The sequence below is a fragment of the Deinococcus puniceus genome (genome assembly GCF_001644565.1).
In the GTDB taxonomy this organism is placed as follows: Bacteria; Deinococcota; Deinococci; order Deinococcales; family Deinococcaceae; genus Deinococcus; species Deinococcus puniceus.
The window spans coordinates 542,501-599,116 of the sequence record NZ_CP011387.1 but is presented as its reverse complement, the minus strand read 5'-3'; the positions used below and the strand labels follow the sequence as shown (position 1 = coordinate 599,116).

The 56,616-nt window shown below is 62.3% G+C and carries 51 protein-coding genes (1 of these 51 running past the window's edge); 25 read left to right on the top strand and 26 right to left on the bottom strand.

From position 1 onward, the window contains the following. Window positions 1-185: 185 nt before the first annotated feature. The 3 genes from SU48_RS02730 to SU48_RS02720 all read right to left on the bottom strand — a co-directional run bounded on the left by SU48_RS02730 (window position 186) and on the right by SU48_RS02720 (window position 2,759). Window positions 186-551: a hypothetical protein gene (locus tag SU48_RS02730; RefSeq protein WP_064013914.1), complete on the bottom strand. Its 366-nt coding sequence runs from the start codon at window positions 549-551 to the stop codon at window positions 186-188. After that, window positions 548-1,561, bottom strand: coding sequence for a Gfo/Idh/MocA family protein (locus tag SU48_RS02725; RefSeq protein ID WP_064013913.1), 1,014 nt, complete (start codon window positions 1,559-1,561; stop codon window positions 548-550). Before SU48_RS02725 ends, SU48_RS02730 begins: the two co-directional genes overlap by 4 nt. Window positions 1,562-1,646: 85 nt before the next feature. Then, window positions 1,647-2,759, bottom strand: coding sequence for a methyltransferase domain-containing protein (locus SU48_RS02720; protein ID WP_064013912.1), 1,113 nt, complete (start codon window positions 2,757-2,759; stop codon window positions 1,647-1,649). Window positions 2,760-2,847: 88 nt separating this feature from the next. Between SU48_RS02720 and SU48_RS02715 the strand changes: the two genes are divergently transcribed. Continuing rightward, window positions 2,848-3,324, top strand: a complete 477-nt coding sequence (locus SU48_RS02715) for an NADAR family protein (RefSeq protein ID WP_064013911.1) — start codon at window positions 2,848-2,850, stop codon at window positions 3,322-3,324. Here SU48_RS02715 and SU48_RS02710 read toward each other — a convergent pair. The 3 genes from SU48_RS02710 to ruvX form a co-directional block, all read right to left on the bottom strand. Then, the gene (locus SU48_RS02710) at window positions 3,305-4,099 is read right to left on the bottom strand and encodes a nucleotidyltransferase domain-containing protein (RefSeq protein ID WP_064013910.1); all 795 of its coding nucleotides are present in this window, start codon (window positions 4,097-4,099) and stop codon (window positions 3,305-3,307) included. The genes SU48_RS02715 and SU48_RS02710 overlap by 20 nt on opposite strands. A 111-nt stretch (window positions 4,100-4,210) precedes the next feature. Then, window positions 4,211-5,878, bottom strand: a complete 1,668-nt coding sequence (locus SU48_RS02705) for a long-chain fatty acid--CoA ligase (protein WP_064013909.1) — start codon at window positions 5,876-5,878, stop codon at window positions 4,211-4,213. A gap of 509 nt (window positions 5,879-6,387) precedes the next feature. After that, complete coding sequence (gene ruvX, locus SU48_RS02700) at window positions 6,388-6,810, bottom strand: Holliday junction resolvase RuvX (protein ID WP_064013908.1); 423 nt, start codon at window positions 6,808-6,810, stop codon at window positions 6,388-6,390. Window positions 6,811-7,056: 246 nt separating this feature from the next. Between ruvX and SU48_RS02695 the strand changes: the two genes are divergently transcribed. Together SU48_RS02695 and SU48_RS02690 are read left to right on the top strand one after the other, a co-directional pair. Further along, window positions 7,057-7,860, top strand: a complete 804-nt coding sequence (locus SU48_RS02695) for an enoyl-CoA hydratase-related protein (protein WP_064013907.1) — start codon at window positions 7,057-7,059, stop codon at window positions 7,858-7,860. 10 nt (window positions 7,861-7,870) lie between these two features. Beyond that, on the top strand, window positions 7,871-9,394 hold the full coding sequence (locus SU48_RS02690) for a Ppx/GppA phosphatase family protein (protein ID WP_064013906.1): 1,524 nt from the start codon (window positions 7,871-7,873) through the stop codon (window positions 9,392-9,394). 72 nt (window positions 9,395-9,466) lie between these two features. Here SU48_RS02690 and ftsH read toward each other — a convergent pair whose 3' ends face one another. Next, window positions 9,467-11,332 carry an ATP-dependent zinc metalloprotease FtsH gene (gene ftsH, locus SU48_RS02685; RefSeq protein WP_064013905.1) on the bottom strand — a complete coding sequence of 622 codons (1,866 nt, stop codon included), beginning with the start codon at window positions 11,330-11,332 and terminating at the stop codon, window positions 9,467-9,469. 354 nt (window positions 11,333-11,686) lie between these two features. Here ftsH and SU48_RS02680 point away from each other — a divergent pair, with 354 nt between their 5' ends. After that, the gene (locus tag SU48_RS02680; protein ID WP_064013904.1) at window positions 11,687-13,084 is read left to right on the top strand and encodes a tetratricopeptide repeat protein; all 1,398 of its coding nucleotides are present in this window, start codon (window positions 11,687-11,689) and stop codon (window positions 13,082-13,084) included. Between the two features lie 122 nt (window positions 13,085-13,206). Then, window positions 13,207-14,592, top strand: a complete 1,386-nt coding sequence (locus SU48_RS02675; protein ID WP_064013903.1) for a Vgb family protein — start codon at window positions 13,207-13,209, stop codon at window positions 14,590-14,592. Window positions 14,593-14,682: 90 nt separating this feature from the next. Here SU48_RS02675 and SU48_RS02670 read toward each other — a convergent pair whose 3' ends face one another. The 4 genes from SU48_RS02670 to SU48_RS02655 all read right to left on the bottom strand — a co-directional run bounded on the left by SU48_RS02670 (window position 14,683) and on the right by SU48_RS02655 (window position 19,920). Beyond that, window positions 14,683-15,657, bottom strand: a complete 975-nt coding sequence (locus SU48_RS02670) for a ferritin-like domain-containing protein (RefSeq protein ID WP_064013902.1) — start codon at window positions 15,655-15,657, stop codon at window positions 14,683-14,685. Window positions 15,658-16,037: 380 nt separating this feature from the next. Beyond that, complete coding sequence (locus SU48_RS02665) at window positions 16,038-17,030, bottom strand: malate dehydrogenase (protein ID WP_064013901.1); 993 nt, start codon at window positions 17,028-17,030, stop codon at window positions 16,038-16,040. 144 nt (window positions 17,031-17,174) lie between these two features. Next, window positions 17,175-19,484, bottom strand: a complete 2,310-nt coding sequence (locus SU48_RS02660) for a DNA internalization-related competence protein ComEC/Rec2 (protein WP_082869634.1) — start codon at window positions 19,482-19,484, stop codon at window positions 17,175-17,177. 25 nt (window positions 19,485-19,509) lie between these two features. Beyond that, window positions 19,510-19,920: a ComEA family DNA-binding protein gene (locus SU48_RS02655; RefSeq protein WP_064013899.1), complete on the bottom strand. Its 411-nt coding sequence runs from the start codon at window positions 19,918-19,920 to the stop codon at window positions 19,510-19,512. Between the two features lie 69 nt (window positions 19,921-19,989). Between SU48_RS02655 and SU48_RS02650 the strand changes: the two genes are divergently transcribed. After that, on the top strand, window positions 19,990-20,802 hold the full coding sequence (locus tag SU48_RS02650) for a hypothetical protein (protein WP_064013898.1): 813 nt from the start codon (window positions 19,990-19,992) through the stop codon (window positions 20,800-20,802). Between the two features lie 10 nt (window positions 20,803-20,812). Here SU48_RS02650 and SU48_RS02645 read toward each other — a convergent pair whose 3' ends face one another. After that, window positions 20,813-21,460: a response regulator transcription factor gene (locus SU48_RS02645; RefSeq protein WP_082869633.1), complete on the bottom strand. Its 648-nt coding sequence runs from the start codon at window positions 21,458-21,460 to the stop codon at window positions 20,813-20,815. 177 nt (window positions 21,461-21,637) lie between these two features. Here SU48_RS02645 and SU48_RS02640 point away from each other — a divergent pair, with 177 nt between their 5' ends. Further along, window positions 21,638-22,456, top strand: coding sequence for a hypothetical protein (locus SU48_RS02640; RefSeq protein ID WP_064013896.1), 819 nt, complete (start codon window positions 21,638-21,640; stop codon window positions 22,454-22,456). After that, window positions 22,453-23,724: a S41 family peptidase gene (locus tag SU48_RS02635; RefSeq protein ID WP_064013895.1), complete on the top strand. Its 1,272-nt coding sequence runs from the start codon at window positions 22,453-22,455 to the stop codon at window positions 23,722-23,724. The genes SU48_RS02640 and SU48_RS02635 overlap by 4 nt, the downstream gene beginning before the upstream one ends. Window positions 23,725-23,839: 115 nt before the next feature. On the opposite strand, the gene mltG is transcribed toward SU48_RS02635, so the two are convergent. From mltG to gatB, 4 genes are all read right to left on the bottom strand, one after another. Then, on the bottom strand, window positions 23,840-24,862 hold the full coding sequence (gene mltG, locus SU48_RS02630) for an endolytic transglycosylase MltG (protein ID WP_064013894.1): 1,023 nt from the start codon (window positions 24,860-24,862) through the stop codon (window positions 23,840-23,842). Further along, the gene (locus SU48_RS02625; RefSeq protein WP_064013893.1) at window positions 24,859-25,854 is read right to left on the bottom strand and encodes a carbohydrate kinase family protein; all 996 of its coding nucleotides are present in this window, start codon (window positions 25,852-25,854) and stop codon (window positions 24,859-24,861) included. Before SU48_RS02625 ends, mltG begins: the two co-directional genes overlap by 4 nt. A gap of 79 nt (window positions 25,855-25,933) precedes the next feature. Beyond that, window positions 25,934-26,656: a hypothetical protein gene (locus SU48_RS02620; protein ID WP_064013892.1), complete on the bottom strand. Its 723-nt coding sequence runs from the start codon at window positions 26,654-26,656 to the stop codon at window positions 25,934-25,936. Between the two features lie 75 nt (window positions 26,657-26,731). After that, window positions 26,732-28,177, bottom strand: coding sequence for an Asp-tRNA(Asn)/Glu-tRNA(Gln) amidotransferase subunit GatB (gatB, locus tag SU48_RS02615; protein ID WP_064013891.1), 1,446 nt, complete (start codon window positions 28,175-28,177; stop codon window positions 26,732-26,734). Between the two features lie 155 nt (window positions 28,178-28,332). Here gatB and SU48_RS14060 point away from each other — a divergent pair, with 155 nt between their 5' ends. Continuing rightward, window positions 28,333-28,845, top strand: a complete 513-nt coding sequence (locus SU48_RS14060) for a hypothetical protein (RefSeq protein ID WP_157451057.1) — start codon at window positions 28,333-28,335, stop codon at window positions 28,843-28,845. On the opposite strand, the gene SU48_RS02610 is transcribed toward SU48_RS14060, so the two are convergent. Continuing rightward, a complete protein-coding gene (locus SU48_RS02610; RefSeq protein WP_064013890.1) occupies window positions 28,820-29,293 on the bottom strand; it encodes a GNAT family N-acetyltransferase in 474 nt (157 codons plus the stop codon). The two genes, SU48_RS14060 and SU48_RS02610, sit on opposite strands and share 26 nt — an antisense overlap. Window positions 29,294-29,336: 43 nt before the next feature. On the opposite strand from SU48_RS02610, the gene SU48_RS02605 reads away from it, so the two are divergent. The 3 genes from SU48_RS02605 (at window position 29,337) to SU48_RS02595 (ending at window position 32,505) form a co-directional block, all read left to right on the top strand. Beyond that, window positions 29,337-29,858, top strand: a complete 522-nt coding sequence (locus SU48_RS02605) for a hypothetical protein (protein ID WP_064013889.1) — start codon at window positions 29,337-29,339, stop codon at window positions 29,856-29,858. Between the two features lie 89 nt (window positions 29,859-29,947). Beyond that, window positions 29,948-31,441: a sigma 54-interacting transcriptional regulator gene (locus SU48_RS02600; RefSeq protein WP_064013888.1), complete on the top strand. Its 1,494-nt coding sequence runs from the start codon at window positions 29,948-29,950 to the stop codon at window positions 31,439-31,441. A 155-nt stretch (window positions 31,442-31,596) separates the two neighbouring features. Beyond that, window positions 31,597-32,505, top strand: a complete 909-nt coding sequence (locus SU48_RS02595) for a hypothetical protein (protein ID WP_064013887.1) — start codon at window positions 31,597-31,599, stop codon at window positions 32,503-32,505. 42 nt (window positions 32,506-32,547) lie between these two features. On the opposite strand, the gene panB is transcribed toward SU48_RS02595, so the two are convergent. Further along, entirely contained in the window at window positions 32,548-33,369 is an 822-nt protein-coding gene (panB, locus tag SU48_RS02590) for a 3-methyl-2-oxobutanoate hydroxymethyltransferase (RefSeq protein WP_064013886.1), read from the bottom strand. Window positions 33,370-33,511: 142 nt separating this feature from the next. Continuing rightward, on the bottom strand, window positions 33,512-33,991 hold the full coding sequence (locus SU48_RS02585; RefSeq protein WP_064013885.1) for a DUF420 domain-containing protein: 480 nt from the start codon (window positions 33,989-33,991) through the stop codon (window positions 33,512-33,514). Window positions 33,992-34,094: 103 nt separating this feature from the next. On the opposite strand from SU48_RS02585, the gene SU48_RS02580 reads away from it, so the two are divergent. From SU48_RS02580 to SU48_RS02550, 6 genes are all read left to right on the top strand, one after another. Further along, entirely contained in the window at window positions 34,095-36,011 is a 1,917-nt protein-coding gene (locus SU48_RS02580; RefSeq protein WP_082869632.1) for a putative bifunctional diguanylate cyclase/phosphodiesterase, read from the top strand. A gap of 558 nt (window positions 36,012-36,569) precedes the next feature. Further along, window positions 36,570-38,069, top strand: coding sequence for a putative bifunctional diguanylate cyclase/phosphodiesterase (locus tag SU48_RS02570; RefSeq protein WP_197474675.1), 1,500 nt, complete (start codon window positions 36,570-36,572; stop codon window positions 38,067-38,069). Window positions 38,070-38,245: 176 nt separating this feature from the next. Further along, complete coding sequence (locus SU48_RS02565) at window positions 38,246-39,262, top strand: COX15/CtaA family protein (protein WP_064013881.1); 1,017 nt, start codon at window positions 38,246-38,248, stop codon at window positions 39,260-39,262. Further along, window positions 39,259-40,182 (top strand): heme o synthase, encoded by a 924-nt coding sequence (locus tag SU48_RS02560; protein WP_064013880.1) that lies wholly within the window; start codon window positions 39,259-39,261, stop codon window positions 40,180-40,182. The genes SU48_RS02565 and SU48_RS02560 overlap by 4 nt, the downstream gene beginning before the upstream one ends. A gap of 332 nt (window positions 40,183-40,514) precedes the next feature. Next, window positions 40,515-41,732 (top strand): cytochrome c oxidase subunit II, encoded by a 1,218-nt coding sequence (coxB, locus tag SU48_RS02555; protein WP_064013879.1) that lies wholly within the window; start codon window positions 40,515-40,517, stop codon window positions 41,730-41,732. Next, the gene (locus SU48_RS02550) at window positions 41,729-44,185 is read left to right on the top strand and encodes a cbb3-type cytochrome c oxidase subunit I (RefSeq protein ID WP_064013878.1); all 2,457 of its coding nucleotides are present in this window, start codon (window positions 41,729-41,731) and stop codon (window positions 44,183-44,185) included. The genes coxB and SU48_RS02550 overlap by 4 nt, the downstream gene beginning before the upstream one ends. 84 nt (window positions 44,186-44,269) lie before the next feature. On the opposite strand, the gene SU48_RS02545 is transcribed toward SU48_RS02550, so the two are convergent. Next, a complete protein-coding gene (locus tag SU48_RS02545; protein WP_064013877.1) occupies window positions 44,270-44,971 on the bottom strand; it encodes an MBL fold metallo-hydrolase in 702 nt (233 codons plus the stop codon). 162 nt (window positions 44,972-45,133) lie between these two features. On the opposite strand from SU48_RS02545, the gene SU48_RS02540 reads away from it, so the two are divergent. Further along, window positions 45,134-45,799 carry an SCO family protein gene (locus SU48_RS02540; RefSeq protein WP_064013876.1) on the top strand — a complete coding sequence of 222 codons (666 nt, stop codon included), beginning with the start codon at window positions 45,134-45,136 and terminating at the stop codon, window positions 45,797-45,799. A gap of 84 nt (window positions 45,800-45,883) precedes the next feature. Here the strand turns inward: SU48_RS02540 and SU48_RS02535 are convergent, their stop codons facing one another. Further along, window positions 45,884-46,663 carry a VOC family protein gene (locus SU48_RS02535; protein WP_064013875.1) on the bottom strand — a complete coding sequence of 260 codons (780 nt, stop codon included), beginning with the start codon at window positions 46,661-46,663 and terminating at the stop codon, window positions 45,884-45,886. A 205-nt stretch (window positions 46,664-46,868) separates the two neighbouring features. Here SU48_RS02535 and ruvB point away from each other — a divergent pair, with 205 nt between their 5' ends. From ruvB to SU48_RS02515, 4 genes are all read left to right on the top strand, one after another. After that, window positions 46,869-47,867 (top strand): Holliday junction branch migration DNA helicase RuvB, encoded by a 999-nt coding sequence (ruvB, locus tag SU48_RS02530; RefSeq protein ID WP_064015798.1) that lies wholly within the window; start codon window positions 46,869-46,871, stop codon window positions 47,865-47,867. A 104-nt stretch (window positions 47,868-47,971) separates the two neighbouring features. Next, window positions 47,972-48,307 carry an ArsC/Spx/MgsR family protein gene (locus SU48_RS02525; protein WP_064015797.1) on the top strand — a complete coding sequence of 112 codons (336 nt, stop codon included), beginning with the start codon at window positions 47,972-47,974 and terminating at the stop codon, window positions 48,305-48,307. A gap of 304 nt (window positions 48,308-48,611) precedes the next feature. Next, entirely contained in the window at window positions 48,612-49,115 is a 504-nt protein-coding gene (locus SU48_RS02520; protein WP_064013874.1) for a thioredoxin family protein, read from the top strand. Window positions 49,116-49,126: 11 nt separating this feature from the next. After that, window positions 49,127-49,876, top strand: coding sequence for a cytochrome c biogenesis CcdA family protein (locus SU48_RS02515; RefSeq protein WP_064013873.1), 750 nt, complete (start codon window positions 49,127-49,129; stop codon window positions 49,874-49,876). 4 nt (window positions 49,877-49,880) lie between these two features. Here the strand turns inward: SU48_RS02515 and SU48_RS02510 are convergent, their stop codons facing one another. Continuing rightward, complete coding sequence (locus SU48_RS02510; protein ID WP_064013872.1) at window positions 49,881-51,929, bottom strand: molybdopterin oxidoreductase family protein; 2,049 nt, start codon at window positions 51,927-51,929, stop codon at window positions 49,881-49,883. Window positions 51,930-52,201: 272 nt separating this feature from the next. On the opposite strand from SU48_RS02510, the gene pnp reads away from it, so the two are divergent. Next, on the top strand, window positions 52,202-54,367 hold the full coding sequence (gene pnp / locus SU48_RS02505; protein ID WP_064013871.1) for a polyribonucleotide nucleotidyltransferase: 2,166 nt from the start codon (window positions 52,202-52,204) through the stop codon (window positions 54,365-54,367). 138 nt (window positions 54,368-54,505) lie between these two features. Continuing rightward, a complete protein-coding gene (locus tag SU48_RS02500) occupies window positions 54,506-54,820 on the top strand; it encodes a hypothetical protein (RefSeq protein WP_064013870.1) in 315 nt (104 codons plus the stop codon). Between the two features lie 82 nt (window positions 54,821-54,902). Here the strand turns inward: SU48_RS02500 and SU48_RS02495 are convergent, their stop codons facing one another. The 4 genes in view from SU48_RS02495 to folP are tightly spaced (at most 38 nt apart) and all read right to left on the bottom strand, a layout consistent with a single transcriptional unit that may run on beyond the window. After that, the gene (locus SU48_RS02495; protein WP_064013869.1) at window positions 54,903-55,409 is read right to left on the bottom strand and encodes a hypothetical protein; all 507 of its coding nucleotides are present in this window, start codon (window positions 55,407-55,409) and stop codon (window positions 54,903-54,905) included. 38 nt (window positions 55,410-55,447) lie between these two features. Next, window positions 55,448-55,936: a 2-amino-4-hydroxy-6-hydroxymethyldihydropteridine diphosphokinase gene (gene folK / locus SU48_RS02490; RefSeq protein WP_064013868.1), complete on the bottom strand. Its 489-nt coding sequence runs from the start codon at window positions 55,934-55,936 to the stop codon at window positions 55,448-55,450. 4 nt (window positions 55,937-55,940) lie between these two features. Further along, window positions 55,941-56,306, bottom strand: a complete 366-nt coding sequence (folB, locus tag SU48_RS02485) for a dihydroneopterin aldolase (RefSeq protein WP_064013867.1) — start codon at window positions 56,304-56,306, stop codon at window positions 55,941-55,943. Window positions 56,307-56,339: 33 nt separating this feature from the next. Continuing rightward, on the bottom strand, window positions 56,340-56,616 hold the end of the coding sequence (gene folP / locus SU48_RS02480; protein WP_064015796.1) for a dihydropteroate synthase. 608 nt of this gene lie beyond the right edge of the window; the window shows 277 of its 885 coding nt (coding positions 609-885); its start codon lies off the right edge, out of view — the gene reads right to left on this strand; it ends in the stop codon at window positions 56,340-56,342.

Below are 56,616 nucleotides of genomic sequence, written 5' to 3'. Positions count from 1 at the left end.
TGAAACGCGCGGGCCAATTCCATCTTGGAATGAATAGGCGATTCCGCTTCAGATGAGGGATTGAGCCGAGTTAGGACGCGACAAGATCAATCCTGCCGAGCGCAGCGACCAACTCCCCTGCACCCTTTGGGGGCGGGGGCTGGGGGGTGGGGGAAGGCGTGGGACAAACTCCAGAAACCCGCCCCTCACTCCCACCGCTCATCCTCCCAATCGGCCAAGAACTCGGCGCGGCTGCCGAAGCCCAAGCCTTCCAACCGCTCCAGCACAGCGTCTTCCTCCAGTTCGTCATCCGAATCGGAACCCCAAATCGCGTCGCCCACCCACAGCAACCAACGCGGCGGAGGCGGAAACGTGCGGAAATAGGCGAGCCGCTGGGCCTCATCCCAATGCCGCGAGTCCCACCACTGCCCCCACAGCATGATGTGACCCTCACCGCCGCCCATGCGCCAGAACGCACTCAGCGGGTGGAATTCGGGATACGGAATCCAAGGGGGTGGAACCGTGCCGTACTGGGCCGTCAGGCGCTCAATTTCTGAATGCGGCCAACTCAAGACCCGTGAATCTCCACCCTTTCCCCCGTGCGGGCCGAGGCATACAGGGCGTCCAGCACGCGGGCATGGGCCACCGCGTCGCTGGGCGGATAGAGGGCGGCTTCTTGCCCCAGCGCCACCCGCTGAAAATGGGCCACCATGCCCGCATAGGCGTTGAATGGCCCGAATGTTTCCTCCCGCGAGCCAGCGGCGTTGGTGATGGTAAACGTACTGGGCTTGTCGGTGTTGCTGTGGAACACGCCCGACATGTCCAGCGTGCCTTTGCTGCCAATGACAGTGAGGCGCTGCGTGGCCGTATCTCCCCAGTCGAAGGCGCAGTCGATGCTGGCCGAAGCCTGCGGGTAATCCAGCACGGCGCTCAGGCCCATATCCACACCGGATGCGGCCCCACCGTCTGTCCAGCGGGCGCGGGCAGTGACGCTTTGCGGTTCGCCCAGCAGCAGGCGCATCAGATTCACTGGGTAGGTGCCCACATCGAACAGCGCCCCGCCGCCCTTGCTGGCGTCCCAGCGGAAGTCGTCGGGGTTGGTGAGCGGGAAGCCGAACGCACCCCGGAAGGCCCGAATCTCGCCCAGTTCGCCGCCCCGTACCAGTTCCATGATGCGCCCCACATGCGGCTGAAAGCGGTAGGCGAAGGCTTCCAGCAGCACCCGGCCTGCCGCCCCCGCTTCGCGTTCCAGTTCGGCGGCCTCGTCTGCGTTCAGCGTAAACGGCTTTTCGGTCAGGGCGTGTTTTCCGGCCCCCAAGGTGTCGCGGGTCATGGGCAGGTGCAGATCGTTGGGCAGGGGGTTGTAAATGGCGTCTACATCAGAGGCCAATGCGTCGGCGTAGCTGCCCACCGCCGGAATGTTCCACTCGTCGGCGTAGGCCCGCGCCCGCTCGGAATTCGGCTCGCGCACGCCCAAAAACGTCACTTCTCCGCCCGCCGCCCGAATAGCCGGAATGAGTGCCCGCCCAATCCGCGCCGCGCCCAAGATGCCCCAGCGTAAGCCTGCTCCTGTGGATGTCATGCCACAGGATAAGGGTGGAGGAGGTGGGTTGTGGGCTGTAAGACAAGATTGACCCACAACCTACAACCCACGTCCCACAGCCCTTTTACCGCTTGCTCAGCAAATACGCCTTCGGATGATGCCCCCCGCTGAACGCCTGAAACAGTTCGCGGGCGTACCACTCGGTACTGTCTTCCAGTAATCCCTGAAACAACTTGATCTCGTGCGTGATGACGGCCAAGCGTCCCTGACGGCTCAGCAGGCGGTACATCTCTTTCAGGAAGGCGGGGTACAACACTTCGTTGCCGCCGTGCGTGCCGATGGCGTCGCCCCAAGGCAAATCGGCCAAGATCAGATCGAAGGAGCGGTCTGGCAGGCCCGTGTTCAGGGCGTCCACGCAGGCCACCTCTATTTCCCGTTTGGCGGCTTTGATGTTGCGCTGGGCGCATTCCACGGCGGCGGGGTCTATATCTACGCCCACCATCGCCGCCGATGGCCCCATCAGGGAGCGTTCGATCAGGAGGGTGCCGCTGCCGCTCATGGGGTTAAAAATGCGGTCTTCGTCGCGCTGCCCAGCCAGTTTCAGCACCGCGTAGGCCAGCGTCGCGTTCAGGCCGCCGTTCATGTTGCACACGCGCCACGCCCGCGCCGACAGGGGCCGGGGCGTCATGCGGGCCAGCACTTCCCAGCCTTCGCCGTGTTCTTCGGGCCGGAACCGCAACAGCAGTTCACCTTCTTCGGCATTGTGTGTCAGGCCGATCAGTCCTTCCAGTTCGGAGGCGAGGCGCTGCATCACGCTGGATTCTTTGCCCGCCGCGCCCAACCGGAAGGAGGTGTGGCCGCCCACCCGCGCCACTTCTGCCACGAACGTTGCCAGTTCGCCCAGTTGCTGGTTGCCCAAAAAACCGCGTGGGCGCGGCACATCCCAAGCCTTGATGCGGTACACGGCCACCACCGATTTCAGGCGGTTCAGGCGCTCCATGTCGCCGGGATACCAGAAGCGCAGGCCACGAATATCGCGGGCCAACGGCACATCGGCCAGTTCGTTTTCCGCAATCGCCTCTAGCCCCGGCAACACGTCCAGCACGTATTCGTGTGCGGGCTGCCGCTCCCGGTAATCGCCTTTGGGCTTGCTGGCCTTGCGCTTAAAGGGCGAATTGGGGTCATGGCGATTGTCAGAACGGCGATCAGAACGGGAAGAGCGGGCGGGGCGCGGCATAGCAGAGCAGTATAGCCTACCGGGATGCTGAGGCGGCTTAGGCCACAGCGCCGATGCACCGAAACGCGGCGCATGGCATGCTGCATCTATGACCCTACCCGTGTACTTTTACCGCACTGCACATCCCTTTTCCAACTTTCACCCCAGCTTTTTTACGGCTGACGGCGTGACCTACCACACCGCCGAACAGTATTTGATGGCCCGCAAAGCGCAGTGTTTTGGGGATGAAGAACGCCTCACCGCGATTCTGGCCGCGCCCACGCCCGATGAATGCAAACGCCTGGGCCGTCTGGTCACGCCTTACGACAACGCCGTGTGGGAGGCCAAACGCTTTGAGGTGGCGCTGGACATGCTGCGGCTGAAATTCGGCCAGAACCCCAAACTCCGCACCGTACTGCTCGAAACGGGCGACGCGCCCCTAGTAGAAGCCTCGCCGTCTGACCGTATCTGGGGTATCGGCTACCGCGAAGACGACGCCGAAGCCAACCGCGCCCGCTGGGGCCAGAATCTGTTGGGGCTGGCGCTGGAGCAGGTGCGGGCAGAGTTTAGGGGACAACTCGGTTGAGAAAGGCTGCACCCCGCCGCGCCGCCTCATGTGCCACAGCATATTCACGGCGCTCCTGCTCAAAATCTAGGGGCCACTGGGCCAAAGCGACGGCCCGCCCATACGCGGTGAGGCCTGCACGCCCCCGCGCTTCTGGCGAGTCGGTTCCCAGTCCTGCCAAGCAAGAGAAAGACTCGCGCCACACAGCATCGGGCCAGGCATCGCGGGCCAGTGTCAGCCAACGGTTCTCGGTGGGAATCAGGGTTCCGGTACTCAGCAGGGCTGCTTGCCCCAGCCCCAGCATCAGGCCCAGCGCGGCATAAGCGACTTTTTCCCCGTCGCCCGCGTTCAGGCCGCCCATGATCTTGTGGAGTTCTTCGGCAGTCCCAGCGATTCGGCTGGCCGCTTGCCTATGCGCTTCGGGCGCAAGCGTAGCCCATTCCAGCGCCTGTGCTTTGGCTTGCAGCACGGCAAAGACGCCCGCCGGATCGTACAGCGGCAGACCTGTTCGCAGCGCCGTCAGGTTCCAGAGCGCCGTGTCGGGATCGGTCAGGGCGCGTTCGCGGTGGCCCAGTTCGCTGCGGTCTACGCTCAGCAGCAGGCCTCCGTGGTAGGAGGTGTGGCCGCCTATAGGTGCGCCGTCTGCCACCAGCACTTGCACGTCCAGATCACTCCATTCATCGGCGTCGCCCCGTGCGAAGCTTCCGGTCAGGACGACGGCCAGCACGCCTTCTTCGGCAGCCCAAAGCCGGGTCAGGTCAGGCAACCACTCTGGAAGCTGGGAAAGAACGGTCATGCCCAGTAGTGTGGCGTGTAGCACGGGGCAACAGCATCGGCAGAATGACTGAGCAGAGCAAACGACCGTGCCCCAGTCGGGTGGACTTGGGGCACGAGTGTTGCACCTACCTCAGCTTCCCGGCTTGAAATCCTTGTACTGCTCGCGCATTTCGCGTTTCAGGAATTTGCCGGTGGCTCCGATCGGAATGCTCTCGGCGGTAATGGTGGCGTCGGGCAGCCAGAACTTGGCGAACTTGGGCGAGATGAAGGCGATGATTTCTTCGTGGCTGACACTCTGGCCGGGGCGCGGCACGACGACGGCCAGCGGGCGTTCATCCCATTTGGGGTCTTCCATGGCAATCACGGCGCACTGGGCCACAGCGGGGTGGGCCATAATCGCGTTTTCCAAATCCACACTGCTGATCCATTCGCCGCCCGACTTGATCAGGTCTTTGGAGCGGTCTTGGATGTGCATATAGCCGCGTGCGTCCAGCGTGGCGATATCGCCCGTGTCGAACCACAGGTTGCCGTCCAGCTCGAAGAAATTGCTCTGGCCCTCGCCCTTGAAGTAGGAGTTGGCGATCCACGGCCCCCGCGCGATCAGGCGGCCCATCGTTTTGCCGTCATGGGGCAATTTCTCGCCTTCTTCCGAGAGCAGATCGAGCCAGACCAGCGGCACGGCGCGGCCCTGCTTGGCCCGCAGCGCAAAGCCCTCGTCGCTGTTGGCATCGACTCCGGCGGGCACACTGCTGGCAGTGCCCAGCGGGTGTGTTTCGGTCATGCCCCACGCGTGCAGCATGGTCAGGCCGTGATTGTTCCAGAAGGCCCGCAGTAGGCTTTCGGGCGCGGCGCTGCCCCCCACGATCAGGCGCTCTAGGGCGTGCAGGTCGTAGGCTTCGCCCTCGGCTTTGGCCCGGTCAAGCTCGGCCAGTAGGCCCATCCAGATGGTCGGCACGCCCGCCGTGATGGTCACGCCCTCGTTCTGAAGGAGTCCGGCCAGCGTGCGCCCATCGCTGAACACGCCCCCGAACACCTGTTTCGCGCCGTACATGGCGCAGGTGTAGGGCAGCCCCCAGGCATTCACATGGAACATGGGCACAATCGGCATCACGGTATCGGCCTCGCCCACGTTCAGGCCGTCTTTGGGGGCGCTGACCAGCGAGTGCAGCACCGTAGAGCGGTGGGTGTACAGCACGCCTTTGGGGTTTCCGGTGGTGCCGCTGGTGTAGCACATGGCCGCCGCGTCGGTTTCAGCGATCTGGGGGTAGCGGGCCAGAGGTTCTTGACCCATCACAAAGGCGTCGTAGTCGGCCACGCCGGGCAAAGGAATAGGCGCAGGCGTCGGCCCCAGCACCAGAATATGCTCCAGCTTGGGGCAGGCAGCTTTGATGGCCGGAATCATGGCCCCGAACACGTTTTCGATGAGCAGCACGCGGTCTTCGGCATGATTCAAAATCCACGCGATCTGCTCTGGGTGCAGCCGGATATTCACGGTATGCAGCACCAATCCGGCGCTGGGCACGCCCAAATAGGCCTCTAGGTGCCGGAAGGAATTGACGGCCAGTGTGGCTACCCGGTCGCCCGGTTGCAGGCCGAGGCCCAGCAGACCTGCGCCCAGACGCAAGGCCCGGTCAGCTACCGCGCCATAGGTGGTGCTGTGACGGTGAGCAATCGGCTGCCCGGCTTCGTCGCGGCCTGCCACCAGCAAACTCACGACTTCACGGCCAGCGTAGGTGGTACGTGCCCGCTCCAGAATGAAGGGAACGGTGAGCGGTACATCCATCATGTTGCCTTGCATGGGTGGCCTCCGGGGAAGTGGGCTGCTGTGTGGGCACAGATCAGCGAGAGAAGTTCTGAACAGGGGAAAGCAGCAACAGGGAAGCAAGGGCGGCGGTTCGCCCTGTGTTTGCCCCAAACGGGAAAGCCTACGTGTGGGGGTATTCTAGCGGGAAAGTGCGGAGCTTAACCGAGTCTAGATCGGGGCGGCTCCATACGGCGGCCCCAATCCGCAACGTAGACAGGGACACCCCACGCCGAGGGCGCTTCTTCTGCCCTTAATGCCGAGGCGGCTTGGCCTGTGCCCCACCTCTCAGCGGACGCGGGCCGACACCCACTAGCACGCCCGCGCCGTCGCCTTCATCCTCTCGCCGCTGGCCGCCAGAAGAATGCCTGAACAATGCTTTGACCCGCTGCCAGATGGAGTGGAGGGCCATGCTTCATCTTACGGGGCATAGGCCCGGTGGGGTGCAGAACATGGGGGCGCGAAGGATAGGTGAGAGGGGTAGATCAGTCTGTGTTCACCACGCCCTACTCCCATTCTTCCGGCTCAGTGGGCGCGTTGTGCTTCAGGCCCATCAGGTACAGTTCCAGAATTTGCACGGCGGCAGCCTCGTCTTCATCGGCGGCCCCCAGCGCCCGCGCCCGCTGCGTGGTAAAGCGTTCATCCTGATAGGCCACCGTGTAGCCCTGCTCCTGCAAAATCCGCCCGAAGGCCCGCACCCGGTCTAGCGCGGCATTGTGCCCGCCATCGGCGTCCAGCGGCAGCCCCAGCAGCAGCAGCCCTGCCCCCGATTCCTTCACGCGCAGGCGCACGGCTTTCAGGTCTAGGGGCAGGCGCTTGCGGTCTATGCTACCGCGCCCGAACGCCAGCCCTCCGGCACTGACCGCAAAGCCGATGCGCCGCTTGCTGACGTCGAGTGCGAGAACGGTGGGTGGGGCGGTGGGGGTCATGGGGGGAGGATAGGTGAAAAACAGTGAGTGGGGAGTGGGGAGCGGTCAGTGGAAAGGCAATCGCTACGCTCATTCACCCCCTCTGCTGGCGCAGCTCTGCGAGTCCCCGACCCTCCCCCCTCCCTTCGGGCTGTACCAGTCAAGGGTGAGGGAGCAACACCATCACTCATACGCTCCAATCTTTTCCCACTCACCACTGACCACTTGCTACTCACCGCGCGTCAGCGCCTTGCTACCCTGTACCCCATGACCCAACCCGAATCCCCAGTCATCCTGAGCCACACGAGCGCGGGCGTGCGTACCCTGACGCTGAACCGCCCCGACAAGCTGAATGCCGCCAACGACGCCCTGTTGCTGATGCTGACAGCGGAACTACAGGCCGCTGACGCTGACAACGCCGTGCGAGTGGTGGTCATCACGGGCGCGGGCCGGGGCTTTTGCGCGGGGCAGGATCTGGGCGACGTGTCGGGCCGCGACATGACCTTCACCGAACACTTGAACCACACCTATAACCCGCTGATTCGCACCATTCGCGGGCTGAGCAAACCCGTAATTACGGCAGTCAACGGCGTGGCAGCGGGCGCGGGCGCAAGCCTCGCTCTATCGGGCGATATTCGGTTGTGGGCGCAATCGGCCAGCCTGATCGAAGTGTTTTCCAACATTGCCCTCGTGCCAGACAGCGGCAGCACTTGGTTTTTGCCCCGCTTGGTGGGCTACCACCGCGCCTTTGCGCTGATGGCCCTAGCAGACCGGGTGCGGGCCGACGACGCGCTGAAGTACGGCCTCTGCGAAGAAATCTTGGCCGACGAAGGCTTTGCAGACGCGGTGCAGGCCTACGCCGAACGCCTCGCCTCGCGCCCGGCCCACGCGCTGAAGCTGACCAAGCAGGCGCTGAACGCCGCCATGACCAGCACGCTGGACGCCGCACTCGACCTAGAGGCCGAACTGCAACAATTGGCCGGAGACCACTGGGAGCATGAGGAAGGCGTGACCGCGTTCAAGGCCAAGCGTGCACCAGAGTTCGTGCGGGCGGCGACTGAACCCGAATGAAGGCCAGCCGATGAAAGTAGCTGTAGCCGATGTCGGCACCAATTCCAGCCACCTGCTGATTGCCGAGGCCCACGCCGGAGCCAACCAGCAGGGCGATTTCCGGGTGCTGGACGCCCTGAAAGACCGCACCAAATTGGGCGAATGTCTGGACGCCGCCGGAAACATGACGCCGGAAGGGGAACACCGCTTGGCCTCGGCGCTGACCCGCTTTAAGGAATTGGCCGCCGCAGCGGGCGTGAGTGAGGTGCGCGTGTACGCCACGAGTGCCCTGCGCGAGGCTCCCAACGGCTCCGAGGTAGCGGCGCGAATTTTGGCCCGCACCGGGGTTTATCCGGCGGTCATCAGCGGGGAGCGCGAAGGCGAACTGACGTATCTGGGCGTGGCCCACAGCGTAGAACTGGGGCCAGACAACGTGCTGCTCGACTTGGGCGGCGGCAGCTTGGAGTTTGCGCGGGGCGGCCCCGATCAGGCCGCCGACATCCTGAGCTTGCCCCTCGGCAGCATCCGCATGACGCGGGCGCACCTGCACCATGAGACACGGGGCAACAGGACTGGGATCAAGGCCGTGCAAGACGCCGTTCGGCACGCGCTGGCCCCCCACGCCGCCCGGTTCCGAATCCAGTCCGGCACCCGCGTCATTTTGTCCAGTGGCACCGCAGAAGCCGCTGCCGCCGTGCTTTCTGGCCGTGAGGGGAGCATCAACGGGGTGGGCTTTTCTGTGGCCGATCTGGCTGGACTGCTGGAGCGGGTGCGCCGCCTGTCGCCCGCCACACGCGCCAAACTGCCGGGACTGGGCAACCGTGCCGATACCATCGTGGCGGGCCTCGCCGTGCTGCACGCCGCGCTGGAGCTGCTAGGAGCCGAAACCGTGACCGTCAGCGAGGGAGCCTTGCGCGAAGGCATGTTGATCGAAGAACTCTCGCGCTTCCAGAGTTTCTCGTCGGGCCTGAGCGCCCGCCAACGCAGCGTGCTGGCCACCGCCAAACGCTTCGGCGCGAACTTGGGCCACTCGCAGCAAGTGGCCGCCCTGTCCCGCGCCCTGATGGACGGCCTGATTGCGGCGGGCGTGCCCTTTCCAGAAGACGCCCGCAGCCTGCTCACCGCCGCCGCCGCCCTGCACGAAACCGGGCAAATCGTGGCCCAGAGCAGTCACCATAAACACAGCGCCTACCTGATCCGGCACGCCGAGTTACGCGGCTTTGGCCCGCACGACATAGAACGGATCGCGCAGGTAGCCCGCTATCACCGCAAAAGTCTGCCCAAGCCGTCGCACGCCGACTTTATGACCCTGCCCGCCGCAGACCGCGCCCTCGTGTCGCGTTTGTCGGCCATGCTGCGTGTCGCAGACGGCCTAGACCGCTCGCACGCGGGCCAAACCCAGATTCACAGTCTGACTCGCAGTGGGCAGGGGTGGACGGTGCAGATCAGCGGGGCCACGCCGCTAGACCTTGCAGGCGCACGCGACAAGGCCGACCTGTGGACTCGGGAATTCGGGGGGCTGGAATTCAAGGTCATGCCAGCCGAGAAAGCCTGAGCCCAAGCCACAAGAAAAAACAACCCCCAAACAGCGGGAGTTGTCGTCAATCTGAATGAAATCGAGTAAGGCTCAGGCCGTCGTTTGCGGCATCGGCTCCGGGCTTCCGCCCATCTTGGCTACGGCGGCGCGTACCACGTCACCCGTAATCAGTTCCTGACTCAGCAGGGCTTCCACAACTTCGTGCATGGCGGGCGTGTAGTCGCTGACCAGTTGGCGGGCGCGTTCGTAGGCGCGGTTGAGGATGCGCTTCACGTCCTCGTCTACGAGTTGGCTGGTGTGCTCGCTGAAGGCTTTGGGACGGCCCATGTCTTCACCCAGGAACACGGGGCCGCTTTCGGTAGACAGCGCCATGTTCTTGAAGTTCTCGCCCATGCCCCATTCCAGCACCATCTTGCGGGCGATGTTGGTGGCCTTGCGGAAATCGTCGGCGGCTCCGCTCGTCACGTTGCCCATGAAGACTTCTTCGGCGGCGCGGCCACCCAGAGCCACGACCAGTTGGTTTTCCAGGCGCTCCTTGCTCATCAGCACCTGTTCTTCGGGCAGGTAGAACGCGGCACCCAGCGCACGCCCACGCGGAATAATGCTGACTTTCTGGAGCTTGTCGGAACCGGGGATCACGGCGGAGGTGACGGCGTGTCCGGCCTCGTGGTAGGCAATCGCCTTGCGCTCCTCGGGGCTGACGTTCAGCGAGCCGTTCTCCAGACCCAGCGTGATCTTGTCGAGCGCCCGGTAAAAGTCGCTCATGTCGATCTGGGTCTTGCTGAGGCGGGCGGCTTCCAGCGCGGCTTCGTTGGTCACGTTCTTCAGGTCTGCGCCGCTGAAGTAGGGCGTGCTCTTGGCAATTTCGGGCACGTCTACGCCGGGAGCCATTGGCTTGTTGCGCAGGTGTACCTTCAGGATTGCTTCGCGCTCTTTCAGGGTGGGCAAGTCAATCGTCACCTGACGGTCGAAGCGTCCGGGGCGCAGCAGGGCAGAATCCAGCACGTCGGGGCGGTTGGTCGCGCCCAGCACGATCACGTTGCTGGTCTTGTCGAAGCCGTCCATTTCCGAGAGGATCTGGTTCAGCGTCTGCTCGCGCTCGTCGTGGCCGCCGCCGATGCCTGCACCGCGCTTGCGGCCAATCGAGTCGATTTCGTCAATGAACATGATGGCGGGCGCACTCTTGCGGGCGTCCTCGAACAGCGTGCGAACACGGCTGGCCCCCACACCCACGAACATTTCCATGAACTCGGAGGCGCTGACGCTGAAGAACGGTACATCGGCCTCTCCGGCCACAGCGCGGGCCAGCAGCGTTTTACCGGTGCCGGGAGGGCCGACCAGCAGCACACCCTTGGGAATTTCCGCGCCGATCTGGTGGTACTTGCCGGGATTCTTGAGGAAATCCACGACTTCGATCAGTTCGCGCTTGGCTTCCTCGTGTCCGGCCACGTCGGTGAACTTGGTCTGCACGCGGTTTTCTTTGCCGTACTTCTTGGCCTTGCTTTGGCCGAACTGCATGACGCCGCTCTGGCCGCCCTGCGCCCGCATAAAGAAGAAGTACATCATGCCGAACAAGAGCAAAATGGGCAGCAGGCTGAGAATGATATTCAGCCACTGGCTGGGAGCCTCGAAGCGGTAATTCACGTTCTGGGCTTCGAGTTCCCCGATCAGACCGCTGTCGGGGGTAGCGAGGCTACCGGGCAAGCGCACGGTAAAGCCGGGAACTTCGCGGGGTTGAGGGCCTTGCGGCGTATTGACATTGACCTGAGAGGGGGCGTCCAGCGTAACGGTGCCGATGCTTTCCCGAACCACCAGCGTCTTGATGACGCCCTGATCGAGCAGATTCTTAAATTCGTTGTAATTGACCGTAGCACGCCCGCTGAGAGGTGCCTGAGAGAACATCAGGAACAGCGCCAGCACGAACAGAACGATCAGCCAGGGATTCAACCGCTTCAAGAGAAATCCTCCAGAATTAGAGAGTGCGAAGGGGGGAAATAGGCGGGTGAAGCCGACGGATGCTCCATGAAGTTGAGTGTACCAGACTCAAGATGTGTGGGTGTAGGCAGCGTCACACCTTGGCTTGAGCAAATGCTCAGGGGCGGGGGATAGAGCGTGGTGGGTGGATCGTGGAACGTGGGAAGGGCGCGGGTGGGCATGAGCGTCAGCGTCTTTGACCTTGCAAGTTGGCAACAACCCTAGAGATTCGTTTCACATCGCCACGATCCACGATCCGCCCGATTTTGTCCTTCGCACTCACCGCTGACCACTCACCACTCATCCTTTCTCCCTTCCGCGCTAAACTGGTGGGTAATGATTGAGGTCGCCACCACCTGGCAGCAGGCTTGCACGGCTCTCGCAGGGGGCGATTACGACACGGCATTCAACGTGCTGGACAGCGCCATGCGGGAAGCCGGAACACACGAACGGGCGCGGATCGCCCTGTATGTCGCCAGTGTCCATGCGCTGTACGGAGAGATGGCCACCAACGAAGTGGCCCTGGCCCTGCGCGAAGCCCGCATGCTGGACGCCGCTCTACAAACCGAGCCGCTGTATGTGGCGCTGATGGCCGAACTGGATGCCCGATTGCGCGAGGGCGAGGCCACGCCGCCCCCGGCTGCCGTGCGCGAAACTGCCGATCCCTTGGCCCGCTTTCACGCCATGTGCGCCCTCGCGTTGGCCGAAAAGCCGCAGGAGGCGCTGGATATCGCGCTGCCCAGCACCGAACTGCCGGAGCATCTGCGCTGGCGCTTGCGTTCGTGGCAGGCCGACAGTCAGGAGCAGTTGGGTCATACGACGGATGCCATTCACCTGTACGGCGAGGCCGCGCACCTGACGAGCGGCCTGAACCGGGCGATCATGTTGCAGGAGCAAGCCGCGCTGATGCTGACGGTGGGCCAGACGGCGGAAGCCAGCGCTGCCCTAGACCAAGCCCGCGCCCTGTACACCGGACAGGAACCCGACGAAGGGCTGAATCTGGCGACGTGGTACTACTTGCGGGCGCAGGCCATGCTGAACCTGGAACAGCCCGACGCCGCGCACGAAGCGATTAAGGAAGCAGCCCGGCTGGAGCGCGAACACGGCGACCCCAGCTACGGCGTAGCGCTGGTGCGCGGCCAAATTCTGACCCATCTGGGTTTGCAGGAACAGGCCATTGCCGCCTTCGAGGAAGCCCTGAAACTGGCGAGTGAACCCGACAGGCCGTATGCCAACCACGAACTAGGCGTGGCCCTGCTGGATTTAGACCGCCCAGTTGATGCCCGCGAGCGCCTAGAAGCCGTGCTGCAAGACCCCGAATATCCCTATCTGCCCGAAGTGTTGGCCGATATGGCCGAATGCGACTACCGCCTAGGCCGCCTGCAAGAAGCGCAGCAAACTGCCGAGCAAGCGCTAGCGCAGGGCGCGGTGGTTCCCGCCAGTCTCGTGCTGGGCAGCGTGGCGCTGGATTACTACCATCTCGACGACGCCCTAGAACACTACGAGCGCGTGGTGCGCGAGGCCGCCCCCGATAGCCGGGACTGGGTCACGGGCCACCAGATGGCCGCCGACGTGATGGCCCAACAGGGCTTCTTGAACCCGGCGGCGGCGTATGCCCACGCCCAGCAGGCTCTGGCCCACACTCCCGAAAGCGACGATTGGCACGTGACCCTGCGCGATCATCTGCGAAAAGCGGAGGCCCTGATGGGCAGCGGCGGACGCACCCTGAACTGAACTGAGGGGGCCGCCACCTGTGTTGTACCGAAATTAGTGGCAAGCAGTTTAGTTGAAAAGATCTATTCTTCTGGGTGCAGAATGTAAGGCGGAAGTCAGGGAACATAGTGTGAACTGCGCCTATGCGTCCTCCCCTCACGGTTGCCCGCCCCACTGAACGGGCTGGAAACAGGCCCCGCCGAACGCCCGCCGCTCTGTTCGCGCCGCTGCTGGCCGCCGCTTTGTTGCTGGCCTCTTGTGGGGGGCCGCCTGCGCCCGTCGTCACGGGTGGGCAGGGCGGCGGCACCAACACCGCGCCCCCTGTCGCCAGCCTCAAAGCAAGTGCAGATCAGGCGTTGGCCCTGATTGGCAGTGCCGATGCCGGGGCGACGGTACGGGTCGCCTCTACCGGAGCAGTGACGGTGACGGTAGACCGCGCCCCCGCCGGGTTGACCGTCACGGCAGAACCCGCCCGCTTAGACGGCACAGACACGCTGATTCCACTGCGGGTACAGGGCAGTATGACCAACACGGCCACCAAAGCCGTGACCGTCACCGTGACCTCTGCGGGCAAAAGCGCCACCTTGACCCTACCCGTGCTGACCTTCGCGGTACAGCCGATTGTGGTGGGCGCGGGCAGTCCATACGAGGCCAGCGGCATGAACTTCGAGGCGGGCGGAAGTGTATTGTTGCGTGCCCCAGCCAGCGCGAACGAGCAGGGGCGTCATCATCTGGTGCGCTTCGATCCGGCCCAGAACAGCTTTACTCTGCTGGGCTTCGGCCTAGGCGGCTTCGAAACCATCACCAGCCACGCGGTTGCCCCAGATAGCCGCGTGTGGGTCACAGTTCGGAGTGCCCTGAGTGACGGCAGCGTATTGGTCTCGCGGGACAGGGCGGGCCAGATCAAACGGCATGCTGTGGGGGCCACCGCCGACACCATCAACAGCGCCACACCCACCGCAGACCGGGTCTGGTTTACCCAGTACACCCGTGACCGCGTGGCCGCCCTGAATCCGGCCAGCGGCGAGGTCACGTCTTACGCCGTAGAAGAAAACGCCGAAGACCTGACCCTCGGCGCGGGCGGGCACCTGTACTACACCCGCTTTTATGCCGACCCAGCCGTCATCGGGCTTGATCCGGACACAGGCAAGACCACCGTGTTCAAGGTGGGCATTCCCGGCAAAAGCCTGCCCGACGCCCTGACCGCTGCCCCCGACGGCACGCTGTGGTTTATAGAAGCCCGCACGGGAACGGTGTGGAACCTGCACCCGAGCACAGGCCAGCAGACCCCGTTGGCCCTGCCCGTTGGCGCACGCCCGACTGAATTGGCAGTGGCCCCAGACGGCACGTTGTGGGTGGGCGATCCCACGCACTCCCGCCTGTACCGCGCCCAGAGCGGCGACACCAGCACCCTGACCGTGCCCGTGCTGACCCAGAACGGCAAAAGCAACGGCCCCCACGCCCTCGCTGTCGGCCCAGACGGGAGCGTGTGGTACGAGGCGGCGGGGCAATTGGTCAGACTGGATTAGTGGGCCAGAAAGAGCAGAAGCATTAACCTCGTTCCGGACACCAAAAAGTGCCCCCAGCCAACTTGCACTGGGGGCACTTGCTGTAGAGGTTTAGAGGGCGAGAATGGCGCTGAAGTCGCCGCTGAGTCCCATGGGGAAGAAGCCGCCCTTGGTCGCGGTGCTGTCGCCGGTCAGGAACACGATGTTGGCGACCTGACGGGGAGTGCGGCTGTAGGCGATGGAGTTTTCGTCGGCCAGCACGATGTTGGCCGTGCCAGCAGGCAGACCGTCGTTCAGGATGCCCTGATCGCGGCTGATGGCTTTGTCGGCGTCGTCGCGTCCGTCTACGGCGTCGCGCAGGTTGCTGATGGCCTGCACCACTTGGCCCACGTTCAGGCCAGCGGCGGCGGGGTCGTTGCGGCGGGCGTACAGGATGGTACGAATCGAGCCAGCGTGGTAGGCCTCGACGGCCAAGATTCCGGCGGCGTTCTCGAGGTTACCGCCGGGCTTGTCATCGACCAGCAAACGGGCGGCACCCTTGTAAGCGCTGACGCCCACGTCTTCAAAGATGAATGCGCCGTGCAGGTAGAACAGTTCGTTGGCGAAGGGATCAAAGCCCTTGATGGCGTCGCCGGAAGCGGCGCGGCCAGCGGCTTCAAAGGCAGCGGCCAGATCGATCTGAGGCTGTGCAACGGCAGCGTTACCCAGAACCTTACGAATGATCGCCACGTGGGCCTTCTCGTCGTTGGCGGTTTCGGTGGCGTAGGCACGAATGGTGTCGCTCATGGGCACGCCCACACCGTTGAATGCGTTGGCGCGGAAAGCAGTGGGCAATGCAACTTTGGCGCTGCTGCCGCCCACGGCGTCCAGTTCACCCAAACGGCCCACGGCAGCGAGGTAGAACGCGGCTTCAAGGTACTCGAGGTTCAGGGCGAAGTTAAAGATGGTCGCGTCAAGGTTGGCCTTGACCGGGGGGGCAGCAATCACGGGGGCGCATCCGGCGATCAGTGCGCCTGCGCCCATCAGGCCAGCGGCTCCGAGGAATTGGCGGCGGCTGTTGGCGGGCTTGCTGGTATCGTTGCTCATGGTGGATCCTCCGGGTACAGAAAAATGAATGGGGGCAAGGGCGGGCAGCAGGCGCAGGCAGCCAAAGGACGGGGCAACCCGCAAACAGCAGCGGTCTCGATCTGGTAAAGCGTCCCTTTGACTTGCTTGTATGCCGCCGCCCGCAGATTGGATCACTGACCCGGAATGTATTAACGCGGGATGAATTTGTAAATAACTTCACTCCTGCGATTCCGGACGAAAATCTTCTGTGTGACGCCCATCCAAAGCAGACAGAGCGCAGGCACTTGGTTACCGGCCCCCAAAGACCAAACGAAGAGGGAAGCAAGGCCATGACGCCCGCTTCCCTTTCTGAACTGTTGTGCTTAACCTGCTGTGCTTCAGCTGTTGTTTTGTAACTCCTACTTGACCAAGCCCAGTTTGCGTACTTCGTCGCGTTCCTCGGTCAGTTCCTGCGCGGTGGCGTCCATTTTGCCCCGGCTGAAGTCGCTGACTTCCAGACCTTGCACGATCTCGTATTGGCCGTTCTTGCAGGTCACGGGGAAGCCGTAGATCAGGCCAGCGGGAACGCCGTAGCTGCCGTCGCTGGGAATGCCCATGCTGACCCACTGGCCTTCCGGCGTGCCCAGCGCCCAGTCGCGCATATGGTCGATGGCGGCGCTGGCGGCACTGGCCGCGCTGCTGAGGCCGCGTGCTTCGATAATGGCCGCGCCACGCTTGGCAACCGTAGAAATGTAGCTGTTCTCGTACCAGTCGCGCTCCACCAGATCAAGGGCGGGCTGGCCGTCTACCGTGGCGGCGCTCAGGTCGGGGTACTGCGTGCTGGAGTGGTTGCCCCAGATGGTCAGATTCTGAATGCTACTGACGGGCTTCCCGGTCTGCTCGGCCAATTGCGAAATGGCGCGGTTGTGGTCGAGGCGCACCATCGCCGTGAATTGTCCAGGATTCAGGTCGGGGGCGTTTTGCTGGGCGATCAGGGCGTTGGTGTTGGCGGGGTTGCCCACCACCAGCACTTTCACGTTCCGGCTCGCCACAGCATTCAGCGCCTCACCCTGCGGTTTGAAGATGCCGCCGTTGGCACTCAGCAGGTCGCCGCGTTCCATGCCAGCTTTGCGGGGCATCGCGCCCACCAGCAGGGCGTAATCGATGTCCTTGAAGGCCACCATCGGATCATCGCTGGTCACGATGTCGGCCAGCAGCGGGAAAGCGCAGTCGCGGAGTTCCATCACGACGCCGTTGAGGGCCTTGAGCGCGGGCGTGATTTCCAGCAGATGCAGGATCACGGGCTGGTCTTTGCCCAGCATGTCGCCGGACGCGATGCGGAACAGCAGGCTGTAGCCGATCTGTCCGGCTGCGCCAGTGACGGCAACGCGAACGGGTGGTTTGGTGGTCATGGGTAAATCCTCCTGAAAGATTGAAGTCTGTACAACAATAACGCGGGAAGCGGGAGGTGATGGGGAGATCGTGGATCGCGGGAAAAGAGAAGGGCAAAAGAGTGGTTTTGCTGTTTCCACGATTTACACTCCACGATCCGCCCGCTAGGGCAACGGCCAGCGCACCGTCCCCATCTGATCCGTTCGCCAGACCTTAGCCCTCACCGCCTGTATACGGGCCAAGACGGTGGGATGAGGATGGCCGTAGGTGTTGCGTGCGCCCACGCTGATCAGCACGTCTTCGGGGCGGGTCTGGGCCAGTACGGTTTGCCCGGTAGAAAAACGGCTGCCGTGATGTGCAGCCTTCAGCAAGTCCAGTTTGCCCGCGCTGATCAGAGCTTCGGCGGGGTCGGCAAGGTCACCCAAAATGGCGGTGCGCCACAGCTTGCCCCCAGCAGTGGGCAATTCCAGCGTCACTGCTACAGAATTGTCGTTGTCTTCGGTGCTCCAGACGTTGCCCACCGGCCACAGCACATTCAGGGTCAGGCCGGACACCTTCAGTTGGTCGCCGCGCCGCACCTCGCGCACGGGCACGCGGCGTTCACGGGCGGTCAGGAGCACCGCCGTCAGCACGGGGTCATCGGTTTTGAGGTGGCCCACCCACATTTCTCCTACTGGCAAGCCGCGCAGCACGCCCGAAATGCCTTCGATGTGGTCGGTGTCTGCGTGCGTGGCGATCAGCAGATCGAGCTTTCGCACACCCAGCGCCCGCAACGCCGGAAGCACCGTGCGCTCTCCCACGTCGTAGTCGGAATTCACGCTGCCGCCCGCGTCCACCAACGCCGTGAATCCCGGCAAGCGGATTAGGGTGGCATCCCCTTGCCCAACGTCCAAAAACACAATTTCGCAGGGAGGATTCAGGCGCGGCGGGAGGGCGGTGAACACCATGCAGGCCAGCACCGTACCCAGCGCGGCGGGCGCACGAATTCGGCCCCGCAGCCACAGCACGCCCGCGCCCGCCGCCAGCGCGTAGGCCACGTATCCGGCGGCGCTGACGGTGCCCCAACTCAGCACCGGGGCGCGGCCAAAGGTTTCGGCAATCAGGAGCAGCATGTTGGCAAAAATGGACACCAGCCAGTTGATCAGAATGGCGGCAGGGCCGAGCAATCCCGCCAAAAAGCCCAGCGGCACCAGCACCACCATCACGGCTCCCGCCAGCAGATTGGCAGGCAGGCCCACCAGCGGAATCTGCCCAAAAGTGCTGGCAATAATGGGCAGCGTGCCCAATTCGGCCAGCACGGTGGCAACAAGGGCCAGCCGGAGCCACATCGGCCACTTGGGGGGCAGCAACGCCGCCACTTTGCCCGACAACAGCAGCGCCAACACCGCCAAAAACGACAACTGAAAGCCAACATCCAGCAGCCACATGGGAAAAGGGAGCAGGCAGGCCAACGCCGCGAACGCCGTGATGCCCAGCCCATCGGGTTTGCCGCGCCCCACCGCCAGCCCGATCATGACCGCGAAGCCCATGATGACGGCCCGCGTGATGGAGGGCGAAAACCCCACCAACTGCACCAGATAGGGAACGAGCAGCAAGGCGGGGGCGAGGTAGCGCCACAGGTTCGGCACACCCGCCCGCGTGAGCAGCCAGATCAGCACGCCCGTAATCAGGGCCACGTTTTGGCCCGACAAGGCCATCAGGTGCGCCAGCCCCGCTCGGTTGAAGGCGTCGCGCACGCCGTAGCCTTCCGCGAACTTTTCTTGCCCGATGTCGTTGCGGTCTCCAAGTTCGATGGCCTGCATCAGCGCCGCTTCGCGTTGGCCGAGGCCCACGGTCAAGCCACGCCGGAACCACCCGCGCAGGCCGTTTTCGGGGGTGCTGGAGCGCACCTGAGCCGCCATCAGAACGGCGGTTGGCGTGGGCAAAAACAACCCCCCCTGCGAGCGCAGCCACGCCGCCTGATCGAAGCCGCCGGGAATGCGCCGACTGTCGGGACGCACCAGCCGCCCACTGAGCGTGACGCGGCCTGTGGGAATGCCGGGTTTGGGGGCCACCGCCAGCCGTGCGCGTGGGTCATGTAGTGTCAGGAATTGGCCGTCCCAGTCGCCCGTCAGCGTCACCTGTGCACCAATCCACGGGGTCATGGGGTCAGGTTGGGCGGCCTGCACGCGCACGGAGCCGAAGCCTGCCGCGCCGCCCAGCAGGGCCGCTCCTGCCAACAACGGGCGAGCATCGAACCAAGCCAGCAATAAGCCCACCACCACCGCCAAACCGCCCCAGCCGATACCCAGCCCCAGCAGAATGCCGCCGATCACGCCTAGCACGGCAGGAACCGTCCACGCGAGGCGTCCGCCAGAGGTGGGGGAAGCGGGAAATTTGGGCAAGGGACGAGGTGCTGTACGGCGCGGCGCAACGCCTCCTTTCTCCGCGTGGCGTCCAGTGACCACCTCATGGGGCTGAAGGGGAACGGCCATCAGCGTTGACCCACTAGGCCGAGGATCAAAACGAGACCAGTGGCGTGAGGGCTTTCAGGGTGCTTTCGCCTACGCCCTTAATCGCGTCCAGATCGGCCAACGAGCGCAGTGGGCGGGCCGCAACGATCAGGGCGGCCATGCTCGGCCCCACTTTGGGCAGGGCTTCCAGTTGCTCGGTGCTGGCTGTATTCAGGTTCAGGCGGCCCGAAATGAGCGGCTGCACGCTGGCGGTGCGCGGGTAGACTGGAGGGTCGGCACTCGGCGCGGCAGCAATAGGCGGCAGCATTTGGCGCGTCAGCGTAGGCACTCGCGGCGACGGAAACAACGCTGGCCCCAGTGTCAGCCCGCCGAGCAGCAGCACGCCTGCAGCCAAAGCCAACGCCCATTTTCGTTCCGTGTCGGCCTGCTTCCAAAGGTCGCCCTTCCAGATGTTCACAGGGGCACTCTAAACTTAAAAAACTGGGTGGTCACACCGCTTGCCTAACCGGGCCGCTACACTCCAGCCATGCGTTTTCCCGCCGTGTGCCCCCATTGCCAGCGTGAAGTGCAAGTGGAATTTGCCGACAGCGCCGTGCATGACGTGACTTGCCCGCAGTGCAGCACGCGCTTTTGCGTGTTCGTTCGCAAACAGAAGTTTGAAGTGCTGTTCGATCTGGGCACCCGCGCCCTGATGGACGGCTACGCCCGTGAAGCCGTTGCCAGCTTTGCCGCCGCACTGGAACGCTTTTTTGAATTCTATGTGCGCTCGTTTGCCCTAGAGCGGGCTGCATTGGCGGGCCAAACCGACTTTGATGGCGCGGCGGGCATCTTGGAATCCACATGGCGGCATGTGTCGAGCCAATCCGAGCGGCAGGTGGGCATGATGGCGCTGGCCTACTTACTGCGTGAGGGCCGCGAACCGGACTTTTTGACTGCCAAAGCTTTGGGCGCAGACTTCCGAAACCGGGTGATCCACCGGGGGTACTTGCCCCGCCGCGAGGAAGTGGACGCCTACGCTGCCCGCGTGTTTGCGTTGATAGACCGCCTATTGGGCGAACTCGGCACAGGCGCGGCCCACGCGGAATTGGCTCAGGAACGCCAGTTTGCCGCCCACCTCGCCGCCCTGCCCGACGGCGTGACGGCCGTCTTCGAAGAACACCCCGGCATGTTCCGCGCCCGCCGCTTCGCTGGGGCCAGCCCATTGGGAACCAAGAATTTGCCCGGACAGCCCGCCCGCGCAGCACTTCCTGCCAAAGCCGCCGCACCCATGAACGACGCACAGGCCTTTCAAAAGGCGTTGAAGGAGCGGGGGCCGCTGCTGAAAGGGCTGCGGAAGTAGGGCAAAAAGGTTACGAGGCGTATTGGCAAGCGCACAGCAGACCGGAATCGGTGGCCCGCAACACGGCGGCGGTGCGGTTAGTCACCCCTAATTTGCCCAAAATGTTGCCCACATAAACTTTAACCGTTCCTTCTGCCAGACCGAGTTGAGAGCCGATCTGTTTGTTGGCCTGCCCATCGGCCAGCAAGCACAAGACGTCCAGTTCCCGCTTGGTTAGGGCTTCAGTGATGGCTGCAGCCTCCCTCTTCTGCTGAGCAAAAGCCTGCATCACTGTGGCGGGCATAACCACTTCTCGGGCATGGACACGGCGCAGAGTAGTCAGCACTTCACGCAGCTCTGCGTCTCTGAACAGGCAGCCTGCCGCGCCTGCTCCTATGCCTGCCACCGCCGCATTCACTTGGTCATCGTCGGCAAACAAGACCATGCGGGGGCCACTCTTGCAGCTCAAAATCGCCTTGATGTTCTCGCCGCCCTGCACCAGCAAGCGCACATCCAAGAGCAGCACATCGGGGCACAACGTTTTGCATAGCGCCAAGGCTTGCGCGGCATCGGCGGCCTGCCCCACCACTGTTACGCCGTCGGCTGGCCCCAGCAACGCCGCCAACGCCTGACGCATCAGGGGCTGCCTATCGGCCACGAGGAGTCGCACCGGGGTCATGCCTGACCTTTAGGTAGGAAAATTAATGTTAAATTTTTTGCAAAATCAGAAATGACCACTGTGGAATCTTAGGGGATGAATGAGAAGAGAGATGAGATGTCTAGCCTCTTTTCTATCTCTTTCGGCCTAGGCCATTGGTGGGTAGGCAAGCGCGGCAGCCCTGTGTAGGGTCAAATCATGAAGGTTATTTTTGCCGTTTCCATTCGTCCTGTTCTCTGCGCCGCCGCCTTGTCTGCCCTCCTGCTGGGCGGCGGAGTGCAAGCGGGCGGAGCAGGTGCGCCTCTGCCCCGCGCTGGGGCTGCCGCAAGCACCACCCAACAACAGGCGGGCCGCGCCCTGCTTGTACGGGCAATTGAGGCCAATGGCGGCGAAGCCTTGCGCGGCCTGCGTACCATGACGCAGGGGGTCGAACTGGTCTTTATGGATGCACAGGGCCAGCCCGCCATCACGCTGAATGCGGCGGCCAGTGTGGACTACGCCAACCGCTGGGCACGCCAAACCACCAAACAAGGTCAAACGCTCATCAGTGAGCAGTGGCTGACCGCTGAGGGAGCATTTGCATTTGCCCCGCAGTCGGGTACGGTGCCCCTGCCCCGCCAAGAAGCACAAAGCCTGCGCGACAGCTTTTATTACGGCGCACCCGGCCTGATCGCCGCCGAGCAGGGACGCGGTTCATTCAGGAATTTGGGCCAGCAGACTTGGCTGAAGGTGAACGGCAAAGACTTGACTGGTACAGTGTTGGAAGCAGTCACCAACAACACCAAGGCCACGTTTCTGCTGGATTCGCGGGGCTTAGTGGTGGCCGAGCGTTACCCTATTGCCCCACTGGGCGAAGTCATTTCGGTGTACAGCGACTTTGAGGAAGTGGGCGGCATCCCATTTTCAGACAAAGCCCAGGCGTTTTTGCCCAACGGAACCCTGATTTTTACGGCGGACTTTTCAGAAGTCCAAATGAATGTGGCCTTGCCCGCCAGCACCTTTGCCGTACCGCAGTGAAGGGACGCTCTGTCTGGGCGCTGACCCTCGCGCTACTGGGTGTGGGTCAGGCCACTGCTCCAGCCCCTGCGTCGGTCACGGCGTCGGCTACCCTGTCGGCCCAAGACCTCTTCGATGAAGTCATCTATGAACTGGCTTCCGGGTACAACGGGCCGTCCAGGTTGCGGGCCAGCGACCTCCGCCGAAGCTATTTGCCCCGCGTTCAAGCACTGTGCGGGGGCAAGGCCGAGTGCGCCAGTTCACAGGCCTACCCTCTGCTGCGGCAACTGGTCGCCGATCTGAAAGACCCGCACACCCATCTGTTCAGTCCGGCAGAGATACAGGAAGCGCAGCAGGTGCTGTCCGGTGAACCGAGCGGGCAGCGCACATTCGGGGCGATCACAGAGGCGCTGGGTACGGGCGGGCGGGTGGTGGCCGAGGTGCTGCCGGATTCTGCCGCAGCGCGTGCAGGCTGGCGGGTGGGCGACGTGCTGCACACGGCCAATGGCGTCCCACTCGACGGTGAAGCGGGGCAGAAAGCTCTGGCGCGGGCCGCAGGCCGGGGTACGGCGGTGCGTTTTAGCGGCCTGCGCTTGGGCCAGCCCCTCATCACCACACTGACCGCCAGCCCCCTGACAGTCTCGCCCGTGAGCCTGAGTTGGCGCGAAGGCAAGGTAGTGGTAGTACGCCTGCGGCACTTTTTTATGGTGGGCGTAGCGCAGCAGGTGCATGGGGCCATCGGCAAGGCCCAGTCGGCAGGCGCACAGGGCATAGTGCTGGATTTGCGCTGGAACGGCGGCGGGCTGGTAGAGGAATTTATGCTGAGCGCAGGCGCGTTTACGGCTCCCGCTCCTCTGTTCATGAAAACCCGCTTCCATCAGACCCAGATCGGCTACCGCGCAGGCGAGTATCTGGTCAACGGCAACGCGCAGGGCCAGCCCCTGAATCAGCCTGTGCGCTACAGCGGCCCTCTGGCGGTGCTGGTCAACCGCCACAGCGCCAGCGCCGCAGAGTTTTTGGCCCGCAGTGTGCTGACCCGCCCGCGTACCTGGCTGTTTGGGGAACCCACCGCCGGACTGGCCGACACCGCCAGCCGCTTCGTGCCGCTGCAAGACGGCTCGGCGCTGCAACTGACCTTCGCCACCATGCTGGATGCAGACGGCAAAGCCCTCGCCGCACGCCTTCAACCGCAGGCAGGCGGGGGGCTGAACCTTTCGGAATTGACCCGCACAGGCCGTGATGAACTGGCAGAACAGGCGGCGAGTTGGCTGAGGCAGCAGCAGCGGTAGCCCCACTTGGGGGCCGCAGTACAAGCGCCTGTTCAAAAAGGCGTGGCAGCATATCTTCCGCTGCAACGCCCTCATCTTTTCCCACTCCCTACAACCCACTTCCCGCCCAAAGCGCCTACCTATGCCGCGCGATATCCCGCAAATGGGCCTGATAATCGGCGTTCACGTAAATTTTGCCGTCCAGTCCGTGCAAAAAGTACACGGCGTCGCGGCCATCGGGGAGTTTGCGCTCTGAACTCAGCACCGACAACAGCGCGGCCTGACCGGGGTTATTGATCGGGCCAGCGGGCAACCCCTGCCGCGTGTAGGTGCTGTAGGGCGTGTCTTTGGTAAAGTCTCCGGCGCTGCGGTCTAGTTCGGGCAGGTCTTTGCCGAGGCCATACGCGACGGTGGGATCGCTGCCCAGCGCAATGCCGTCGCGCAGGCGGTTCAGGAACACTCCGGCAATAATGGGCATTTCGGCGTTGTTGGCGGCCTCGGCCTGCACCATGCTGCCCAGAATGACCCAGTCGCGCACGCTGAGGCCCAGCGCCTTGGCTTTGGCGACGTTGGCGGGCGTAAATTCGGCGTTCATGCGGGCCACCAGCGTCTGTACGATCTTGCGCGGCGTTTCTGCGGGACGGAATTCGTAGGTGGCCGGAAACACGAAGCCCTCTAGGTTGGTATTGGCATACGGACTCAGCGCCGCATTGTTCAGTTCGGCCCGAATCGCCGCCGCGTCGAACCCTGCTTTGGCAAAAATGGCGGGCAAATCCTTGATGCGCCGTCCTTCCGGAATAGTGACATTGACGGTGGGAATGCGGGCCGGGCCAGCCAATTTGTCGGCCACTTGCTGCAAAGTCAGTGTACCGCTGAGGTCGTAAAACCCTTCTTTCAGGCTGCCCGCCGTGCCGTCTTGCCGCATCACGAAGCGCAGAGCTTCGGCGTTTTTGATGATGCCCTTGTCTTGCAGGGTACGGGCAATGCGCGGCAGACTGTCGCCGGGCTTGATTTCCAGCGTGTAGGCCGCGCCCCCCGCAGGCGCGAGCAGGCTGCGGAGATACAGGAACGCGCCGCCTGCGGCCAAGAGCAGCAGCAGCACGAACACCAGCACCAGCCACACCCACACGGGCGTTTTGCGCTTGCCGAGGCGGGTCATGGCGTCACCGCCAAGGCAGCGGCGGAAGTCACGCCCACCGATGCCAACCTCGCCCGCAGGTCATCGTCGGCAGGCGGCCTCGCCCCGAAGCGCGACACCACCCAGCCGCCCACCTGTGCGCCCAGTTCGGCGGCCCGCACCGCGTCACCGTGCGCCAGCCATCCGGCCAAAAATGCGCCGCCGAAGCTGTCGCCTGCGCCCGTAGCGTCCAGCAGATGATCGCGGGTGGCGGAGACGCGGGTTCGGGGCTGGGTGGGGCCTTCCAACAGTGCCCCTTCCTCGTCCAGTTTCAGCACCACCAAGGCGTTCGGGTAGCGGTGCCTGAGCCAGGTCATCGCCCGTTCGGGATCGCTCTCGTGGCTCATGGCGCGGGCCTCGTCGTCGTTGGGGAAAATAATGTCGAAGGGGATGTTGTCCACGATTTCCAGAAAGTTCTCGCGGCCCATCTGCTGAATCATCTGAAAGCTGCCGGGATCGAGGCTGAGGGTGGCTCCGGCAGCTTTTGCCAACCGCGCCGCTTCGAGGGCCGCTGCACGCGGCGGGTCGCGGAACAGGCTCCACGCCGTCAGGTGCAGGTGGCCCGCCGCCCGCAGCACGCTTTCAGGCAGTTCTTGCGGCAACAGTTCCCAGTCTGCACCTTGCCCGGTCAGCATGGCCCGCTGGCCGCGCTGGTCGATCAGGGCCAGAATGACGCCTGTGCGGTGCTGCCCACTGAGGGTAAGTTCGGGCTGCACGCCCTCGGCCTCCAGATCGGCGGTGGCCAGTTCCCCAAATCGGTCACGGCCAATTTTGCCCACGAAGGTGCTGGGGTATCCGGCCCGCCGCGCCCACACCGCCACGTTTGCCGCGCTGCCGCCGCCCAGCAGTTCCATGCGGCCTGTGGTGTCGCCGCCCGGCTGCAAGATGGTGTCGGGTTTGGCCAGCACGTCCCAAGCGAGGTCGCCCAAGGAAACGAGGGGGCCACGCGCCGAGAGAGAAGAAGAGTGCGTCATGAATGCGGGAAGCATACCGTTTGGCAGCGGGGGCGGTCTGTAGGCGGCACAAACAAGCGCGGGGCCGCCCCACTCGGCGTCAGGCTTCCGTGGGCATGGTCTGGAGCGCCCGGAACGCCAGCAGCGTGGCCGCCACGTCCAGAAGGCCCGCCACCCCGTACACCACCTGACTGGTGAGGTTGGGCTCAGAACTGAACCCGGCGGTGGGCACGACATTGACCACTGTCATGGCAACGGCGAGGGCCGCCGACAGGTTCAGCCAGCCCAGCAACCGTTCGCGGCCCAGTGGGTCAGCGGGGTTGGGTGCCAAGCGTGCAAGGCTGCCGTACATGGCGTTACTGGCAAAAATCGCCGCGCCCCACACCGTCAGCAGGGCGGTCAGGGCCACCGGATTGGCCTCCGAAGATGAGGTGTTGACGACGCTCAGCACGGTCAGGAACCAGAGCGAGAGCCGGAGCGCCGTGAGCCAAGGAAACGCAGCCCGCAGTGCCCGGAGTTGGCCCGCACCCGGCGCAACTGGCCCCGGCAAGGGTTCAGTCGAAATGGCCTGCCCCAGCGTCACGCGGGCAAACGTGGCCGTCCACCACCACATCACCAGCGCGGCGAGGAAAGAATCGAAGGCGCTGAGCCAGACCAGTTCATCCAGCCCGCCCGCCGCATTGCCGCGCCACAGCACATAGGCCACCAGACCGAACAGAGAAGCGACCTGCACCCACAACGCCGCCAGCGCCAGCGAACGCCAGCGGGGAGCGTCGGCGTTTGGCGCGGGCTTGGGAATGGGGGCGTGCATTTCGTCAGCCATGATGGGGAACAGGGAGTGGTGAGTGGTCAGTGGTGAGTGGGAAAAGCGTGGGGAGCCAGCAAACCTGTTTAACGCTCATTCGGCCAGCTTTTTCAGCAGTTGGTCTCGCACGACTTCGGGTTTGGCTTGGCCGCCCATCGCTTTCATAATGGGGCCGAACAGGGCGTTGGCGGCTTTGGCATTTCCGGCGCGGAACTGTTCCACGGCTTTGGGATTGGCAGTCATGGCCGCGTCTATGGCAGCGTCTATGGCTCCGGTATCGGTGACCACCGTCAGCCCGCGCTCCTGCACCAGCGTTTCGGGATTCTGGCCCGCCATCACGTCGGGCAGCAGGTCTTTGGCAATCTTGCCGCTGATGGTTCCAGCGTCGATCAGGCGCACGAGCGCGGCCAGATGCGCGGGCTGAAGCGCCGTGTCCCGAATGCCCTGCTCACTGGCCGCAAGAAATCCAGTGACTTCGGTGAGCAGCCAGTTCGACAACCGCTGTGCATCTGGTGAAGGGTTCTCTGACAACGCTTCGTCATAAAAGCGGCTGAGGTTCACATCCAAGCTCAGGGTGTCGGCGTCGGCCTCGCGCACGCCCGCTGCGACATACCGCGCCCGCTTTTGGGCAGGCAGTTCCGGCATCCGCGCCCGCACCAGCTCTATCCAGTCCGGCGTGATGTCCAGCGGGGGCAGATCGGGCTCCGGAAAGTAGCGGTAATCGGCCTCGCCCTCCTTGGTTCTCATCAGGAAGGTTTTCTGGCCGCCTTCATCCCAGCCCAGCGTGTCTTGGGTAATGCTGCCACCGCCGTCCAGCACGCGGGCCTGACGCGCCGCCTCGTAGTCGATGGCGCGGGCCACGCTGCGAAACGAGTTCAGGTTCTTCACCTCTACTTTGGTGCCCCAAGGCGTTCCCGGCTTATGCACACTGATATTCACGTCGCAGCGCATCTTGCCCTCTTCCGGCGTGGCGTCCGAAACGCCAAGGGCCTGCGCGATGGCCTGCACCGCCTCTAAGAAGGCGCGGGCCTGCTCCGGCCCCTTAATATCGGCCTCCGTGACCATTTCGATCAGGGCCGAGCCAGCGCGGTTCAGGTCAAGCAGGCTGTAGGGCGCGTAGGTAGGGTGCATCAGCTTGCCCGCATCGTCCTCCAAGTGGGCGCGGGTAATCCGCACACGCCCGCCCTCTACGTCCAGATAGCCGTCCCGCGCAATCGGGCGGTCATACTGCGACAACTGAAAATTCTTGGGGGAATCGGGGTAAAAGTAGTTTTTCCGGTGAAACTGCGTAAAGCCCGACACGTCGCAGTTGAGGCCGAGGCCGAACATCATGCCCAGTTCTACGGCCTCACGGTTGAGGGTGGGCAGCGCACCGGGCAGGCCCAGCACCATCGGGTCAGTAAATTCGTTCGGCCCCGCGCCGTGGTAGTCGGCAGGACACGCCGTAAAAATCTTGGTGCGCGTCCGCAACTGCAAATGCACCTCTAACCCGATCACTGTTTGGTAGCCCGACCCGTTTACACCCGACACCTGAGACATATGGGGCGCAGGATAGCGCGGGGCGGGGGAGGGGCAACCGCTCAGTGAATTTGGATGTGGATTTGCTACACTTTCCAACCGGAAGGTTGAGTCCTGAAGATCGGATGCCACATCTCAAATCTGACTGCACTCCCAGTTTCATCTGCCGAACATTTATGACCCAATACAAACTCGCCCCAGAAGAAATAGAACTGTTAAAATCAGCAGCCAGTACTCTCAAAGTCAATCTATCCAAAATCGAGACGGCAGCCAACACAGACTCAACTGATTTTTTGGAGCTGATCGACGATGTGTTCGCCCCATTCTACCAATCTCTGTATAACATCATTATGTCTTCCCAATTAAACAGAGGCCCAACACAGCCCCCACCGCTTGATTCAACTTCTTATATTGACTACGCCAAAGACATCTTAGACCTAAGAAGCGCTACGACGGGCATGATTAATACATTGAGCAGCAGCTCTTCATTAACAAAATCAAGAACTGAGTTTCCCAACGAAGAAATGGGGGAGGTTTGCTTTACTCTTGCCCGCGTTCTGTGGCATTTAGCAGACTTTCAATTCCCCACCAAAGGGCGTTTTCAAAAAGAAGGTCAAGCTCTTTCTCTATCGCTTGATGGGGAAGAGGTTCATTTGAAGCGGTCTAGTCCTCTAGGTAGCCCCGTCTAATCAGACTCTCTCCTCTCTCCGTCAGTGTCAGGCCCAGCTCTCCCCCACTTGCCCGGAAGCCCAACGACTCGTACAGGGCGCGGGCTTCCGGCGTGGTGCCGAGGCTGAGGCGCGAGATGCCCCGGCATTGGGCAGCGTTCAGGCAGGCCAGCACGGCGGCGCGGGCGTGGCCTTGTCTGCGGTGGTCAGGGTGCGTCCACACGTTCACGATTCGGCCCCGAAACGGCTGCGGATCGCCCCGCGTCGGCCCCCATTCCAGCAGGGTCAGGCCCGCACCGGAGATGACTGTTTCCCCATCCAGCACCATCAGGAAGCCCAGATACTTGCCGTGCTGTAGGGCTGTTTCTACCCACGCCGCATATATGGGCCGCTCCTGCGCGTCGGCCTCGGCAGGAAAGCGGTGCAGCGCGATGGTGGGGGCGTTGGCAGGCAGGGCGGCGCGGAGCATGGGCAGAGGCTAGCAAGCTGCAGGGGCATGTCAAACTGGCGGCATGACCGAACAGCGAGTCCAGATCAGCGGGCGGATTGGTGGCCTCGCTCAAGGCTATGACGTGCAGGCCGACTGGAACGGCTCGGAGCTGCATGGGCGCATCGGCGGACGCTTCGAGGGCAAGGATATTCGCCTGACCTTGAAGGGCGAGCGGGTAGACGGACGGATCGGCGGACACTTCGGCGGCTTCGATGCCAACGGCGAACTCTCGGCCAACCGCGTACACGTGCGGCTAGGCGGGCGAATCGAGGGCGACGATCTGGACTTAACGCTGGAAGGCTCGCAGATTCACGGGCGGTTTTCGGGGCGCGTGATGGGGAAAGATGTGCGGCTCCACGCCAGCGGAACCAGCCTGAGCGGACGCATTGGCGGCGTGGTGGACGGCAAAGACGTGCAGCTCAGCTTTGGCGCGGCTCCGGTGTTGTTGGCGGCCCTGAGTGCCGTGTGCGCCTATAAGGCTCTGGAAGACCAGCAGGCGCAGGACAACAGCGGCGCGGCTTCGTCGTCGGCCTCGTCTTCCTAGCGCAAACCGCCTGAGCGACAGCTTTTGACCCCGATTCTCCAGCAAGCCGCACATTCCGCCCACAAGGTGCGTGATACCTTCCCCCCAACATGACTGCACCCCAAACGACGGCAGGGATGGCGCACGACACGGCACTTCAGACTCCCGCAGCGCAGACGCTGAAAGAACTGCTCCAGACGCCCGCGTTTCAGGGCCGTTCCCCATTTGACGGCGTGCGGCGAGGTGTGCATGACGAGGTACGCGACAACCTGAAGCGCAAATTACAGAGCGGTGAAGAACTGTTTCCCGGCGTGGTGGGCTACGACGACACCGTGATTCCCCAATTGGTGAATGCGCTGCTGGCCCGCCAGAACTTTATTTTGCTGGGCTTGCGCGGCCAAGCCAAGAGCCGAATCCTGCGGGCCATCACGGGCCTGATGGACGACTTTGTTCCGGTCATTTCGGGCGTGGAAATGCCTGACGATCCCCTGAACCCGGTGGGTGCAGAAGGCCGCGCCCTGCTGGAAGCGCACGGGCTGGACTTGCCCATTCGCTGGCTGCCCCGCGCTGACCGCTACGTAGAAAAACTCGCCACGCCCGACGTAACGGTGGCCGACTTGATCGGTGACGTCGATCCGATTAAAGCCGCCCGCCTCGGCACCAGCTTGGGCGACGTGAGAAGCATGCACTTTGGCCTGCTGCCCCGCGCCAACAGAGGCATTTTTGCCGTGAACGAGTTGGCCGACCTTGCCCCCAAAGTGCAAGTCGCGCTGTTCAACATCCTTCAGGAAGGCGACGTGCAGATCAAGGGCTACCCGATTCGCCTAGAGCTTGACGTCATGCTGGTGTTCTCGGCCAACCCGGAAGACTACACGGCACGCGGCAAAATCGTGACGCCCCTGAAAGACCGCATCGGCAGCGAAATCCGCACCCACTACCCCACCGACGTTCGCCTCGGCATGAATATTACGGAGCAGGAAGCGGTACGCGGCGAAGACGTGACCGTGCCCGGATTCATGGCCGAACTGATCGAGGAAATCGCGTTTCAGGCCCGCGAAGATGGCCGCGTAGACAAGCTGTCGGGTGTGTCTCAGCGCCTGCCGATCAGCTTGATGGAAGTGGCGAGCGCCAACGCCGAACGCCGCAGCCTGACCGGAGACGGCCAACCGGTGGTGCGGGTCAGCGACGTGTACGCGGGCCTTCCTGCCATTACGGGCAAGATGGAACTGGAATACGAGGGCGAGATGAAGGGGGCCGATCAGGTGGCCCGCGACGTGATTCGTAAGGCCGCCGGAGCCGTGTACGCCCGCCGCCACGCCAGCGCCGACACCCGCGATCTGGAAAAGTGGTTTGAAGACGGCAACGTGTTCCGCTTCCCTCAGGGCGGCGACCCCGCTGCGGGCATGAAAGCCACCGCACAAGTTCCCGGCCTGCGTGACCTCGCCGTAGAAATTGCCGACAGCAACAGCGACGCCGTGCGGGTCAGCGCCGCCGAGTTTATTCTGGAAGGGCTGTATGGCCGCAAGAAATTGAGCCGCGCCGAAGAAACCTACGCCGCGCCGGAGCAGGAAACCCGTCAGCAGCGGGGCGGACGCTGGAACTGAGCAAAGTAAAACTGTCCTGACCTTTCAAGGCCCCTGCCATACACCCTGCCCTTCATGGAGCGTGGTGCGCGGCGGGGGTTTTGCTCTGCCGTCCAGCGGGCCAAGTACGATGGGGCGTCTTCCCTATTTCGCTCACCTGCCCCGGAGGTTTCGTCATGCCCGACATTCGCCGCCTCGCCTTCCTGTTGACTGCACTTGTCACCCCTCCGGCTCTGGCCCCACTGGCTTTGGCACAGGGCACACCTGCTGTGACACCCCCTACAACTGCTCCACGCGCCATTTTGTTCCGGCTGGTAGAAAATACGGCTGCGATTACGGGCACGCTGGACGGCCCCACCGCTGCACGCCGCTGGACGCCCGGAGAGTCGTTGGGGCCACTGGCACGCCAACAAATAGAGGCGACGGTGAAGGCAACTGCGCTGGGGCCAACGGGCAAACTAGGTGCGGCCACAGTGGGCGGGCGAATCGAAACCAACGATCCCTGCGACTGGGTGCGCGATACCCGGTACCTGACCACCGTAAAGACCGTGTTTCCGGCCCACGCTCTGAGTGCGCCGTGGAATCCGGTGCCGCGCCCGATTACCGCGCTGCCACTCAACAGCGCTCCCTACCTTGCCATCGTGGCTGCCGAACTGAAAAAACGGGGCCTGACTGCCGCGCCGCGCCTCGTGCAACTGCTCCGCACGGACTTGGACGGCAATGGACGGGACGACATTTTGATGGTGGCCGCCAGCGATCCGGTCACTTTTTCAGACGGCGTGATGAGTACGCTTTACGCCGAACGTGCTGGGCAATACTCGCTGGTGCTGGTGCGCGAAGCTCTGCCCGGCGGCGTCAAAACCAGCGTATTGGGCGAACGCATCTTCAAAACAGCGCCCGCCGCCGACGCCTTTCCCAGCGTGCTGACCCAGCGAATCGGCGCGGTGGCCGACCTGAACGGCGACGGTAGCATGGAGGTGCTGGTAGACGACTACGTACACGAAGGAGAAGGCACGACGGTCTGGCAAAGCCGCACGGGGACTGGGGGCATGCAGAAGGTGCTGGAATGGGGCTGCGGGGTTTAGGTAGGCTGTAGGAGAACTGCTCTCAATCCCGTCCTACAGCCCCTAATACAACTTGCCCAGCACGTCATCCTTCATCACAAAGCTCTGCTCTTTGGTCGGAAACTGCCCGGCCCGGACTTCGGCGGCATAGGCCGCAATGGCTTCGCGGGCGTCCCGTCCCAGTTCGGCATAGCGCTTAGCCAGCTTCTTTTCGTCGCCCTCGTAGAGGCCCAGCAGGTCGTGGTACACCAGCACCTGACCCTTGCAATGCACGCCCGCGCCGATGCCGATGGTGGGCACGGTCAGGCGCTCGGTGATCAGGCGGGCCAAACGGGCGGGAATGGCCTCCAGCACTACCGCAAAGGCTCCGGCGTCCTGCAAGGCTTGTGCGCCGTCTACGGTGCGGCGGGCGCTTTCCTCGTCTTTGCCCTGCACCTTCAGGCCGCCCTGCGCGGTGGCGGTCTGGGGCATCAGGCCCACGTGGCCCATCACCGGAATGCCGTTGCGGCTCAGCACGCGCACCACGTCCAGCACCTCGGGGGTGGCCCCTTCCATCTTCACGGCGTCGGCCCCCGTTTCCTGAATCACGCGCACGGCGGCCCGCATCGCGTCGGTGACTCCGGTGTGGTACGTGCCAAACGGCAGATCTACCACCAAAAAGGTGGCCTGCGCTCCCCGGCGCACGGCGCGGGCATGGTGAATCATGTCGTTTAGTGTCACGGGCGCGGTGGAGTCGTAGCCCAGCACCACGTTGCCGAGGCTGTCGCCCACCAGAATCAGATCGGCCCCGCCCCGCTCGGCGTGTATTCCGCCGGGATAGTCGTAAGCCGTGACCATCACCAGCGGTTCGGCGGCGGTCATCAGGTCGGGCACACTGCGTTTCATGGGATTACGTTAGCAGGGCGTGAGTGGCAGGGCGTGTCAGGGTCAAGGGTCTAAACACAGCAAAGGCTGGGGCGGGAACTGTTGCACACAGCATCGCCCCCGCCCCAGCCCTTCGACCTCGGAACTCTTAGACCGCGTCCCCTTACCCCTTGATGACCTCGCCGTACTGCCCCAGCACCAGATAGATGATCCAGCCTGTGACCGCCACATACAGCCAGACTGGCACTGTCCAGCGCACCCATGCCCGGTGTTTGTTGAAGAAGCCACGGGCAACGGGCGCGTCGATATTGCTCAAATTTTTGGCGGCCTTCAGCCCCTTATAGGCGTTCCAGAGGGCACCCAAGGCCAGCGGCAAGTTCAGGGTGGCCAGAATGATGTGGCTGATCAGCAGCACGTAATAGGCCGTGCGCCACGTGTCGGGGCCTGCGTATCTCTTTTCGTAGCCGAGGCCGAGGCGGGTCAAGTACAGCACCAGAAAAATGGTGGCAAAGCTACTGGCCAAGATCATGGCCCGCATATGTGCTTCGCGGTTGTGATTGCGAATAAAGAACACGCCAAAGCAAAGCGCGACGCCGCTGAGGACGATGGTAATGACCGCCCACTGGTTGATAGTTTCCGCCATATTGCCTTGGACTATAGGCGCAAGGGGCCGGGGCGAGTGTCCATCGGGGGGCACGGGTGGGTTTGGTCTAAACTGACCGCCCAGCTCAGCTATAGTTGATTCGATGCCAGACAGCGTGAGGGAAATTCAGCTAGATCTGACTGACAGCATAGTTCGCATGAGGCGACAGGCCATCACAATCATTCTGCCCCTTCTTTGCCTGCTGGCAGTTGCGACTATCATCATCACCGATGACGGCTTAAGCCACCACGTCTATAATCTGCCCATCTATGCAGTTTGCGCGGTGTGGTATGCAGGTTCTTGGGTCGCCATCAGAATGTATCCAACTAGTGAAGTTCCATATATTATTACGTTTATTGGATGCGCTTTCCCTATTGTTACAAAGTTAATTACACTCCTCCTATTCTCGACAGGGGATTATTTTTCTATTGGCGTTATGGAGCATTTGATGTGGCTTTATGCACTTCTAATTTTCGCTCTGATCAATAGTACACTCGTTTTCTACTGGCGATATTCATTGTTTCTCATGGCCACACTGTCACTTATAAGCCTGATCTATATGATCAATAGTCTAATTACCACAGAAGCGATTCCAAACCTAATGGCTCTTATACAGCTTAATTCTGTTGGGTGGATTATTTTGATTGGATCTAAGGGATACATGATGAAAAAGGAGATACAGACAGCGCATATCACCAAAATGGCTACGCTTGAAAGAATCGCACATACTGATATCCTAACCGATCTGCAGAATAGACGCTATTTAGAACATTATCTACAAGATTTTCTGGAACATCCTCAGTCTAATATCTTAGCCCTCCTTTTTATTGATATCGACAGTTTCAAGCTAGTGAACGATACGCTGGGCCACACCAAAGGCGACGATTTGTTAAAGCAGGTGGCCCAACTGCTCTTGAAGTTGTCGGGGCCACAGGCAGTAGTGACTCGCCTGAACGGAGACGAGTTTGTGGTGGTTTTGCCAGAGATGACAGGAGAAGATGCCGAATTGCTGGGGCAGCAGATCCTCGATCATCTTCAGACCGATGGCTTGGAACTGGGGGCAGAATTCAATCACTTCCGCCTTACGCTCAGTATCGGTATCAGCGTTTACCCTGAAGACGGCCTGACGAGTGAAGAACTCCTGCGTCATGCAGACAGTGCCATGTTTGCTGTCAAGCGCAACGGCAAGCAGAATGTCCGCCGCTACAACACTGCCGACGACGCCGACACGGAATACAGGCAAGAACTGGCCCGCGAGTTGGCTGGAGCCTTGGAGCGGCAAGAGATTTCACTGGTCTTCCAGCCCCTCTACAATCTCAAAACCGGCGAACTCGTGAAAGCGGAGGTGCTAATGCGCTGGCATCATCCCGTTTTCGGCTGGGTTTCACCGGCTGCCTTTATTCCGGTGGCCGAACAGAGCGGCCTGATCAATGCACTTGGCCTGTGGGCTTTGCAGCAGAGTTGCGGCTATGCGCGTCTATGGCCCGACGTCACGCTGTGTGTCAACGTGTCCGTATTGCAACTACTTCAATCTAATTTTGCCCAGCAGATCACCGAACTCCTGAACGAATATGACCTGCCCGCCCGCCGCCTAGAGTTGGAACTGACCGAAACCACGCTGATGCAGGACAATTCCAGTACTGTGGAGGCTCTCCATGCGCTTAAAAAAACGGGAGTGGGCCTGACCATCGACGATTTTGGCATCGGGTATTCCAACCTCGCCCGCCTGCGCACCTTACCTGTCAGGACACTGAAGATGGATCAGAGTTTCACGAGGCATCTGGCCGGATCGGAACTCGATCAACGCTACGCGCAGGGCATGATCAATGCTGTGGTGCAGGTCAGCGCAATCGCGGGGCTACACGTCACCGCTGAGGGCATCGAAACCTTCGAGCAACTGCAAACCGTCCGCGCCCTCGGTTGTCACAGCGGGCAGGGCTACTTTCTGGCCCGGCCATGCAACGCGCAGCAGTTTGAGGCCATGCTCCGCAACCCGATTCCGACGTGGGCTACAGCCTGACCGTGCTTGCCCAGTCCGGCCCACTGCGGTCACACACAATCCCAGTGATCGCTGTTTCCTGACCCGCCGTTTCCTCAAATTGTACTTTGATACCTAAATGACTTTATGGTAGAGCTATACCCTGAATGTGGCATGGATTCAGATGATAAGAACAGGCTAAGCGTGATTGCGGATCTCGCCAACGCACGGCGGCGTGCCTTGGTAATAATGATGCCTTTCATTGTGATAGCATCTGTTTTCGCTTATTATGTAACAGACGATTCACTCGTGTATCATATGTATAATGCACCCCTTCATTTTTTGTTGAGTTTCGCTTATTCGATCTGCGGAATTTTAATGTATATAAAATGGCGAGGAGAAGTACCATACATAATATTCGCCTACGTAGCAATACTTTTCATTTTATCAAAACTTGTCATTTTAACTCTATACACCCCTCCGCAATACCTAGCCTATGGAGTTTCCGAGTTCATCATCTGGATCTACCCGACCGTCACTTATCTCCAGCTCAACAGCCTCCACTCATTTTAATGGAAGATGTCTACCTTCTTGATGGCTATGACAAGTCTTATCAGTGCAGTCTACTTGATTACTTGGATAGAAGATGTAAATCTGGGCTCGGCGACTGTAACTCTACTACAACTCAATCTGAGTGCATGGATTATCGTACTTGCTTCAAGAGGATATATCATTCAGAAGCAGGCTTATTCACAACAAATGGAGCGCCTCAGCGTCCTAGAAACTCTGGTTTATAACGATTTTTTAACTGGCCTGCACAACCGTAGATACTTAGAGAAGTACCTCGAAGATCAAATTTCCAAGCTCCCCCAGGAACATCTATCGCTCATATTCATAGATTTAGACAATTTCAAATTAATTAATGACAGCCTGGGGCACGAGCAGGGCGATGAAATTCTTAAACAGGCGGCAAGCCTCTTCGTTTCAATGAGCAAACCTCAGATGATTGTCACCAGACTCAATGGAGACGAGTTTGTCTTGGTCGTGCCTTTCGACACTGGGGAGCAGGCAGAATATTTTGGCCGCACTATTTCGGAGCGGATGCATAGGGAAGGACTGACGCTCACACCGGATCTGAACCGCGTTCACATGACGCTCAGTATTGGCATCAGTGTCTATCCCACCGACGCTCAGACTCCGAAAGAATTGTTGCGCCATGCCGACAGCGCCATGCTGGCAGTAAAGCGCTCTGGCAAGCAAGGGTTCAAACGGTATAACTCGGCAGATGACGACGGAACCGAACATCAACAACGCATCGTTCATGACCTGGGTGGAGCGTTGGAACGAAATGAGATCTCTATCCTCTTTCAGCCTATTTATGACTTGAACAGCGGCACACTTAAAAAAGTAGAAATGCTGATGCGCTGGAAGCATCCCACGTTGGGTTTCATCTCGCCTCAGGTGTTCATACCGCTGGCCGAACAGTTTGGGCTTATCGTTCCCCTAGGCCAATGGGCCATCAAACAGAGCTGCTTTTTTGCCGGGCAGTGGGAAGGCCTTCAAATTTGCGTCAACGTTTCAGCACTTCAGTTGTCTCAACATAGTTTCGTACAGGAATTGGCACATGCGCTGGCCGAATACCAAATCAAACCGTCGCAGTTGGCCCTAGAGATAACCGAAACACTGGTGATGCAGGACAATCCCCACACAGACCGCATCTTGCAGCAGATCAACGAGATGGGTGTAGATCTGATCGTGGACGACTTTGGAATGGGCTACTCCAACCTGAACCGCCTCCGAACTTTACCCATACAGGCTCTGAAAATAGACAAGAGCTTTACGGCCAATGTGATTGGTTCGGAAACCAGACACCTGTATGCAAAGCAGATGGTGAATTCTACCGTGAGCCTGAGCAGTATTGCCCACCTGAAAGTGACGGCAGAGGGCATAGAAACCAGAGAACAACTGGGCATGATGCAGGCTTTAGGCTGCCACTTCGGTCAGGGCTACCTGTTCTCCGCGCCCTGTACTGCCCAAGAAATTAATGCCCTGCTGCTGCATCCGCCTGCTTTTGGCCTGCCAGGCCCAGACGCCCGGTAGGCCCAAGACCCAGAGGCGCAGGAACCGAGGCCCAAAGAAACCGAACGCTGGGCAGGTAAGGGACAATCTTCTACCGGGTGTGGCGCATAGAATAGCGGGTGCGTGGCGCGTGGGGCCGACGGCCTCGGGTCTGGAGAGCAGGCGCGGCCAGAAGGCGCAAAAGGGACGGTGGAAGAATGAGCAGCACCTTGGCAGTTTCCCGTGCGGGCGCATGGTTGCCCCGGCTGGCCTGGGCCGCACTGGCCTACAACATCTTGGTGATCTTGTGGGGCGCAGTGGTGCGTATCACGGGTGCGGGCGCGGGCTGCGGCGAACACTGGCCGCTGTGCAACGGCGTAGTGGTACCGCAAGACCCCAGTGTGCATACCCTCATCGAACTGAGCCACCGCCTGACCAGCAGCCTCAGCGGGCTGATTGCCATCGTGCTGGTGGTCTTGGCCTTCCGGGTTGCGCCCAAGGGCCACATGGCGCGGTTCGGCGCAGTGCTGAGCCTCGGCCTGATTATTCTGGAAGGCTTGGTGGGCGGTGTGCAGGTGCTGTTGGGCCTGACCGCAGACAGCACCGATCCGGCACGGGGGCTGGTACAAGGGATCCATCTTTCCAACACGTTTTTGCTGCTGGGAGCGCTGCTGCTGACTGCGCTGTGGGCATCCGGCGGGCCGCGTCTGAGGCTGCGGGGACAGGGCGCGGCAGGTTGGGCCAGTTTCGCGGGGTTGGGGCTGCTGCTGGTGCTGGGTGCGGCGGGCGCAGTGACCGCACTGGGCGATCTGCTGTTCCTGCCCGCCGATGGCAGCACCCCGATTGCCACCGTCAAGCGTGACTTTGCGGCGACGGCCACCGTCATAGAAAATCTACGAATCATTCACCCTCTGCTGGCGATCCTGACCAGCGCCTACCTCGTGTGGCTGGGCGTGTTGCTGCGGCGGGTGCGGCCTAACGCAGAAGTGAACCGCTGGAGTCTGGTGCTGTGGGGCCTGCTGGGCGCACAAATGGTGGCCGGATTCGCCAACATTGCCCTGAAAGCGCCGGGCTGGATGCAACTCACGCACTTGCTGCTGGCCTGCATCATGTGGCTGGCGACGGTCATGCTGACTTACCGGGCGCTCACGGCGCTCAGCGTCGCCCCCGCTCCGGCGGCTCTGTCCCCTTCCCCTTCTGCCAACCGAACCACTCCCAAAGGACGCAATGCGTGACTGCCCTAACTGATTCTGCCGCCCCTGCCCGCGCTACCTGGCGCGATTACCTCTCGCTGACCAAACCCAAGGTCATCAGCCTGCTGCTGTGGACGACCCTGACCGCGATGGTGATGGCGGCACGGGGGTGGCCGGGCCTGTGGCTACTGATCGTGGTGGGCTTGGCGGGCTATATGTCGGCGGGTTCGGCGGGTGTATTCAACATGATCATTGACCGCGATATAGACCTGAAGATGGCCCGCACCGCCCAGCGCCCAGTCACCAACGGCATGATTTCAGCCCAAAACGCCGCGATTTTCGGCACCACCTTGCAAGTCCTGTCGTTCGTGATGCTGTGGGTCTGGGGATCGCCGCTGGCCGCGTGGATGAGCCTCGCCGGATTCCTGACCTACGTGGTGGTCTATACGCTGTGGCTGAAGCGCACCACTTGGCACAACATCGTGCTGGGCGGGGCCGCCGGGTGCTTTCCGCCGCTGGTGGGCTGGGCCGCCGTGACCGGAGACCTGAACCTGTTCGCGTGGTTCCTGTTCGCCATCATCTTTTTCTGGACACCCGTGCATTTTTGGGCGCTGGCCCTGATGATCAAAGACGAATACCGCGAAGTCGGCATTCCGATGCTGCCTGTGGTGCACGGCGACAAACTGACGGTGGCGCAGATCGGGCTGTACGCCATCTATACGGTGGTGCTGTCGGTCATGCCCGTGTTCTTCCGCGAAGTGGGCGCGATCTATTTCATCTCGGCGGCGATGCTGGGCGGCCTGCTGCTTCAGCGTTCCTGGGTGCTGTACAAGCACGTGATGGCCGGAAACGCCGTGGAACGCCGCGTGGCCGTGCCGCTGTACCTGTATTCCATGCTGTATCTGGCGCTGTTGTTCGTGGCAGGAGCGCTAGACCGGGTGGTGTTCGCGCACCTGCTGTAAGACCAAAGGCTTGAACGTGGATCGTGGAATCTAGATCGTGGGCTGATCTTCTTCTACGATCCACGTTTCACACGCTGTGTTTTTGCCTTCCCACCGACTCCTGACCTCTCCCCACTCACGGCTTTCAGGACACATGACTCCCCCTCCACCTGATCTCATACCTATTGGCCCTGACCGATCGGTAGAATGCAGAGGAAGAGAGACGTTTCCTCGGCCAGTCTGCGGACTGGATGGGGGGCAAATTTTCCCCACGTGACGCTTTACACTGGGGACGTTACGTTCGGCCATTCCCCTATGGCCAATCCACTGGGACAGGATAGAAAGGAGCGAAGTTGAACACCAACCACCACCAGAGGCCGGGGCACTCCCGTTTCAGGCGCAGCCGCGCCCTTCCGTTGGCCCTCACGGCGCTGGGGGCAAGCCTGCTCACCGGCTGTCAGCAGGTCAACCAGACGCTCAGCATCGGAGATATGTCGTCGGGCTACAACCGCGAAATCTTCTGGATGAGCGTGTGGGCCATCGCGCTGTCCATCATCATTTTTATCGGCGTGTCGTACGCCCTGTTCTACACGGTCAACAAGTTCCGTGAAGACAAGCACGACGCGCCCCCCGCGCAGTTTCACGGCAACAACCGCCTAGAAGTCATTCTGGTGGTGGTGCCCGTGATCATCGTGGTGTTCCTGAGCGTCCTCACGGTACGCAGCATGGCCCGCCTGAACCCTACGCCCGAAAACGTCGTGAATATCGACGTGCTGGGCCGTCAGTTCTGGTGGAACTTTGCCTACCCCGAAGCCCCAGCGGCGGCGGGCGGCGTGGTCACCAACGGCAACGAGATCATCATCCCCACCAAGCAGCAAGTAGCCCTGACCATCACCAGCGGCGACGTGATTCACGGCTTCTGGGCCCCCAACATTGGCGGACAGCGGGCCGCCATGCCTGCCGTGAAAAAGACTTGGCAAGTCGATACAGACCGCCCCGGCGTGTATCAGGGCAATTGCTCGCAGCTGTGCGGGGCCAGCCACGCCAACATGCGCTACAAGGTCGTGGCGCTGGAACCCGAACGCTACAACACCTTCGTGACTGCTGCCCGCGCCTACCGTGCCCCAGAGCCTGCCCCCGGCAGCGCCGAAGCACGCGGCTACACGCTGTTCATGCAGGGCAAGCCCTCCACGGGCGCGCTGTCCTGCGCTGCCTGCCACCGCGTTCAGGGCACGCCCGCTGCGGGTGCGGCTGGCCCCGATCTCAGCTTTTTCGGCACGCGCCGCACCCTAGGCGCGGGCATGTGGGAAGGCGAGCGGGCACGCGAAATGCTGCACGAGTGGCTGAAGCACAGCCCCAAAGTCAAACCCGGCAGCCTGATGCCCACCTATGACGGCAGCGAGTACATGGTCAACGGCAAAGTTCTGAAGGGTGGAGTCCTGACCGACGCGGAAATTGACGACGTGGCGGCCTACATCCGCTCTCTGAAACTGCCCGAAGAGGCGGACTACTGGGAAGGCTCGCCCGTGATCGGCGCACAGGAAACCCGCACACAAGGAGGAAGCCAGTGACCGTTCAGCACGCTCCCCCACAGGTCAAGGCAGCCCGGCCCAGCATTCTGGAAGTGCTGCTGGACTACATGAAGACCACCGATCACAAGAAGATCGGCACGCTGTACATCGTGACCAGCATTCTGGCCTTCGGCATCGGCGGCCTCATGGCTGTGGCGATCCGCTTGCAGTTGGCCCTGCCGGAGCAGTCGTTCCTCGTGGGCAACACCTACAACCAAGTGCTGACCCTACACGCCGCCCTGATGATCTTTTTCTTCCTGATTCCGATTGGGCTGTTCGGCTTCGGGAACTGGTTCCTGCCCCTACAACTCGGCGTGCGTGACGTGGCCCTGCCGCGCATCAACACGTTCGCGGTGTGGCTGTTCATCTTCAGCCTGATTCTCGTCATCACCGGCCTCGCCAACGGCGGCGCACCCGGCGTCGGCTGGACGTTCTATTACCCCCTCAGCGTGGACGCCAACCAGACGGGCGTATCGGTGCTGATGGTCGCCTTGATCCTCAACGGCATCGCGTCGCTGCTGGGCAGTGCCAACTTTGCCGCCACCATCGTCAACTTGCGTGCCCCCGGCATGAGCCTCTGGAAGATGCCTATTTTCGTCTGGAGCATCTTCGCCACCTCCATCTTGCAGCTGATCTCGCTGGGCGGCCTGACCGCTGCGGCGCTGGTCACCTACCTCGAAATCAAGATGGGCCTGAGTATGTTCAACCCCGGCATCGGCGGCGTGCCCGTGCTGATGCAGCAGTTCTTCTGGTTCTACTCTCACCCCGCCGTGTACGTGATGCTGCTGCCTTACCTCGGGATCGCCGCCGAAATCGCGTCCACGATGGCCCGCAAGCCCCTGTTCGGTTACCGCGTGATGGTGTATTCCATCCTCGGCATCGTGCTGGTTAGCTTGCTGGTATGGGTTCACCACATGTTCGCGGTAGGTCTGCCCGAAAGCTGGCAAATTGCCTTCATGATCGCCACCCTGATCGTCGCCGTGCCCACAGGCGTCAAAATCTTCAACCTGATCGGCACGCTCTGGGGCGGACGCATCATTATGAAGACGCCCACCTACTGGCTGGTCGGTTTTATCTTCAACTTCCTGATCGGCGGCATCACGGGCGTGAGCCTCGGCATGATTCCCTTCGACTATCAGGTCACGATGTCGTATTACGTGGTGGCCCACTTCCATAACGTGATGATGTTCGGCACGGCGTTCCTTGCGATGGGCGGCCTGTACTACTGGTGGCCCAAGATGACGGGGCGCTTCCTGAGCGAAAAGATCGGCATGTGGCACTTCTGGCTGTTTATGGTCGGTTCGTGGATGACCTTCTTGCCCCAGTACATTCTGGGCTTGCTGGGCATGCCGCGCCGCTACTACACCTATCCCGAAGGCAACTTCGCTTGGACGGAACTGAACTTCATTTCCACGCTGGGGGCCATCATCTTGCTGGCAGGCGGCGTGACTTGGGTGTGGAACATGATCCAGAGCTTCCAGCGCCCAATTACTGCCGGGCCTAACCCTTGGGGCGGCTTTACGCTGGAATGGACGGCGGCCAGCCCTCCTGCCGCGTACAACTTCGCCCACGAGTTCCCCCGTTCCTTTCCCACCGAGCGCCCGCTGTACGACTGGGAAAAGAACGGCGACACCCTGACGCCCGTCGACCCCAAGACTATTCACCTGCCCGTGGATTCCATCTGGCCCTTTATCACGGCGTTCGGCCTGCTGCTGATGGGCTACGGCCTGAGCTTCGGCTGGTTCACCAACTACACGCCCGGCGGCGGCCTACGTGCCTTCGGAGAAGCCAGCTTCGGCTTCCAGTTGGCCTCTATCGTCTTGTACCTCAGCTTCCCCGTGTTCTTCTACGGCCTGTTCAAGTGGGCCGGAACCCGTGAATACGCCGTGCCCGTAGAGCATCACCACCTCACCAAGTACGACAACGGCTTCATGGGCATGAGCTGGTTCATCATCTCCGAAGTGGGCCTGTTCGGCGTGCTGATCGCGGGTTACGTGTACCTGCGCGTCATCGGGGCCGCCGAGCCACCCGCCCTGCGCCCCAACATCTGGCTGGCGGCCCTCAACACCCTGATTCTGGTGTCCAGTTCCTTCGTGCTGCACAAGGCCGAGCAGGACAACCATCAGGGCCGCCACACCATGTTCCGGTTGGGTCTGTTCATCACCCTGATCTTGGGTGCCGTGTTCATGCTGTTTCAGGTTTACGAATTCGCGCTGTTCGGCGTAGAAAACGACTGGAAACAAAACCTCTGGCAAGCCTGCTTCTTTACCATCGTGGGCCTGCACGGACTGCACATCATCATCGGTGGGACGGGCATCGCCATTCCGTACTACCAAGCCATGACCGGCAAGATGGACAAGTACAACCACGGTTCGATTACGCCCGCCAGCCTGTACTGGCACCTCGTGGACGTGGTCTGGCTGTTCATCGTGGCGATCTTCTACGCTTGGTAGGCAAGCTGGAATGTAGGCAGTAGGAAAAGAAGGGTGGGAACGCCGATTAAGCGTTCCCACCTTCTTTTTGGTTGAGTTGACCTGCTATTGCTTCTTGCTCAGCTGCCGCTCAGCCCGTTCTACCGCCGCGCTCATGGCTTGTTGGGGGTGCAGCACCACTGGCCCATGCCCGACAGCCAACCGGGTGGGATGGAGTGCAGCCAAAGTGCGGGCACTGGCGAGCGCGGTGGCCCGATCCCATGTTGCCAGCGCAGGCAACGGCGAACGCCACCGTAACTCGGCGCTGGTGCTGACCTGCACAAAGGTCTGGTAGGCGTCGCCTGCGATGAGTGTGCCGTCGCGGGTGTCTAAGAACGCCAACTGGCCGGGAGTATGACCGGGCGCGGCCACGCTTTGCAGGCTGCCCACACGGTCTCCGGGCGTCAGCAGGCGCGTGGGCTTGGTCTGGGCACGGGCGGCACGCGGCGGCTTTTGCAACTCGCCCTCGTCGGTGGTCAGGTCGCCTCCCATCAGGCGGGCGTCGCGGGCCGAGATCAGCACTTCGGCGTCGGGCAGGGCGGCGTGCAGGGCATCCAAACTGCCGATGTGATCGTCGTGTGCGTGCGTGATGACGATGCGCCGGATGGGAGCGCCGAGGCTGGCCGCCGCCTTCAGAATGGCCGGAGCTTGGCCTCTGGCTCCCGTGTCGATCAGGGTCAGGCCGTCGTCTTCTTGCACCAGATACTGATTGATGAAGCGGAACTGGGACAGGTGGGTGAGGTAAGCGCCGTGGGGGGTGGGGTGCATCAGACTCCCTTGCGATATGAGAACAGAAGCGGAACGTGGGGGGGGGTTCTGGGGAACGCTTTGGTCTACTGCTCCGTGCGCCCAGTTGCAAGCACAGCTGTTCCAGCAGCCTCAGCCAACTGGGACACGCGGCCCCATTCCTCTCCCCTATCCTGCGGGGCGATGAAGTGGCTTACCGTTGTTTTGCTGGCCCTTGCTGCGGCGTTGGGCGGCCTGTTGGTCTTCCGTTCGGGGGCTGCCGCGCCGCTGGGGGGCACCGTGCTGGATACGCCGGTGGCCCTGCCCCAACTTGGCCTGACCGACGATGCAGGCCGTCCCGCCACTCTGGCCGATTCGGATGGGCGGATGCGGTTGGTGTTCTACGGCTTCGTGCGCTGCCCAGACGTGTGCCCCGCGACTCTGGCCATTCTGAAAGAGGCTTATGAGGGGCTGGAGCCGCTGCAGCAGGCCAAACTGCGCGTGCAACTGGTCAGCGTAGACCCCGAATTTGACCGCCCCACTGTGCTGCGCGAGTACCTGAACGAATTCAGCGCCGATTTTGTGGGCTTGACCGGAACCATGGAATCCATCGATGCCGCCGCCAAAGCCATGTACGTGGTGAATGTCGCACCGTTGCCCACGCCGACGCACCAAAATCACACCGACAAGCCAGACGCACAGAAGGCAGAGGATCAAGCGGCAACGGGAGCGGCGAGCCGCTTGCACGGCGATCAGGTCAGCGTGGTAAACCCCAAAGGCGAGTTCGTGCGGGTATACAGCAATCTGGAAGTCGTGAACGGCATTCTGAAACGCGATCTGCCGGAGCTACTGCGGGAATACGGCTCGTAAACGAGACAATCGGAAGGGCGGGCCTCAGCAATGACATGGAGGCCCGCCCTTCACTGGTGTTGAGTCACTCCATCTTGAGAAGGCTTATGCCCCCAACTGCTGTCCTTCGATGGCATTGAACACCGCGCCGCCGGGGTCTTGCAGTACCACGATTCGGCCCCAAGGCGTGTCGGACGGCGGAAACAGGACTTGCCCGCCGCTGGCCAACGCCGCTTTGGCCGCAGCATCGGCGTTGTCTACGGCAAAGTACGCGACCCAGTGGGGCGGCATTTCGGGAGCAAAGCTGTCGTCGTCCATCTGCATCACGCCCGCCGTCCAGTCCTCTCCGTGGTGCAGCGTGTGATACGGAATTTCGGCGCTGGGCTGACTTCTGGCTCCCAAAAAGTCGGCGTAGAACTGGCTGGCTCCGGCCAGATCACGGGTATTGCCCTGTGCCCAAGACAGGCTGCCGTGTTCGCCCATCAGTTCCATGCCCGTATGCGTGCCTTCCTGCCACAGCCCGAATACGGCCCCGGTGGGATCGGCGGCCACCGCCATCTGGCCCTGATCGCCAATTTGCATCGGCTCCACCATGATTGTGCCGCCCAAATCGCGGATGCGCTGCATGTCGGCCTGTGCGTCGGCGCTGGCAAAGTACAGCGTCCACGCGCCCGCCCCGCCGCCCATGCCCGGCATCTGGGGGGCAAGGCCCGCCACACGCTTTCCGTTTACGGTGGCGGTGCGGTAGCCGCCGTATTCCTCTACGCCCTCGGAAATGGCCCAGCCGAAGACCTGCTGATAAAACGCAAGATCAGCGTCCATATTGGGCGAAGACAGATCGAGCCAAGTCAGGGTTCCAGCGGGGTGGTGCGTATAAGTAGGCATGGATAGGGAACCTCTCTGGGGAGCGTGAGGGCGGGACATGGGGGCGAATTGTGACCAACTGCTTGAGACAAATCTAGTATAAGTTACACTACTGATTATGTCAAGAAACAAATCCACCCCTGATATTGTGTGAAGGCAAATCTGTATCCGAGACTGAGAGACAGACTCCCGTTCTCAATTTCGGAAATAGCGTAATATAGTGGGCATGACCGAACCGCTCGATCCCGCCCTCAGGCCCAAAACACTGACGGAGTATGTGGGCCAAGAACGCCTGAAAGAAAAGCTGGGCGTGTACCTTCAGGCCGCAAAGGGCCGCAAAGAAGCGCTGGATCATACGCTGCTGTTCGGGCCGCCCGGACTGGGGAAGACCACACTGGCCCACATCATCGCGCACGAACTCGGCGTGAATATCCGCGTGACTTCCGGCCCCGCCATCGAAAAGCCGGGAGACTTGGCGGCCATCCTGACCAACAGCCTCGAAGAAGGCGACGTGTTGTTCATCGACGAAATTCACCGTCTGGGGCGCGTGGCCGAGGAACACCTTTATCCGGCGATGGAAGATTTTAAGCTGGACATCGTGCTGGGTCAGGGGCCAGCCGCCCGCACCATCGAATTGCCGCTGCCGCGCTTTACGCTGGTGGGGGCCACCACCCGCCCCGGCCTGATCACCGCGCCCATGCGCTCGCGGTTCGGCATCATGGAGCATTTGGAGTACTACACCCCGGAAGAAATCGGCACCAACTTGCTGCGCGACGCCCGCCTGCTGGGGTTCGGGCTGGACGAAACCGCGGCCATAGAAATCGGCGCACGCAGCCGGGGCACCATGCGAATTGCCAAACGCCTGCTGCGCCGGGTGCGCGACTATGCCGAAGTGGCGGGCGAAAGCCTGATCGGGCTAGACCGCGCCATGCACGCGCTCGATAAGCTGGGGCTGGATGCGGCGGGCCTCGATGACCGCGACAAGAAGTACCTCGAAACCCTGATTCACCGCTTTGCAGGCGGCCCGGTGGGTGTGGACACCCTCGCCACCGCCATCAGCGAGGACGCCCTGACGCTGGAAGACGTGTACGAGCCGTACCTGATTCAGCTGGGCTTTATCAAGCGCACGCCGAGGGGCCGCGTGGCGACGGCGCACGCCTATGACCATCTAGGCCTGCCCGTGAGTGGCGTGGACGGGGATTTTTCAGGCTTTTTGACGAATTAGGAATGGAGAGGATGGAACGTGGATCGTAGGTCAAACAAACCACGATCCACGTTCCATTTACACTTCTTGCCATGAGCGCCGCCCCCACCGCCCCCCAAGTGCAGATGTTCGGCACCAAAAAGAACCCCGCCACCCGCGCCGCCGAGCGCTTTTTTAAGGAGCGCCGGGTCAAGATTCATTTCGTAGACCTGAGCGTGAAGCCGATTGCCAAGGGTGAACTGACCCGCTTTGTGCAGAAATTTGGCCTGAATGCTCTGCTGGACATGGAAGGCAAAGCCTACGAGCGGTCTAACCTCGCCTACCTGCGAACCACCGAAGAAGGCATCATCACGCGGATCATAGAGACGCCGGAACTGCTGAAGCTCCCGCTGGTACGGGGCGGCAAGGTGCTGACGGTGGGCGAGGATGCGGAAGGGTGGGGGCGGATGCTGGAGGGGTGAGCTGGTGAATCCACATTTTCTGGCAATCAGTTGCCTTCTTTGCGGTGTCTTGGTGTGTCTGATCGGCAAACGGACTAACAATAAGGTGGTGCAAGGCATCGCCATAGGCCTGTGTGGGATAGCCATTCTGGGCTGGCTAGGCTACGTCGCCGCAATGTACTACCTCCTAAATTTTTACTTCTGAGCCGCGCATTACCGAAAAACCGGAACTGCTGAAGCTGGCGCGGTTGGCAAGATGCTACCGAATCGGCAGGAATGAACCTTTGCGCGGGGCGCGGCGTATCAATCAGCAGGAGGCTCCACCATGTCTGACTACACGCCTAACACCGCCGCCGCATCCCGTTCCGCCCTGTCCCGCCTTGCCCTGCCCGCGCTGGTGCTGCCCGGAATGCTGGTGGCTGCCGCGCTCCTCAGCAGCGCCGCGCCTGCCCAAACAATGGCGACTCCGACGATGACCACTCCGGCCATGACCGACACCATGAAGAAGTCGGGCGGCTACGTGGTGTACACCAAAGCCGCCTTCGACGCCGCCAAAGGCACGCAGCGGGTGCTGTTCTTTCACGCGACGTGGTGCCCCAACTGCAAGGCCGCCGACGCCGACATCAAAAAGAATCTGGCGCAGTTGCCCGCAGGCGTGACCGTTTTCAAGACCGACTACGACAAGGAATCGGCCCTGAAGAAGCAGTACGGGATCACCTACCAGCATACCTTCGTGCTGGTGGACGCGCAGGGCAAGGCGCTGAAAAAGTGGGCAGGCGGCAACCTGCGCGACATCATCGCCAATACCAAGAAAGCCAACACCAACTAGGAGCCTGAGCCGTGCTGCTGCTGCTGATCGCCTTTGTGGGCGGCGTGCTGACCGTCATTTCGCCCTGCGTGCTGCCCGTGTTACCTGTGTTGCTGTCGGGCACGGTGGGCGGAAAGGCGCGGCCCGCCGGAATCATCGTGGGGTTCGTGGGCAGTTTCGTGGTGCTGACACTGTTCCTCTCCACGCTGGTGTCGGCCCTGAACCTCAGCCCGGATGCCGTGCGCTGGGGCGCGGTGGCCCTGCTGTTCGTCTTCGGCCTGACGCTGGCGGTGCCTGCCCTGCAACTGCGTTTTGAGGTACTGGCCGCAAGGGTGGTGCCCCACAGGGTTGCCACTGGAAACAGCAAGGGCGGCGACGGCTTCGGCGGTGGCCTGCTGGTAGGCCTGACGCTGGGGCTGGTCTGGACACCGTGCGTGGGGCCGATTCTGGCCAGCGTCACGACGCTGGCGCTGAGCGGGCAGGTCACGGCCTTCGCGGTGGCGGTCACGCTGGCGTATGCCCTCGGCGTGGCGCTGCCCATGCTGGCCATCATGCGCGGCGGGCGGGCCATGCTGAAGCGGGTTCCGGCCCTGATGGGCAACCTGAGCCGGATTCAGCAGACGTTCGGGGTGGTGCTGGCCGTGTTCGCGGTGGGCATGGCGTTCGGGCTAGACCGCGCCGCCCAGACCTTTATCGTGGAGCGCGTGCCTTACGTGCAGCGCCTCACCTTCTTGGAAGAAACCGATTCGGTACGCGAGCAGTTGGAGCAGCAAGCGCCCTGAATCCTTAGCTTTCTGCCCGCTCAACCCGAATCCGCGTGTTGTGAAAGGTACTCCCGCCGCCCAGATCCGTCAGCGTTTGGGCGGTGATCGCATTGATGCTTTCGCCGTCCGGGGCAGACAAGCCCCACCAACTGCCTTCCACGACCACCACGCCCGGTTGCGCCGCCTCGGTCACGCGCAGGCGGCGGCGGGTGCTGCCGACTTCGCTGGTCAGGCGGGCGTATTCGCCGTCAGCTAGGCCATAGGCTTCGGCATCGGCGGGGTGAATCAGGGCGTGTGGTTCGCTGCCCTCGGCGCGGGTGAGGTTGGGCAAGTTGCCGTAGGTAGAGTTCAGGAAATGGTGCGCGGGCGGCGTCAGCAGACGCAGGGGAAAGTCGGGATTCAGGGCGGCTTCGGGTTCGCGGTGCTGCGGCGCGGGCGAGAGTTGCACCTTGCCGCTGGGCGTGGGTGCGCCGTGCGCATAGGGCCGCCAGTCTTCGGGCAAATTCAGGTGAACCATGCCTTCTGCCTTCAGCCGCTCCGGGGTAATGCCTGCCAGATGCGGGTGCGGCGTGTCCAACACCTCGTTCAGCAGGTCGTCTACCGTCCAGTACACGGCGGGTTCGGTGACGCCCAAACGGCGGGCCAGTTCTCCAAACACCCAGGTATTGGGGCGGGCCTCGCCGGGAGCCTCCAGCGTGGCGGGGTTATACGACAGCCAGTGGTGGCCGTAACTGGTGTAGACGTCGGCGTGTTCCATAAACGTTGTCGCGGGCAACACATAGTCGGCGTGGCGGGCAGTCTCGGTCATGGCCTGCTCCAGCACCACCACCATCAGGTCTTCTCGCTGGAGTCCTGCACGCACGCGGGCCGAGTCGGGGGCCACCACCGCCGGGTTGCAGTTGTAGACCACCAGTGCGCCCAATTCGTTCTCGGGCCTCAGGGCGTTCGCCAGTTCGTTCATGTTCACGCGGGGTGTTTCGGGCTTCAGCAAGTCGGCCCCGCCTACCCGTGCCCGGTTCAAGGCGAATGCGCCGCCCGTGCTGAGGGTCACGCCGCCGCCGCGCAAACGCCAGTCTCCGGTCAGGGCCGGAAGCAGGGTCACGGCCCGCAGATTGGTTCCGCCGAATTCGTGGCGGGTCATGCCGTAGCCCACGCGAATGTAAGTGGGGCGCGTGGTACCGATGGCGCGGGCAAATTCTCGGATTTCCTGCACGCTCAGGCCAGTCACGGCGGCGGTGCGTTCGGGCGTCCATTCGGCGGCGGCCTCCCGCAGTTCGTCTATGCCCAGCGTGGCTTCGGCTATATAGGTCGCGTCCGTCCAGCCGTGGGCGAACAGTTCGTGCATCACGCCCAGGGCCAGCGCCGCGTCGGTGCCGGGTTTCAGCTTCAGGTGCTGGTCGGCGTAGACAGACGTGCGGTTGCGGTAAGGGTCGACATGAATAATCCGCGCCCCCGCCTTCCGCGCCGCCGTCATCTGGGGGGTCAGGTGGCTGTGGGTACTCAGGCTGTTGATGCCCCACAGCACGATGAGTTTGGCGTGCGGCACATCCAGCGGGTCTACGCCGTAGCGCGGGCCGTAGCCTAATGTCCACGCGGCGCTTCCGGCGGTGGCGCAGATGGTTTCTTCCAGTTCCGGCGTGCCCAGCGCCCGCCAGAGCGTGTGGGCGTGGGCGTTTTCCATCAGGCCCATCGTTCCGGCGTAGTGGTAACGCAGGATGGAAGACGGCCCCCGCGTGTCCAGCAAGGTTCTCAGGCGGCCCGCGATGGCGTCCAGTGCCTCCTCCCAACTCACGCGCTCGAAGATAGGATCGGCGTCGGATTTGGAATTGACGCGCCGCAGGGGGTACAGCGGGCGCTCCGGGTGATTTTGACGCGCCGGGTAATGCACCGTTTTGACGCAGGCAAAGCCCCGCGTATAGGGGTGGTCGGCGTCTCCGGTCAGCTTCACGGCCCGTTCCTGTCCGTCCCCCCCGCGGGCCAACGTAATTCGCAGGCGGCAGGCGTCGGGGCAATCCAGCGGGCAGGTCAGGAGCACATCGCGGGTAGGCACAGGGAGAAGCGGGGCGGTCATGGCCTGAGTTTATGCCGACTGACTGGTGAAGCTTGGCTGGCTTGGCAACTTTTTGGCAGAACAACCCCCCCGTTGCTGGCGCAACGCCCCCCCTTAGAGGTGGGGACAACAGCTTTTGCGCTCCCCTCAAGGGGGGCTGGCTGCGGAGCAGACTGGGGGGTTTACACGCGACGGCATTCCCTTCCATCCCCCACAACCTCCGTCCCACATCCCGCCCCCCAAAACCTTTTCCGCGTCTCTTTCCCGCCGCCCCACCGGGATAGACTGCCCGCATGATTGGAAAAACGTTTACAACGATGCTGGGTGGCCGCGAACTGAGCATCGAGACGGGCAAACTGGCCAAACTGGTCAGCGGCAGCGTGACCCTGCGCTACGGCGACACGATGTTGCTGGTCACCGCGCAGGCCCGCGAAGAAAAGAGTCCACTGGATTTCCTGCCTCTGACGGTGGAATTTGAAGAAAGGCATTACGCGGTAGGCAAGATTCCCGGATCGTTTCACCGCCGCGAGGGACGCCCCGGCGAGAAGGCCATCTTGGGCGCACGCATTACAGACCGCCAGATTCGGCCCCTCTTTCCCAAGGGCTACCGCCACGAAACGCAGGTCATCATCACCGTGATCAGCGCCGATCAGCAGAACCTGCCCGACGTGCTGGGGCCAATCGGCGCTTCGGCGGCCCTCAGCATCAGCGATATTCCTTGGGGCGGCCCCACTGCCTGCGTGCGCGTGGGCCAAGTGGACGGCCAATACGTGCTGAACCCCACCACCGAGCAACTGAACCGTTCGGTACTCGACCTCGTGGTGGCCGGAACCCGCGACGCCGTGATGATGGTGGAAGCGGGCGCACAAACGGTCAGTGAGGAACTGATCGTGGGGGCCATCGAGTTTGCCCACGCCGAGATGCAAGGCGTGATTTCGCTGATCGAAACCATGCGGGCCGAACTGGGCCAAGAAAAATTCAACATTTTGGCCGAAGGCGACCTGACCCCCGACCTCGTGCCGGAACTGGCCGCCGCCGCCCGCAGCTCTGGCCTGCGCGACGCCCTGCTGACCACCAAAAAGAAGGAACGCAGCGCGAATCTGAAGGCGCTCCGTGACCGCTTGATTGCCGCCCAGATTCCTGAGGGAGAGATGGACGCCGCCGAAGCCCGAATTGCTGCCCTAAAAACCGCGTTTGGCAAGGTAGAAAAGCAGGAACTCCGCCGCCTGATTCTGGAAGAAGACATGCGGGCCGATGGACGCAACTCTAAGACCGTGCGCCCCATCTGGATCGAAACCCGCAGCCTGCCCCGCGCTCACGGCAGCGCCATTTTTACCCGTGGAGAAACCCAAGTGCTGGGTATCGCCACGCTGGGCACCGAACGCGACAACCTGCTGGTAGACGACCTCACGCTGGACGACAACGATAAATTCCTGTTGCACTACAATTTCCCGCCGTACTCCACAGGTGAAGTGAAGCGCATGGGCGGGCAGTCTCGCCGCGAAATCGGGCACGGCAACCTTGCCAAACGGGCCATTCGCGCCGTGCTGCCCACTTTCGAAGAATTCCCCTACGTGATCCGCGTGGTGGGCGAAGTGCTGGAATCGAACGGCAGCTCCAGTATGGCCACCGTTTGCGCCGGAACCTTGGCGCTGATGGACGCGGGCGTGCCGCTGAAGGCTCCAGTAGCGGGTGTGGCGATGGGTCTGGTCATCGAAGGCGACAAGTACCGCATCCTCACCGATATTTTGGGGCTGGAAGACGCCTTGGGCGACATGGATTTCAAGGTGTGCGGCAGCGAACACGGCATCACGGCGCTGCAAATGGACATCAAGGTGGGCGGCATTACCCCCGCCATCATGCGTGAGGCGCTGGAGCAAGCCCGCGTGGGCCGCCTGCACATCCTCGGCAAAATGGCCGAAGTGCTGGCCGCGCCCCGCGCAGAACTGGCTCCCACCGCGCCGCGCATCGTGACCATCAAGATCAATCCCGAACTGATCGGCAAAGTGATCGGCCCGGGCGGCAAGCAGATTCGGGAACTGGAGGCCCTCGGCGCACAGATTACGCTGGAAGAAGACGGCACGGTACGCATTTTCAGTGCCGATGGAGCCGCTGCCGAAGCCGTGAAAGCCCGAATCGAAGGCCTGACCCGCACGGCCAAGATTGGGGAAGAATTTGAAGGCACTGTCGTCAAGACCGCCGCTTTCGGGGCCTTCATCAATTTGTTCCCCGGTCAGGACGGCATGCTGCACATCAGCCAGATGTCCGAGGAGCGCGTAAACGCTGTAGAAGACGTGCTGAACGTGGGCGACAAGCTGCGCGTGAAGATCGTGAACGTGGATGACCGGGGCAAAATAGACCTCGTGCGCCCCGAACTGGAAGGCAAAATCGCCCCCCGTGCGCCGCGTGAAGCCCGTCCGGGTGGAGACCGGGGCGGACGGCCACCTCGCCGTGACTGAGAACAATAGGCCATAGAAAATCAGCTTGGGCGCAGGGGCACAGAGAATCTAAAACTCTCTGTGCCCCTGCGCCGTCCTGTCTCTCCTGCTCACTTGTCCTGCTCACTTGTCAGCCGCCGTTACCCTACAATCCTTGCCATGCGCCCCGCCTACCTCACCGCCGCCCGGAACCTGCAACTGGGGCGCGAATGGGCTGTAGAGGGTGACCAGTCCCGCGCCCTCGAAGCCTACGAAGACGCCCTGACTATCCTGTGTGCATTGCCGCCCGAGCGCACGCGGGATGTGTTGCTGGCGCATACGCATCTGGCTTTTTTTCAAACGCTGGCGCTGGCAGGGGCCGATGCGGGGCAGCAACATCTGCATTTGGGCGTCAGCTATGCCCGCAGCACCCGTGATCCGTTGGCGCGCGCCATTGCCGAAGAGTGCCTGAGTGGGCTGGATGTGGTGCTGTAGGGGGAGTGTGAGCAACCAAAGATCAGCAGGCCAATCTGCATCTAGAGATTGGCCCGCTCTGTTCGTGTTGAGAAGTTCAGTTTTACTGGGTGGGCGGCACGATTTGCACCGTGGTCTTCTTGTCTTTCTTGCTGTACAGGCATTGCAGACCCGCCGAACCCACCGGGCGCACGCTGGCATTTTTGCCGTGAATGGCAATCAGCACGGGTGCGCCCGCCAACCAGCCACCTTCCGGGTTGGGCTGGGCAGCGGCAACCCACTCGAGGGAATCGGCGGCGAGGCTCACATGCAGACTTTCGCCAGCGGCCAGCGGGCTGCTTTGCTCGATCAGGGTTTTCAGAGGCACACTCTGGCCCTGCAAACTCACGCTCAGCGTGTCGGCCTCTTCCAGTTGCTCCTTGCAGTATTCCAAGAACTTGTACTTGCTGATGCCATTGGTGGTGTAGTCACTCGCCAGCGGATTGGTGCGGACGGCCACCGCCACCACGAAACTCAGGAGGGCCACGCTCAGGAGGATCGCCACCCACAAGAAGGCGCGGCCTGCACGTCCCCCACGGGAGCCAGAACGGTCAGAGAAAGCATTGCTCATATCGCCCTAGCATAACGCGCCACGGGCAGGCAAACGTGTTACCAATCGGACGTTTCCCTAAACACGCCGTCCCGCCCCACCCGCTCCAGCGCTTCCGCCACACTCTCCCCTGTGTCCGGGTGGCGGCGCAGCGGGTCTAGATCGGCCAGCGGAGCCAGCACGAAGGCCCGCTGCCAAGCGCGGGGGTGGGGCAGGGTCAGTGAGGGCGTCTCCATCACCAAATCACCGTACAGGATCAAATCCAGATCTAGAATCCGGGCCTCCCAGCGTTCGCGGCGTTCGCGTCCAGCGCGGGCTTCTAGGGTGTGCAGGGCTGCCAGCAGGGCTGGGGCAGGCAGGCGGGTGTGTAGGGTCAGGGCCGCGTTCAGGTAATCGGGCTGACCGGGCGGGCCACCCACAGGCGCGGTGCGGTACAGGGCCGATGCCCCCGTGACGGTTCCCAGCTGTGCCAGTTCTGCCCGTGCCCACTGCAAGGTCTGCCGCGCCTCGCCCAAGTTCGCGCCGAGGGCGATCCATGCCGTCTGCATAGGCTTAGGTCTGTTCTCCCTGCTGCAAGGTCAACTCCGCGTACACGTCGCGGAAGACGCCCGGAATGGGGGCAAACGGCTTATGCACGCGCACCGTCACGCTCTCTAGGCGCGGCTGATCACGCAGCACGCGGCGGGCCACCCGGTCAGCCACCACCTCTATCAGTTGCCAGCGCTGCTCGGTCACTTCCTGCCGAATCGCGTCGTAGACGGCGGCGTAATTTACGGCAGCATTCAGTTGATCGGGCAGGCCCGCAAAGGGGTAATGCAGTTCCGCGTCAATCACGAAGCGTGCGCCCAGCACCGCTTCCGTGTCGTACACGCCATGCCGCGCATGAAATTCCAGTCCTTCCAATACCACACGGCTCATACCCGGAGTTTAGCCCACTGTGCCCTGTACTGCTTAGTTGGGGGCTACTTGGTCTAAGGCTGCTTGCACCCGCAGGGCTTGAACGTGGGCGGCTGCCGCATGCACACGCACCAACGCTGCCCCCTGCCGCGCCGCGTGCAGATGCAGGGCCAGCGAACCGGGATCGCGCTCGGCTGCGACTGGCACGCCCGCCAGCCTATCGATCATGCGTTTGCGGCTGGCCCCCACCAACAGCGGATGCCCCAAATCTGAGAGCTCAGCGGTGGCCCGCAGCAAGCTCAGGTTGTGTTCCAGCGTTTTGCCAAAGCCT

What these genes read in the sequence shown, in the direction of transcription:
- ruvB (WP_064015798.1), top strand. Translation starts at nt 46,869, where the DNA reads ATGACCGAACCGCTCGATCCCGCCCTCAGGCCCAAAACACTGACGGAG.
- SU48_RS02705 (WP_064013909.1), bottom strand. Translation starts at nt 5,878, where the DNA reads ATGCAAGGCAACATGATGGATGTACCGCTCACCGTTCCCTTCATTCTG.
- SU48_RS02665 (WP_064013901.1), bottom strand. Translation starts at nt 17,030, where the DNA reads ATGACCACCAAACCACCCGTTCGCGTTGCCGTCACTGGCGCAGCCGGA.
- SU48_RS02610 (WP_064013890.1), bottom strand. Translation starts at nt 29,293, where the DNA reads ATGCTCCGCGCCGCCCTGCCTGCCAACGCCCCCACCATCGCGCTGCAC.
- SU48_RS02500 (WP_064013870.1), top strand. Translation starts at nt 54,506, where the DNA reads ATGCGCCCCGCCTACCTCACCGCCGCCCGGAACCTGCAACTGGGGCGC.
- SU48_RS02650 (WP_064013898.1), top strand. Translation starts at nt 19,990, where the DNA reads ATGCGTTTTCCCGCCGTGTGCCCCCATTGCCAGCGTGAAGTGCAAGTG.
- panB (WP_064013886.1), bottom strand. Translation starts at nt 33,369, where the DNA reads ATGAAACGCAGTGTGCCCGACCTGATGACCGCCGCCGAACCGCTGGTG.
- SU48_RS02570 (WP_197474675.1), top strand. Translation starts at nt 36,570, where the DNA reads ATGACAAGTCTTATCAGTGCAGTCTACTTGATTACTTGGATAGAAGAT.
- SU48_RS02680 (WP_064013904.1), top strand. Translation starts at nt 11,687, where the DNA reads ATGATTGAGGTCGCCACCACCTGGCAGCAGGCTTGCACGGCTCTCGCA.
- SU48_RS02525 (WP_064015797.1), top strand. Translation starts at nt 47,972, where the DNA reads ATGTTCGGCACCAAAAAGAACCCCGCCACCCGCGCCGCCGAGCGCTTT.
- folK (WP_064013868.1), bottom strand. Translation starts at nt 55,936, where the DNA reads ATGCAGACGGCATGGATCGCCCTCGGCGCGAACTTGGGCGAGGCGCGG.
- SU48_RS02510 (WP_064013872.1), bottom strand. Translation starts at nt 51,929, where the DNA reads ATGACCGCCCCGCTTCTCCCTGTGCCTACCCGCGATGTGCTCCTGACC.
- SU48_RS02660 (WP_082869634.1), bottom strand. Translation starts at nt 19,484, where the DNA reads ATGGCCGTTCCCCTTCAGCCCCATGAGGTGGTCACTGGACGCCACGCG.
- ruvX (WP_064013908.1), bottom strand. Translation starts at nt 6,810, where the DNA reads ATGACCCCCACCGCCCCACCCACCGTTCTCGCACTCGACGTCAGCAAG.
- SU48_RS02565 (WP_064013881.1), top strand. Translation starts at nt 38,246, where the DNA reads ATGAGCAGCACCTTGGCAGTTTCCCGTGCGGGCGCATGGTTGCCCCGG.
- mltG (WP_064013894.1), bottom strand. Translation starts at nt 24,862, where the DNA reads ATGACCCGCCTCGGCAAGCGCAAAACGCCCGTGTGGGTGTGGCTGGTG.
- SU48_RS02725 (WP_064013913.1), bottom strand. Translation starts at nt 1,561, where the DNA reads ATGACATCCACAGGAGCAGGCTTACGCTGGGGCATCTTGGGCGCGGCG.
- gatB (WP_064013891.1), bottom strand. Translation starts at nt 28,177, where the DNA reads ATGTCTCAGGTGTCGGGTGTAAACGGGTCGGGCTACCAAACAGTGATC.
- SU48_RS02695 (WP_064013907.1), top strand. Translation starts at nt 7,057, where the DNA reads ATGACCCAACCCGAATCCCCAGTCATCCTGAGCCACACGAGCGCGGGC.
- SU48_RS02605 (WP_064013889.1), top strand. Translation starts at nt 29,337, where the DNA reads ATGACCGAACAGCGAGTCCAGATCAGCGGGCGGATTGGTGGCCTCGCT.
- SU48_RS02495 (WP_064013869.1), bottom strand. Translation starts at nt 55,409, where the DNA reads ATGAGCAATGCTTTCTCTGACCGTTCTGGCTCCCGTGGGGGACGTGCA.
- SU48_RS14060 (WP_157451057.1), top strand. Translation starts at nt 28,333, where the DNA reads ATGACCCAATACAAACTCGCCCCAGAAGAAATAGAACTGTTAAAATCA.
- SU48_RS02645 (WP_082869633.1), bottom strand. Translation starts at nt 21,460, where the DNA reads ATGACCCCGGTGCGACTCCTCGTGGCCGATAGGCAGCCCCTGATGCGT.
- SU48_RS02720 (WP_064013912.1), bottom strand. Translation starts at nt 2,759, where the DNA reads ATGCCGCGCCCCGCCCGCTCTTCCCGTTCTGATCGCCGTTCTGACAAT.
- SU48_RS02585 (WP_064013885.1), bottom strand. Translation starts at nt 33,991, where the DNA reads ATGGCGGAAACTATCAACCAGTGGGCGGTCATTACCATCGTCCTCAGC.
- SU48_RS02545 (WP_064013877.1), bottom strand. Translation starts at nt 44,971, where the DNA reads ATGCACCCCACCCCCCACGGCGCTTACCTCACCCACCTGTCCCAGTTC.
- SU48_RS02710 (WP_064013910.1), bottom strand. Translation starts at nt 4,099, where the DNA reads ATGACCGTTCTTTCCCAGCTTCCAGAGTGGTTGCCTGACCTGACCCGG.
- SU48_RS02600 (WP_064013888.1), top strand. Translation starts at nt 29,948, where the DNA reads ATGACTGCACCCCAAACGACGGCAGGGATGGCGCACGACACGGCACTT.
- SU48_RS02540 (WP_064013876.1), top strand. Translation starts at nt 45,134, where the DNA reads ATGAAGTGGCTTACCGTTGTTTTGCTGGCCCTTGCTGCGGCGTTGGGC.
- SU48_RS02715 (WP_064013911.1), top strand. Translation starts at nt 2,848, where the DNA reads ATGACCCTACCCGTGTACTTTTACCGCACTGCACATCCCTTTTCCAAC.
- SU48_RS02690 (WP_064013906.1), top strand. Translation starts at nt 7,871, where the DNA reads ATGAAAGTAGCTGTAGCCGATGTCGGCACCAATTCCAGCCACCTGCTG.
- pnp (WP_064013871.1), top strand. Translation starts at nt 52,202, where the DNA reads ATGATTGGAAAAACGTTTACAACGATGCTGGGTGGCCGCGAACTGAGC.
- SU48_RS02595 (WP_064013887.1), top strand. Translation starts at nt 31,597, where the DNA reads ATGCCCGACATTCGCCGCCTCGCCTTCCTGTTGACTGCACTTGTCACC.
- SU48_RS02535 (WP_064013875.1), bottom strand. Translation starts at nt 46,663, where the DNA reads ATGCCTACTTATACGCACCACCCCGCTGGAACCCTGACTTGGCTCGAT.
- SU48_RS02670 (WP_064013902.1), bottom strand. Translation starts at nt 15,657, where the DNA reads ATGAGCAACGATACCAGCAAGCCCGCCAACAGCCGCCGCCAATTCCTC.
- SU48_RS02580 (WP_082869632.1), top strand. Translation starts at nt 34,095, where the DNA reads ATGCCAGACAGCGTGAGGGAAATTCAGCTAGATCTGACTGACAGCATA.
- folB (WP_064013867.1), bottom strand. Translation starts at nt 56,306, where the DNA reads ATGAGCCGTGTGGTATTGGAAGGACTGGAATTTCATGCGCGGCATGGC.
- SU48_RS02640 (WP_064013896.1), top strand. Translation starts at nt 21,638, where the DNA reads ATGAAGGTTATTTTTGCCGTTTCCATTCGTCCTGTTCTCTGCGCCGCC.
- SU48_RS02620 (WP_064013892.1), bottom strand. Translation starts at nt 26,656, where the DNA reads ATGGCTGACGAAATGCACGCCCCCATTCCCAAGCCCGCGCCAAACGCC.
- SU48_RS02520 (WP_064013874.1), top strand. Translation starts at nt 48,612, where the DNA reads ATGTCTGACTACACGCCTAACACCGCCGCCGCATCCCGTTCCGCCCTG.
- SU48_RS02675 (WP_064013903.1), top strand. Translation starts at nt 13,207, where the DNA reads ATGCGTCCTCCCCTCACGGTTGCCCGCCCCACTGAACGGGCTGGAAAC.
- SU48_RS02625 (WP_064013893.1), bottom strand. Translation starts at nt 25,854, where the DNA reads ATGACGCACTCTTCTTCTCTCTCGGCGCGTGGCCCCCTCGTTTCCTTG.